The sequence below is a fragment of the Treponema porcinum genome, assembly GCF_900167145.1.
GTDB lineage: Bacteria > Spirochaetota > Spirochaetia > Treponematales > Treponemataceae > Treponema_D > Treponema_D porcinum.
Window position 1 is genome coordinate 122,026 of the sequence record NZ_FUWG01000003.1, and the last position, 57,671, is coordinate 179,696.

The following is a 57,671-nucleotide window of genomic DNA, read 5'->3' on the forward strand; positions in this document are numbered from 1 at the left end:
TCGAGGATTGCAATTTCGTCCGCGCAAGCGGACAGCCCGATACGCAGTTTGCAGGCAAACTGAAAGTTAGGAATGGCACGATATTTTAGTGCCGTTCCTAACTATTTTTCAACCCCCGTTTGAACTGCGGAATACGCGCAGAGGCGGTTGTATCCCATCCGGAACGGTCGCCGCGTTCAAGGAAATGATACGCTACGCCTGCAATCATCGCACCGTTATCGCCACACAGTTTTAGCGGCGGAAAAATGCACTGTATGTCGGTGCGCTCGGCAAGAATTGCGCGAAGACGCGAATTGGCAGCTACTCCGCCGCCTGCAACGACAGTTTTTAGCCCGGTGTCTTCTACGGCACGGAAAAGACGTGTAGTAAGGGTGCGGCAGGCTGTTTCCTGGAATGCGGCGCACATATTCTCTGTAGAATGTTCAAATCCATCATTCCAGAACATATCGCACTGATGAATTACGGCAGTCTTAAGTCCGCTGAAACTCATATCGTAGCGGTGTTCTGACCCGTCAAGATGAGGAACAGGAAAAGATGCAGCAGCAGGATTTCCCTCTTTTGCAAGGCGGTCAATGACAACGCCTCCCGGATAGCCCAGTCCGTAGAATTTAGAAACCTTGTCAAATGCCTCTCCCACAGAATCATCAACGGTTGTTCCTAAAACTTCAATATCGTCAAAACCATTCACCTTGCAGATAATGCTGTGTCCGCCAGAAACAAGAAGCCCCAGATACGGATAGGAAATGTCATTTTCAAGATGAGCGGCATACAAATGACCAAGCATATGGTTTATTGCAATAAACGGTTTTCCGGCTGACCAGGCAAGCGTTTTTCCGAACGTCATTCCAACAAGAAGAGAACCCATAAGTCCCGGACGGTTTGTTGCGGCAACTGCATCAATATCTTCCATTGTCAAAGACGCTTCTTTCAATGCCTGACGAACTACAGGAAGAATCCACTCCGCGTGTTTACGGCTTGCAATCTCCGGAACAACGCCCTTATAAATCTTATGAAACGGAATCTGCGTAGCAACGACATTACTCAAAATTTTATGTCCGTCTTCAACAACAGCCGCAGCCGTTTCATCACAGCTTGACTCAATACCCAAAACCTTCATATTTATACCTTTTCATACCTTCAAACAAAATCAGGGCGTTATCAGCGCGCCGGATGCAGAAACGGTCGTAAACACATACCCTTTTCCGCTCAGCAGAGGATACAGTTCCGAAAGAATTTCCGGAAGAACGTCCGCAGACCATACATGCCCTATCATTATAGCGGCGCCGTTTTTATTTGCAATAGATACGCCTTTCATAATCTCCGAAATTATATCTGCACGATTTTTTGTATTGTCGATAAAAACGTTACGCTCGTAATAGCTGAGTCCCAGACTCATTGCAGCCTGAGGAACGCGCGTCTGGCTTGTCGTACGAGAATCAACAAAATACAGCCCCATATTGGAAGAAACCTGAAGCACCGTACCGATTTTTACTTCGTCCTCGCAAATCAAAGAACCTTCGTGATTATTCAACCCTCTTACAGGCCCTATTTCAGCGATATTTTCGCGAAGACACGTTTCTATTTCATACAGTGTCATATCAGGCGTTATTGCGCCAGGTCCCGGATTTACAGACAGATTGATTGCCTGCATCGGCTGATGAAGCATAAGTTCTTTTCCGCTTTTACGTACACGTTCCGCGGCCTGTTTTGAATGAGCAAGTTTTGGAAGAACAGCAACAGTAACAGGAAACGGAAGCGCAAGGAACGACTCCAGCTGAGAAAGATTTTGTCCGCCGTCGTCAAAAATCAAGACAAGTTTTGCACCGTTTACTGCCGGAGGAATTTCAGGAATGCCGGAGGACGGCTTTTTTATCGGAGGAACAGACTTTTCAGAGGATGCAGATGAAACAGGCGCTTCCGGCTGTTTAACTGGAGACGATGAGTCCTTTTTAGAAATATTTTTTTCAGCTTCAGATTTTTTATTTTCAGGCAGTTCCTGTTTTTTTACCTCCGGCTTTTTTTCTGCCTGACTTTTTACGTTACCAGAAGGTTTCTGCTGTCCGCCAGATTTTTTTTCTGTCTGAACAGGCCGCTGAATTTCAGCCGATGCAGTTTTTTCCGAATGATATACGTTTATTTCGGAAAGAGTATTTACAAGAAGCAATGCCGTACAAAGAATGACTACTATAGTACATAAAGCAATTATTTTATTTACAGGAATATACACTTTAGGCTTGCGAGCCTTCCGTTTGTGCGGAACAGACTTTTTTTTCTGAGATTTTGTTTTTCCGGCAGTATTTTTTTTCTTCTGAATCATAATGACAGCGGGTTTTAGGGAAATAAAAAGCGGCTGCAATGCAACCGCTTTTTATTCTACAGTTTTACAAAAAGTATGTCCACCAAAAATCATTCCGATGGTATTAACGTTCAAAAAAGATAAACTCTCAGAGGTAATTTCCCGAAACCCTCAAAAACAGGAAATTACCTCATACCCTCTTCGGATAAACACCCTCTGCCTGAACGACAGAACACTCTCCAATGTCCTCAGAAAAGATAAGATAAAGAATGATACTGAAACAGAACCATTCCGTCAGAGTTCAAAAGAACTCACTCCGATTATACCCTCTCCAAAAAACTCTCACTTATTATAATGCAAATTCCGTGCCAACTTTTTAATTTTTTTATGGTATAAAAAAATTCGTGTTTTTTTTATTTTTAATGCAATAAATTTATATTACCTTAAAAAATTTTGGCGTAAAACAGATTTCAGGGAAAACAGACTGTATTATTTTATATATTTATATACAGTAATAGTATTATTTTTCATACATAACTTTTAAAAAGACAGATTATTTTCACAAAATACCATTTTTCACCTGATAAAATACCATAAAAATATGGTATTTTTACTGACACAAAAGAAACATTTTTTTACAAAAAAAATAATTCATTCGTCATTAAAATGCAAAACAAAGCACTTAATTTTTTCATACACGGATTTTAATCCCGCAATGGCAGGATATAAGTGCCACTCCGATACCGTACGAAGAACCTGACGGTTATACAGCCATACTAAAACTTCCCTAAAACACCCCTGCCCTGCAATCGTCAAAAAACAATTACTAAATTCATTGTATATTGGCAGTTACCGCTATAATTCGCTATACTATGGAAAGGCTGGCAAAAATCAAAAGACAGCCCGAATATTTAAATATTATTGAGGAAAATTATGTACATTACATGCTTGGATTTGGAAGGAGTGCTTGTTCCTGAAATCTGGATTGCCTTTGCAGAAGAAACAGGAATTCCTGAACTGAAAAAAACGACAAGGGATGAACCTGACTACGACAAACTTATGAAATACCGCATTGAGATTCTAAAGCAGCACAATCTGGGACTTGCAGAAATCCAAAACACTATTGCAAAAATAGATCCTCTGCCGGGCGCAAAAGAATTTCTTGACGAACTCCGCTCTTTCACCCAGGCAATTATTCTAAGCGACACGTTCGAACAGTTCGCTTCTCCGCTTATGAAAAAACTAGGAATGCCTACGATTTTCTGCAATACGCTTGAAGTTTCTAAAACAGGAGAAATCACCGGATATAAAATGCGCTGCGAAAAAAGCAAGCTCACAACGGTAAAAGCATTGCAGTCCTGCGGTTTTGAAACAATCGCATCGGGAGACTCTTTCAACGATTTGGGAATGATTCAGGCGTCAAAGGCAGGATTCCTGTTCCGCACGACAGAGCAGATTAAAAAAGATTATCCGTCATATCCGGCATTCACCGAATATGCAGACCTTTTAAATGCAATAAAAACTGTTGTTTCTGAATAATAATAAGTGATATACTTTTGCTGCCCGTGCGTAAAACCGCCTGCGGCAGTTTATATATTATAGTAGGAAGTATGCTATATGAAGTCTGATTTTTCGTTTATTAAAGGCGGCGTAACGGCTCCGGCCGGATTCACTGCAAATGGAATTCTGTGCCACATCAAGGCAAGCAGAAAGACAAATGATACTGCCCTGATTTTTTCTGAAAAACCGTGCAATGCGGCAGGCGTTTTTACACAGAACCGCGTAAAGGCGGAAAGCGTAAAACTGACTAAAAAGAATATTGCAAACGGACGTATTCAGGCAGTCATTGCAAACAGCGGAAACGCAAACTGCTGTACCGGCGCACAGGGAGCAGAAAACGCACTTCGTATGGCAAAAGCTGCAGCGACAGAACTCGGAATAAGTGCAGACGACGTAATCGTCTGTTCAACCGGCGTTATCGGACAGCAGCTTCCGGTAGAAAAAATCGAGCAGAATATAGGCGCACTGAAAAACGGTCTTTCAAAGGAAGGACACAAAGAAGCGCGCATTGCAATTATGACTACGGACACACAGTTTAAAGAATGTGCCGTAGAAACGACTATCGGAGGGAAGACTGTAAAAATCGGAACGATGTGCAAAGGCAGCGGAATGATTCATATAAATCTTGGAACGATGCTGAGCTTTATCACAACCGACTGCGCAATCTCCGCAGAAATGCTGCAGAAAGCACTCTACGAAACAGTTGCAGGAACGTATAACTGCGTTTCGATTGACGGCGATACAAGTACGAATGATACGCTTACAATTCTTGCAAACGGTATGGCAGGAAACGAAGAAATCACCGCGGACGGAGAAGATTACAGAAAATTCCTTGATGCACTGAACATAATGAATACTATTATGGCAATGAAAATTGCGGCTGACGGAGAAGGCGCATCAAGACTTATAGAATGTTCCGTTACAGGCGCAAAAGACGTACAGACAGCTCGCGGACTTGCAAAAGAAGTCATCCGCTCAAACCTTGTAAAAGCCGCAATGTTCGGAAAAGATGCAAACTGGGGAAGAATACTCTGCGCAATGGGATATTCCGGCTACGAATTCACCCCGGAAAAAACGAGCGTCTTTTTCTCAAGCAGAAAGAATGCAAAGCGCTTTTTTGAAGTGGAAGGCGCAGAGTCAGTTCAGATTGCAGGAACTTCTGCTTCAGACGAAGAAATTGAAGTATTCCGCAATGGAGTTCCGCTTGATTTTGACGAAGAAAAAGCAGCGCGAATTCTAAAAGAAGAAGCAGTAGAAATCGCAGTAAAACTTCAGGACGGAAACGCAGAAGGAAAAGCCTGGGGCTGCGACTTAACATACGACTACGTAAAAATCAACGGCGATTACAGAACCTGACAGGGAGAATATATGACTGATATAGAAATTCAAAATGACGAAAAAAGAGGACGCTCGCTTGATAACGAGCACTGGGCAGACGTTCTTGTACAGGCAATGCCGTACTTCAAGCAGTGGTGCGGAAAAATCGTCGTAGTAAAATACGGCGGAAACGCAATGCTTAACGATGACCTTAAAGCTGCCGTTATGAAAGACCTTGTCCTTCTTCATACAATCGGCGTTCATGTAGTGCTTGTTCACGGTGGCGGACCGGAAATCAACAAGATGCTTGAACGCGTAGGAAAAGAAAGTAAATTTGTAAACGGACTCCGCTACACTGACGACGAAACGATGGAAATCGTACAGATGGTTCTTACAGGTAAACTGAACAAGGACATCGTAGGACTTCTTTTGCAGGAAGGCGGAAAGGCCGTAGGCTTGAGCGGCGTTGACTCAGGTCTGCTTCGCGCAAAAAAAATCAACAAGGACGGAACTGATTTAGGCTTTGTAGGAGAAGTTACGGAAGTTCACCCGGAAATCGTATCTTCAATGCTTGAACAGGGCTTTATTCCTGTAATATCGACTGTTGCGCTCGGAGAAAACGGTGACAACAACCGCTACAACATAAATGCAGATACAGCTGCCGCAAAAATTGCAGTTGCGCTAAGGGCAGAAAAATTCATCCAGCTTACAAACGTTTCAGGTGTTTTAAAAGACATAAATGACCCTAAATCACTCATAACGCGCATTCCTGCGGCAAACGTTCCGCACCTTATTGAATCAGGAGTCATCGCAGGCGGAATGATTCCTAAAGTCGAATGCTGTATGATAGCCTCAAAAGGCGGAGTTCCGCGCACGCATATTATCGACGGACGCGTTCCGCATTCCCTGCTGATAGAAATGTTCAGCGACCGCGGTATCGGAACAATGATTTATTAGAACAATTCAAATGCAGAAAAAGAGAAGCAAAATGCACCTGAGGAAAAACAGTTTTTTTATACACTCACCGCGCGTCCTGCTTCTCTTTTTTTTAATCTGCACCGCTCCTTTATACGCCGCAATTTATTCCCGGCCGCGCCGCGTTTTTGTAATTCAGACAGAGTATTTTGAATACATTTTTCCGCGAGGCGCAGAACAGACAGCCTGTTATCTTGCGAAAAACGGCGACGCACTGTTTGAAAAGGCGACGGAGCAGTTCTCCCTGCAAAAAACGTTTCGCATACCGGTAGCAATCTCCCTTGATTCAGACGTACTTTCTGTTTCGTATACAGCAACGCCCTACAACAGAATAACTATATTTCAGGCGCCGGGTGAAGCACAGAACTGCACTACGGACAATGCGCTCCTTTCTGCATTCGCAAAATCAATCACCGAAGCCGTAGCTTCATCCGTAAGAAGTCCGTTCTGGCAGTTTGCAAGCGACCTTTTGGGAATGGATGCGCTTCAGCCGGCGGCGCTTCTTAACATTCCGGCAGCTTTTATGGACGGAATTATAAATGCGGCGGTTTACAGCGACGGCGGCGGAATAATGAAAGACAGTTTTTCTCTTGAACTTCTGAGCCGCGCAAAAAAAGAAGGCTGCTTTCCTACCTGGAACGATGCATCCGGCGCAAAAGATACCTATCCTGTGCAGATTTCGCAGACAGCCTGTTCCGCATTTGCCGCATACATCCAGCAGCGCTGGGGAATGGAACTCTTTGCCGAATTCTGGAAGCAGTGCGGCTCAGTTCAGTTTTTCAAACTTACGCCTGGAATTTTCAAGAAAGTTTATAAAATTCCGCTTAAAGAAGCGTGGAAAGATTTTGAAAATTCAATCCCGGTACCGCAGACAGTCAGTTTTGGAACGAAAATTTTTAAAGGTTCGACAGAAAATTTATATTCCCTTCTTACAGAAAATCACGGAATGCTCATTTATTTTGATTATTCAAAAAATGCAGTTTTTTCAGTAGACAAAAAGCAGAAAAGAAAACGCATCCTCATTGCAGAAAACATTACATCGCTCTCCTCTTCTCCGGACGGAAATTACCTTGCCGTTTCGTACAAAGCAGAAAAAACGAACCGGAAACTGACTTCCTGCACGACACAGGTTTTTGACCTGCAAAAAAAACTTTTTCAGCCGGAATTTACGAATGTACGGAACGGCACTTTTTTTGAAGAAAGGGAAGGAAAAACGGCGATTGCAGGTTTTTACGCAAAAGACAGTCAGGTTCAGCTGAAGGTGTTTCCATTTTACGAAACAGTAGAAAAAACAGATATGTTTACGTTTGCACTGCCGGAAAACATACAGACGGAAGGAATAGTTCCGCTCGGAACAGGAAAATTACTCTGCATATATTATTATAAAAAAGACTGCATTCTTCAGACGGTAAACACAATTACGCGTGAAACAGCCTTCTATAAACTTCCTGTACAGGCAAAAAACTTTACCAGATGCGAAACTCCCGACGGAAGCGACGTTTTCTTCACTTATACGGACGGAACGCCGTACAGCGTAAGCAAAGCCGGATACATTCCCATACTGGAAAAAGGCGGCGCGCTTGGAGATGCGTATCTTGCACAGGACTCTGTTGACGGCGGAATGAACGGAACGTGCGTTGCAGACGGAACAGTATATTTTTCAAGCAGCACAGCAAAATATCAGGTTCTAAAACAGGCGAACTTTAAGGATTTGGAAAAACTCAGCTTTATCGCCGTACAGAAAATTGAAATCGAACAGACAGAAATGCAGACGGCAGACATCATTCCTGTAAAAATCGAAAAAATAAACGGTGAACACGGTACGGAAAAATACCTTTCAGAATTTAAGATAACAAAATACAAACCAATTCACTATATATTTAAGGGAACCTTGTTTCCGTTCTTCCCGATTTCGTCGTTCGACTTTACAAAAACTTCTTTAGCCCCGGGACTGGGCGCAACATACTACACAAGCACCGATCCACTGGAAACTATGACGGCAGCACTGTCATTCTGCGCCGGATTTATCGACCTTTCCCAAAAGACGTTCACGCTTGATGACAATTTCACCCTTGCTTCTACCATAAACACCACAATTCTGCCATTCGACCTTTCGCTAAGCGGAATCTGGAGTTTTGATTCGCAGGGACATTATGATTTACAAGCAATGCTCGGCGTATCGTGGAATCATTTTCTGGGAATGTCATTCCACCATCTTTCTTTCGGACTTAAAATGCTCTGGAAATGCACGACAACGTATATTGACTATGAAACAAACACGTCGACGGAACTTGACGACTGGCCGAACATCGCCGACGCATACAATACGCTCAGTTCATATTTTAATATAACTTACTCAAACTATCACCAGAGCGGAATGACCAGTTTTGAACAGTACGGAATAGAAACAGGCGCAACACTCATAAATATCTACGACCCGCAAAAATCAAACAAAGAAGAAGAAAATTCAACAAATCAGTTTACGGCATCACTTTCATTCGGACTGAAATTACCGTTCACACTGCCTGTTTTTAACACAGGAAACTGGGTTCTCTGTATGCCCCTTGCCTTCTACACAAGCCTGTACGGAAGGAACGGCAAGTCCTCCGAATCTTACGCAGAAGCCCTTGTTGCAGGTTACGAAATTCAAAAGGGAATTCCCGGCATAAATCTGTATCTTCAGCGTTTCGGCATAAAATTCGGCTACGACATTCAGCTTTATTACAACGAACTTGAAAATTCAAACACCGACTTAAGGGATTTCAAAAATTTTATGAATGTCCTTGTAAATTCGGAAACAGATGATTATTTTTACATAAATCTTGAAGCGGCGCTGTCACCGTCAATCGGAAAATTTGCAGATTCTGTAAAAATCACTGCCGGCGTACAGTTCCAGATGAACATCAGAAAATCAAAAGGAAAAATCGCCGCCCTGTTCAATATGAATTTATAGTGTTCCAGTTCCTTATTATTTCAGTACTGTTTTTAACAATGATTTTTATCTTCCACAAAAAATGCATATTCGCTAGAATACTTGCACAGGATGGTAATTTTATGGAAAAAAAGATTGTAAACAACTACGGAAGCTTTGACCTGACATTCGTTAAAGGAAAGAATGCAACTATGTACAGTGCAGACGGACGTAAATACATTGACTTTATAGCAGGAATCGGAGTCAACTGCCTGGGGCATAACAACAGACATCTTGTAAAGGCAATCCGTAAACAGGCATCTCGCCAGCTCCATATTTCAAATTATTATTTTTCAGATACAGGACTTGAATTTGCAGACAGGCTGCTTTCTGCAACAGGCTTTACCGGCGGATATTTTGGAAATTCCGGCGCAGAAGCAAACGAGGCAGCAATAAAACTTGCGCGAAAGTACGGACAGCTTAACGGCGGAAGCAAACGGAAAGTAATCGTAACGCTGGAATCATCGTTCCACGGAAGAACGCTTGCAACGCTTACGGCAACAGGACAGGAGCGCTTTCACCCGGAATGTTTTGCGCCGTACCCGGAAGGATTTAAAACAATAAAGCCAAACGATTTTGACAGCCTGAAAAATGCCTTTGACGATACTACAGCCGCGCTTCTTATGGAGTGCGTTCAGGGGGAAGGCGGAGTAAACTTAATAAATCCAGAATGGGCAAAAGCCGCGGCACAAGCAGCCCGGAATGCAGGTGCGCTTGTAATTGCGGACGAAGTGCAGACCGGAATGGGAAGAACAGGCACGCTTCTTGCAAGCGACTGGCTTGGAATAAATCCAGATGCCGTAACCCTTGCAAAAGGAATTGCAGGCGGAATTCCGATGGGCGCGTGCCTTTTCCGCAACAAAGCGCAGGGAGTTTTTGAAGCCGGCGACCACCAGTCTACGTTTGCGGGAAATCCGCTTGCCTGTGCCGCAGGTCTTGCCGTACTGGAAACACTTACAGCGCCGAATTTTCTTGAACGCGTAGAAGAAGCCGGCGAATACATAAGGAATACAATAAGAAACTGGAATCTTCCTATAGTAAAAGAAGTCCGCGGAAAAGGTTTTTTAATAGGCACGCAGATTACGGACGGAATAAAACCGTTTGACATTGAAGTAAAATGCCTTGAAAACGGACTTTGTACAACGACAGCAGGAAGTGACGTAATAAGGTTCCTTCCGCCGCTTACAATTACAGACAAGGAAATTGATGAAGGGCTTGCAATCTACAAATCAACACTTGAGGAGTTCTGTAAATAAAATGAAACACATAACGAAACTGACCGTCCGCCCTTACGAGTGCGACTCTTACAATCACGTAAACAATGCAGTTTACCTGAACTATCTTGAACACGCGCGAATGGATTTTCTTCACGCAGCAGGCTTTGACTATAAGGGAATTGTAGCGGCAGGGTATTACCTGTACGTTACGCACGTTGACATTCACTACAAGGCGTCCGCATTTTTAGACGACGAACTTAAAATTGAGTCATACCCGACAAAACTCAAGCACGTTATGGGAGAATTTCATCAGACAATAAGAAAGAAAGACGGAACTGTCTGCGCAGAAGCAGACGTTTCCTGGGCAAGCGTTTCCACACAGGGACGCCCGTCAAAACTACCGGAGCAGTTTATTGTTCCGGGTCTTGTACCGGATGAGAACTAATATAACGGCAGCATATTTCGGCGGCAAGAGCCGCAAGTTTTGCACACGGACGCTTCTGATAATATGCTGCCGTCCGTTCTTCGCTTACAGTCTGCAAAGTATCAGCGCTGCGTGAAAGCCCGAGAAGTTCACGGCATATAATAGAACCGTTCTGCTTCTTGAATTCGCCGGCAAGTTCCTGCGAAACGGCATAGCACCTGTCCTTGCAGTTTTTATCTCCGGCAACACCGTTTGCGTACTTCAAGCCGCACACCATAAGCATACCGCTCACACAGCCGCAGACTTCACGCATACGCCCCATTCCGCCGCCAAACGGAAGCGAAATTTTGAGCGCAGTCGCTTCATCAAGTCCAAGTTCATCTGCAAAAGTACACAAAACAGCCTGCGAACAGGCATAGCCGCTTTTAAATAGAGATTCGGCTTTTTTTCCAGCTTCTTCAGGCGTCATCTAAAGCAATCCTTCTACCAATTCAGCCGCCGTATTAAGGTACGGCAGGTCAAGACTTTCAATATCACCGGAATCAACATAAGCTGCCGTTGATTCTTCCATAGGAATTCTTGCAAGAACAGGAATTCCGAACGTATCGGCAATTTTTTCAATATTACTTTTTCCAAATACAGAAATTTCACATCCGCAGTCAGGACACTTAACGTAGCTCATATTTTCTACAAGTCCCAGAACAGGAACATTCATCATATTCGCCATTTTTACAGCTTTTTCAACAATTACGCGGACAAGCTGCTGAGGTGATGACACTACAATAATTCCGTCTATAGGAAGCGACTGAAATACCGTAAGCGGAACGTCACCCGTTCCCGGAGGCATATCAACAAACATAAAGTCAACGTCCTTCCACACAACGTCAGTCCAAAACTGCTGAACAGCCCCGGAAATTACAGGACCTCGCCATACGACAGGATCGTTTTCATTTTCAAGCAGGAAATTCATCGACATAAGCTGAATTCCAGAATCAGTTACTACAGGATTCAATGAATTTCCGTCGCCGGAAGCGCGGGTTTCACTAAGCCCGAAACTTTCAGGAATAGACGGACCTGTTATGTCCGCATCAAGAATAGCAGTCCTGAAACCGTCCCTGTGCACCTTGCAGGCAAGCAGACTGGTTACAAGAGATTTTCCGACTCCGCCCTTTCCGCTTACAATACCGATTACTTTTTTTACAGAACTGCCTTCGCGCAGTTTTATATGCAAATCACGGCTTTCACACGATTTTCCGCAAGAGGAACAATCGTGGTCACATTTTTCTTCTGCCATACAATACTCCAATAAAATTATTTTTTATAAATCTCAGACCGCATCAAAACCCGAAAAAACGGGCCGTTATATCCTTGCATTCTTTTTTGCGCAGATATGATTTTCCGTAAAATCAAAATATCCTGTTTCCTTTTTCTTCGGCGGAACAAGAAGCTTGTCTATAAGGCTCTTGATTTCTGCCATAGTCAGGATATTTTCCTTTATAAAATAAGACTGTACAAGATGTGCAAGATCCTTGCTGTCCGCAGGATTTCTTCCAAGCATTTTTGTAAGGCTGTACTGCAAAAGCCGCCTGTTACGGTACTCGGCAATGCCCATATTTGACGTGCGCTCGTAATCGTACGCAATTTCTTTCCAGGAAGCGCCGCACAGCGCCGCAAGAACAGCGCAAGTTACGCCGGTTCTGTCGCTTCCAAGCCGGCAATGAATATAGAACGGACCGGGATGCGAAATAATGAAAAGGGCAATATTGCGCATTGCACAGGAAAAATCAACTGCATCAGGGTGAAAATACACAAGATTATAGTCAATGTTTACGCACAGGCGGTTATCTTCCTTTTCAATGTTTTTTATTACGTCCGGTATCGTTTCTCCTGCCACAGAACTTGCCCCCTCGTAGCCGTTCAGCGTAATGTCGGAACGAATTCCGTAAATTTCGTATGCTTTCTGCACAAGGGAAAGGCGCTCGTCTTCCGTGTCAAATTCAGACTTGGAACGCTTGAACGGATTGTATCCGCGGAAAAGGCATTTTGTTCCCGGAACAAGCCGGACATTGGAAATATCCGCCCTGCACGCAGGACAGTTCAAGTCAAAGTCAGAAAGCGACTTTTTAAATACAAGCTGAGTGTTCAGCCGGTTGATTTCTTCCATACCTTCAGCCGTTTTGAAAATAAGGCGGTTTTCGTTGAACGAATATTTTTTAAAAGAAGGCTTGTCAATAAGAAGCGTATTTGATTTTGAAGAAAGCCCGAAAAAACGGAATTCCGGAAAACCAGTATTTCCCGGAACAAAAATCATAGAAACCGGCTTTACAAGCGAAAAATATGTCTTTCCCTTTGAAACCTTGCGCGTCATTTTCCACGAAGAATCACCCGTGTTCAGCCAGCCGTTGAACGTTCCGGTAACATAAATGTCTTCGTTCTCATCAAAATTAGTAAAATCCGACGGTTCGCAATAAAATTCTATAGTATCATCGTCAGAAAACATATATCCGTATTTCTTGAAATCAAGTTCCATATCCACCCCCTTAAAACCAGTCCTCTCTATAATACCCTAGATTTGCGCTTATTGCTATATCTTTTATCCCCTGATTTACATTTCTTTGTGTTGAAAAAAAACGAATAATTATTTATATTAAAAGCATATTTATTCAATTTTAGGAAAACAGCGAATCTACTAAAGAGGACTGCCGTGAAAGAACGCCTTACCCGGTTAAAAACAATACGAAAACTCATAAAAAACTACAGAATCGAAAGTCAGGATTCGTTACTGGCATATCTTGAAAAAGAAGGCTACGAAGTAACGCAGGCTACGCTTTCAAGAGATTTAAAGCTTCTTAAGGTAGGAAAAGTCTCAGACGGAAACTCAGGCTACGTCTATTCACTTCCCGGAGAAGAAGAACGGCAGGAATCAGAGCAGATTTATGTACAGGATTTTCTGCGCGGATATGTAAGCATTGACTGGAGCGGAAACATCGTAGTCATAAAAACATTTCCCGGTCACGCAAACACTGTATCAAGTGCGCTTGACAATATGAATATGGACGAAATTCTTGGAACTGTAGCAGGCGATAACTGCCTTTTTGCCTGCCTGCGACAGGGCGTTTCCGGCGAGCAGTTTATGACAGAACTGAAGCGAAGAATACCGGAAATAGAAGACTGATATATGAAAAAAAATACCGCCCTTATCTTCAGGATTGCAGGAATTATTTTTTTTATCGTTAATATGCTTTCCGTGCTGGAAATGTTCAACGTAAACATTTCTACATTTATGTACATCATTACGGAAGACAGCCGCGGATGGAGCATTTTTTTTATCGTTACGGCACTGCTTTATACAACGTATTTTCTGTTTGCACTGTTTTCAACCGGAACGGCGGCACTGTTCGGCGGAAAAAACGGCTTTACACAGTCGGTATGGAACTGTTCGGTGTATTCGCTTGTAGCACTGTCTGCATACACGTCAATGGAAATCATAACCGGCATAGAACCGGAAGAACAGTTTTTTCTTGTGCAGTCAATCATAATGCAGCTGTTCTTTTCTATAATAATGCATGTATGCTTAAAAGAAGAAAAAACTTTTTTCTGGAAAAATATCCTGCCGGTCGATGAAAATTCCAGACTGAGCCTTAAAGTATACGCAATCATGCTTGCGCTTATTGAAATATCAAGCTTTTTCATAGCCCATCACATTTTAGGGGAATAGCGCTTTTGCCGCAGAAAGAACGATTACCCTCGCAAAGCACACAGCCGTTACTGCGAGGGTAATTAAAAACTCAGCATTTTATTCTGATAATCTTCGGGAAGCTCCGTTCTTAGTTCCTCTGCAATTTTGGAAAATGCCTTCTTTTGAGCCTGTACAAGTGAAAAATTCGACGTTTTTTTATAGGCTTTATTATATGAATAGAAAATTTCAGCTTCATTCAAATCAGCAAGATGAACCGACACTTCCGGCATAATCGAACACAACTCGTCCGACTGCTTTTCATTGTTTATCACCTGAATTCTAAGAAGCGCAGAAACATTTTTATTCCGCTCATACTGCGGAATATAGCCGAAAGACTGAAAAACAGACGTAACGGCATTTGTTATTATTTCCTCGCAATCTCCGTCCGAAACCACATAGACTGATATTTTAACGGAAGCCGCTTTTTCAATTTCAGAATTCCTGGTTATTTCATAAACGGCTTCTTTATAAGATTTTTTTCTGGAAGAATCAAACAGAACTTCAGTATACAGTGCAGAAAGCAGTTCTTCCCCTGCGGCTTTTACTTTTAAAAGATACTGGAATTTAGTTACAGGCTGTTCTGCCGATGACGCAAGATCCAGAAAAGATTCGTATTTTGTCTTAAGACGTACCGCTTCTGCCTCAATATTCTGTATTCCAATTTCCCTGTTAATATATGCAGTAATATAGTAAGTTTCTTTTTTTTATCATAAAAAGGCTGTGTGTATTCTACAGCCGTAAGAAAGTCAACTACAACAGGATTTTTATTTGTAATGATAGAATCCTTAAGTTTTGTAGTAAGAACTTCCTTAAGGAATTTTGTCTGGTCATCATTATCCGGAACATCATCCATTGCCGCACTTACCTGACGTTCAAAATTCGTTTTGCTGATGCTGAACACAACATAATAGGTGTATTCAATATCATAGTCAGAAAATTTTTCCGGAGTCTTTACGTCAGTTTTAGAAGTACGCGTTTTTATCCAGTAATCAGCCTCTTTCATAAGACCGTTAAGCGTAAGGTTTGTCATGCTTGCAGAATAAATCTTTGCAGTCCTCTCCTTTTTCTGTGTATCTGCCTGAACAGCCTTTAATTCAGATTCAACAGTCTGCGCAACAGTCTGTTCGATTGCAGAAGCAACTTATGCGCGGGCATCAACCTGATCTGTCCATGTCTTTAGAAAATCAAGATCGTTTCCTGTATTATAAAGAACAAAAATTTTATCCTCATTCATATCAAGTTCAAGCGATTTATAAACCTTTCGTACAGCTCCGTCACTAACAGCCTTTACCCATGCAGGAATTTCAGAACCAAGAGCCTTTCCCTTGTAGTCAATAACTTCAGGCGTGCCGGTATTCATTACCTGATCTTTCCCCTTAAGCGACTGGCAGAAAGCACCGGAACAAAGAGCTGCAGCAAGAATCAAAACAGATTTTTTTAAAGTTTTCATATAGACCTCCAACAAAATAATACTTTTAAGTAATGAATTTTACTATTCAACTACAAATATTGCATAATAGTTTTCACCAGTGTTTTTTGACTCTATAGAACCTAATTGAATATAATATTCACGATTATTTACAGAAAATACTGATTATTTCACAGAAAATGAACCATCAATATTCATCAGAGCACCACCAATATCAATAAGAGCACCAATTAAATATTTCTAAAATATAACACCTTAAGTAAGATTTTTATGAACTTGATAAAAGTTCAAATCTTATTTTAAGGAGGCTTATGGCCAAAATCAATCCGAAGCTCATTCTTGAGCTAATTGAAAGTGGCATGTCACGAAGGCAAATCTGTTCCAGTCGACATGTCAGCCCCCACACTGTCAGCGAAGTAAAACAAATCGCTGAGAAAAATGTTTCTAAAATTTATCTTTTCTAATGTTTCTACAGGTGGCTTTAATTTTTTTCCTGTATAAATTAAAAGATATGAAATTGTTTGCATTGTATTGATATCTACAATCTTAGCTTCAAAACGATATTCTCCGCCATTCATATCCAAATAATTAAACTTATCTAAAAATAAAAGAACATTAGCAGAAAACATCGATGCCATTGCCGCAGCCCTGGATGTTCATGCTGTTGACATTATCGCTGAATGTACGGGACTTTCTATTGAACAGGTAAACGCGCTGTAGGAATTTTTCCAAACGGCTGTTTCCCGGAACAGAAAAACACATTTTCTGCATAAAAAAAGACGTATCTCCAAAAAGATACGTCTTTTTCTTTTTAATCGTCGGGCAAACAGGATTTGAACCTGCGACCTCAACGTCCCGAACGTCGCGCGCTACCAACTGCGCTATTGCCCGATTAAAAACAAAGCCTTCCACTTGCAGGAAGGCTTAGCGCGAGTGACGGGGCTCGAACCCGTGATCTCCGGCGTGACAGGCCAGCGCGATAACCAGCTTCGCTACACCCGCGTGATGTTTAGTAATATATACTAACGAAAAAAAAAGGTCAATATCATTTTTTGAAAAATTCATAAAAAAATCATCTTTTTAAAAAATTTTCTATTATAAGGCGATGCATTATGTCCTTTCATACGGCTTAAAATCAGTCCTTTCCTGAATAATGTCAAGTCTTTTTGAAAATATTACCCTCTCTTTTTGTAAATTCTTTATGTTTGTATTTTTTACTTTAAATTGCTTTTTTGTATGGTGCTCGATACTTTGCCTTTGCATCTTCAAAGAAATATTTGTTGATTAAATCCTTCCAAACCTGCGGCATGTGCGGATTACATTCATCGTCATCAAATAGTTCTATTTCAATTCGCTTTCCTGTTTTAGTAATTCCCCAGATTCCATCCTGTATTGATAAATGTATTTCTATTTTCTGTTTGGGTGTGCCGTGTGCGATGAAGATGTAATTGTTTAGGCTGAATGAACAGCCAGAATCTGTAGTACGCTCTACCTTTACGCTTAATAATTTTGCTAAGTCCATTTTTTGGTTTTCATTCAACGGGACAAAAGCTGTATCAGATTGTTTAGGCTCACGGCCAAATTTTCTGGCATAAATCTGACAATACAGAGGCAGAAAGTTATTGGCTTCCTCTACTGTGTTTATGTTATAAAGTTTTAAATAAACAGGTAAATCACTTTGAATGGTTTGATTAAATCTTTCCACCCTTCCCTTAGCCTGTGGAGAATATGCTCTTATCATTTCAATTCCGAATGAAAACTCCATTGTCTGAGCAAATTGAGTCAGGCTATCCTTTTCTGATTCTTCAATGTCGGTCTTTTTATCACTGAAAAATAATCTTAGTCCATCCAAGTAAAATGCTTCTGGTATTCCGTATTTCAAAAGCATTTGCCTGACAATCTCGTAATACCCAAAAGCACATTCATTTTTGACCATATACATTGCAATTGGAATATCTGTTGCATCATCAATTAAAACATGAATACAATTCATTTTACCGTTTTCAAACCAATCAAAAGAAGTTCCGTCCCCTTGCAAGAGTTCTCCAAAACGAGGTCTTGCAGGTCTAATTTCATGAACCGTTTCTTCCTTTTTGCTCTTTCGTTTTTTAGGAGAAACATAACCTGCTTTTTTTAGTTTGTTAGAGATTGTGTTTCTGCTGTAATTAAATCCATAAAAATCATGCAACATCGTTGTAAACTGAGTGAAATTTACTTTATCAAAAATTTTTTTACCGCTCTGATTTACGGATTCTTTTATTTCGATAATCCGCTTTAAATCAGAATCAGGCATAGTATGCTTTGGCTGTCTACCTGTGTTTCCGTGAATGAATACCGCATCCCCTTCCTGTTTATATCTTCGTTTCAGAACTTTTATATGTCCGATACAAAGATTTAATTCCATTGCACATTGACGGTTTGTGCAAAGTCCTTTTACCGCTTTATCAATCCAGAGTTTTTTGTGTTTTTGTAATTCTGTAAGTTCCATATTTTTTATATCGGTCAAATTATATTTATTTACAACTTTAAAATTCAATTACTGCTTTAATTACTTATCAGAATTTATCTCATATACTTAAATCATAAAATATTTGAGGAGGTGTCCTATGAAAAAGGAACTTGGAGATTTTATTTTTGGTTTGTCGGAATTCAATGATTGCACATTTTGCAAGAAGTTTGGGTTAAACAAAGACTGTCCTACAAAATATTTATACAAAGAAGGAGAAGAAAATCCTCCTGCTGGAAAAATCGAAAGAGGTTTTGAAATGTGTAAAAATTATGTGTTAATGAATGTGAATTATTTAGCAGCTTTTAATGAATAATGTTCTAACAATGCCGTGGTTTAAGGCGTTGCAGGTTCAATATACATATTTTCAAAAGGGAATTCTTGGATGCAGAATGCCAGAAAGTCTTTCCAGTGTTCTGCATCTTTCTTTGTAGCAAAAAATTCAATGATGAATTCTATTTCAGAAGATTTGTAATAAAGTTTATAACTGCTCATATTATTTATTTCTCCGTGCCTGTATCTGTTTTCTAAAATCTTCCTTTGATATTCCGCCTGTGTCGGAAGACAGTTTGCTTATTTGAGGCAATATTTCTTTAGGTTCTGGAATAGAACTAGGTATAATATCATTTTTCTTTTCAACAGGAACTTGATTCTTATTAAGTTCTACTGTCTGTTGAGGCAATACGACTGGAGCTTCTGTTTTGGGAAGAATCTTTTGTAGTGTTGGTAATGCTTTTGGCTTTTCTTTTATTCTTCCCTTTTCTCGGATAGTTCTCTTACTTTCAATAAGGCAGCTACACAACTTAAAATAAGTTCCTTTTTCAAATCCAATTTTTCCGTTCTTGTATTCACAGCCTGAAAAAAGATGGATATTGCTAGTTGAAATACCATCTAAAATCATTAACACTTTTGACATTGCCTGATATTGAGCAACTGTATATGCCTTTTTGAATTTTGCTTCAAATAAACAGTTCAACTCATTTAGATCATAGACAACTATTTTTTCTTCTTTTTTAATAAGCAGTTCAAGGAGATAAACAGATTCTTCCATCTCAAAAGAAAGTTTTATTGTTCCTTCCCATTTTCCAGAGTTTTTACTGTTTCTAAAAATATTTCTAAGTTTTGTCATAATTAAAATATATCTCCAAAGGTTATTATTAACGCCGTAATGTTATGGCAATAATCAGTTGCTTTTATATTCTCTCAAAAGTTTTACCAGTTCCTGCTGGAGCTGATTATAAGAATTATCACTTATAGATTCTTTTAGAAACGGTAAAAATAAAGTCATTATTTGTGCAACGGCATTTTCAGGCGTTTCATTCTTTTTCTGAATCTGAGGTATTCTTTTTGAATATCCGGCATAATTCATTGTTGATATTGAACCGGAAGTTTTTATTGCAGAAAGAAAATTATTATCCATTTATTTCTCCATTGCCGTAATGTTACGGCGTTCTGTTTATTTTTTTAAGTTTAACTGTTCTTTTATTTCATAAAGTTCTTCATATCTGAATTTTGGATAGATATACAAAACTTCATAAATGCTGTTTAATACATTCACATAATACATTCACAGTTTCTTTTATAACTTTCTTTAACAAACTCATCTTTTTGTTCTCCTTTGCTTTTCAAGATATTTCTGATAACGAGTAATATCGCCTTTTTTACAGACGTGTTCATTTAATGTTGTATAATCAATCTTCTTTTTTTTCATAATGAATACAGGTTTTCCGCAGCTTGCACAGACTTTTAAGCCTGATTCATGCGATTGCTTTTGTTTATCTTCCTGACAGAAATGCGGTTCTCCAGTAACATCATACGGAAGCCATTTCCCGTTAGCAGTACGTGTATAATTTATTTCTGTTCCGCAGTATCGGCAGTAGCTCATAGACATCTCCTAAATTCTTTGTTGTGCTTTTTTCCCTTATTGCCGTAACATTACGGCGATGGTGGTTTTATTTATTTTTAGAATTTATAAACTCAAATTTGATTTCCTTCTTTTCATTTAGTACAAACTTGCAGTCAAACTTCTTTCCGGCTTTATTGGTGCAGTGCTTTATTCCTGTCTGTTTTCCGCTGCAAAGTGCAGTTACGTCTTTTTCAGAAAGTTTTGCCCCTGCTACATTTTCCCAGAGAACGAATTTGCAGCCCTCTTTATAACCGGTGCAGTACCAGTTTGACTTTCCTTTCTGAATGTCCTTTCCGCAGTCAGGGCATTTGCAGATGCCTTCTTTGACATAGACTTCTTTTATTTCCGGTTTCATGCTTACGGCAACATATTCTTTTATGTGCTGCTCGAACAAAGAAGGATTTACTGCAAGCTCGTTTTCCCAGTATGTTGTCTGATTTACATTTGCAATTTTTGCCAGTTCCTTATCCTTTGATAAAAAAGTCAGAAGCCAAAGTCCTTTTTTTGTAGCGTAGAGTTTTTTCTTGTCCTCAATGATGTAGCCAGTCTTAAAGAGTTTTTGAACAATATCCGCTCTTGTTGCAGGTGTACCAAGCCCGACAAGTTTTTCTTCCGTGTCGCCTTTTGGTTTTTCCATGAATGTCAAAAGAGTATCTATTGAGTATTCTTTAGGCGGAGTCGTCTTTTTATCTAACTTTTTAAGCGAAGTAATAAGACAGTTATTCTCATTGAAATTACGGACTTCCTGTATTTCGTTTTCTTTTTTTGTATCATTCATCGCCGTAACGTTACGGCGTTCATAAGCCTTCCAGCCTTCCTGTACCGTGTCTTTGATGACAGATTTGAAAGTAAAGCCGTTGCATGAAAAATGTATTGTCTTTTCATTGTATTTATAATCGTCCATGCAGACACGGAAAAAACTTTCTATAACAATACCAAATACATTTTTCTGTTTCTGATTTGCATTTTCTGGCAGTTTTGCAAGCGGAATAAGTGCATGGTGACTTTCAAGTTTTGAAGAATCAAAGATATGCTTGTTTTCCTGATTTATCAGTTTTGGATTGCAGAAACCTGAAATTTCAGGATAGAAATTTTTGAGGAGTTCAAATTTTTCCCTGAATATTTCGACATTTGCATCTCCCATTACCCTGCTTGGAGTTCTTGGATAAGACAGGCATTTATGTTCATTGTAAAGTTCTTCTGCAATGTTGAGCGTTTCTTCCGGCGAATATCCAAACCGTTTGTAAGCTTCTTTTTCAAGTGCGTTGATGTTCAGAAGTTTTTCTGGTTTTGAAGTTTTCAGAACAGAATCACTTTTTGCAAAATCAATTTTGCGGCTGGAACATTTGTTCATTGCAGAAAGCAAATACTGGCTGTTTAATTCAAATGCACATTTATTGTCTTTTGGATTTACAAGAAGTGCCTTGATTATGTTTCCGTTTGAATCCCTTATTTCTGCTTCAAGTTCATTATAAGGTTTAGGAATAAAGTTTTTAACTTCGTAATTTCTTTTTGCAATTTCAAATAAAACGGCAGTCTGTACACGGCCTACAGAAAATATTTCGTGGTTTCCTGTTGAAACAAATCTTGTAAAATTTATTCCAATCAGCCAGTCGGCATGCTGTCGGGCATAAGCCTGCAAAGAAAGTGAATTGTACTCTGAAAGTGGCTTTGCATTTTCGAGACCTTTTTTTACTACATCTGGAGTAAGAGCTTCTGAAACCCAAAAACGGTAGCATTTTGAAAGGTCTGTAAGATGAGCCTGTTCAAGTACTATGCGTGCAATCAGTTCACCTTCCCGGTCAGCATCTGTTGCGATGATGATTTTGTCGGAGATATGTTCTTTGATTTTTTCCATTACAATTTTTGTTTGGGAAGAAGCTGCTGCTGTTTTGGAGTAACAAAATTTTTGTGGAATTATTGGAAGATCAGTGATGTTCCAGTTTTTGTATTTTGGGTCATAAAAGTCTGGTGGACAAAGTTCAAAAAGATGACCCTGGCAATATGTGATTATAGTATTGCCTGTGGCAAAATAGCCTGCAAACTTTTGGGCGTTTAATGCTATTGCAAAGTCGTTTGCAACCGAGGATTTTTCTGTAAGAATAAGCATTAGATATAACACCTACTCTATGTATTCACAATAAAAATATATAACTACTGGAAATGATTTGTCAAGAAACGCATTTTTTGACATCGCCGTAATGTTACGGCGATAAATTGAGTAAAAAAATAGAGCAAATGAATAGTTAAGTGCTATATCTATTCAGCAAGATAAAGAACTGGGATTTTTTGAATAGATATAGCACTTTCTTCTTATTATAGCGGATTTTTAAGGTGGGATTTTCATTGTTTTTGCAATCCCATATTTATCCCATAGAAATCCCATTTAATCCCACCTGAATAACGCCGTAATGTTACGGCAATGTTAGTGTAATTAGATTAAAATGGAAGTGTTTACTGATTATTGATAAAAAATCTTTTTTGTTTTATTTTGAAATTAAGTTATGGCAGAGTTGGTGTCTTTTTAGCATAACGCCGTAACATTACGGCGATGAATCAGGGGAAATGTAGATGAGAAGACGAACTATAAAGCAAAGTCCATTTTTTGCTAACACAACTGCAAGGGACGGTAACGGCTGGGATAACAGACCTAAATATTTTAAACTGAACAAAAAAGATGATATGAGGGAAGCAAGAAAACTTTATAAAACTCTGGAGTATCTTCTTACATCATCTGATAAAAATTATGAAAAAGAAAAATTCCGAACTGGTGGTGGAAGTGGTTTTTATACAAGGCAGCAGAATTGTGTTCTAAAAATGAGGTACGGGCCAGAACTTGCCAAACACATGAGGTTTCTTGAAGAGTATCTTACACAGGAAAAAAAGAATGAGGTCATCGTAAAACCAAAGCTGTTTTCTGAAAATGAAGTTGATGATGAGTTCATAGAAAATTATAAAAACAATATGGACTCAAAGCATTTTAAGTTCATTATTTCCCCTGAAAATCCTGAAGTTGATTGCAAGGTTCTGACTAAGACTCTTGTAAAACGGCTTGAAAAAATAACCGGATATAAGTTCTTCTGGCTTGCAGCGGTTCATACAAACACAAATCATCCTCATGCGCATCTTCTTATAAATGGCATTGATAAGAATGGTAAGGAAGTTGACTGTTTCCGTGGAACTATGCTCAAACATACAATCAGGGAAATGGCAAGGCAGATTTGCACGGAATTAAAAGGTGAGCGTACGGAACAAGAAATTGAGGCAGCAAAAAGAAAACTTCCAGAAGCCAACAGGTATTGTGTACTTGATAAAGAAATTGAGCAGTACTGTTTTATAAGTTCTTCCAATAACGATACTGATTATCCTGTGACTGTCCGTTCGCAGAATGATGTGATGTACAAGAGGTTGTGTCATCTTGAAAAAATAGGACTTGCAAAAAGAGAAGAGAGTGAGGCAAACATTTTCAATCTTGAGAAAAACTGGAGCGAGAAACTCCATTCAGCAGGAAGGTATTCTTCGTATCTAAAAGCAAGAAATGAACTTCTTTTTACGCACGGAGTAGACTTAAAGATTTTCGGTAACGATAACGAAGTTGCGACCGGTGTAATTACAAAACTTTATAAAATGAATTATGAAGAATCTTGGGATAATGCTGTAGTAATCGAAAATAAGGAAACAAAAAAAGCATGGTTTGTTCCTGTATATAATGAACCTAACGAAAAACTGCTTGGTGCTGAGGTAAGCTGTTCCAAAAGCGAGAGGGGCGGAAAGATGCGTCCAGTCGTTCATGTTTCAAAATGGAACGCTATTGAAAAATAAAACAAATGGTGTAAATGAATTGTATATCCGCTATTTACAAAAAAAGTTAAACATTATATAATGTCGTAATCTTGAGTTTCCATAATCCCGCATAATTGGAAAACAGAGAACCATTGCCGTAATGTTACGGCAATGAAATGTTTTAGTTAGAGGGATTTGTGAAACAGAATAATGAATTTTTAAGAAAGCGTCCTGCGGAAAGAAACCGTAGGGTCTTATTTGATTTATCCAATCTCATTCTTCCTGTCCTTATTGTCGTAATAGGTCTTATAATCTCAACTCAGACTTATGCAAAACTTGTTGGGTATAATCCGAAGTATACTGACGCACCGTTCTTTGTAACAACAAGGAAGTTTCTTTTTATAGACAAAGGTTATCCGTTTTATAATCCGGGCTTGATATTTCTTAATATAATGTCGAAAGGACTTACTGATAATCTGATTCAATCTGTAATATTGCAGTCACTTTTTCCTTTTCTTGTGAGTGCAGGAATTTCAATAGTTGTATTCTTTGCTGTAAGTGCGATAAGAGGTTACGGATTAAACAAGAATGACAACCTTTACGGTACTTCAAGATGGGGAACTGAAAAAGACATCAAGAAGTTCGGGCTTTCTGAAAAGCGTGGTGTTGTCCTTGCTGAGTTCCAGAAGGCAGATGTAAGAGCTAAGGTAAATCCTAAGAATACTTCTATCCAGCTGTCGCTGAAGAAACTTGCACCGCTTATCTGTATTGCAGGAAATACGAATGTTTTAATGATTGCACCGACCCGAAGCGGAAAAGGCGTGGGAAGCGTTATACCGACCGCATTAAATTTTCCGTGGTCAATTATCTTCTTTGATCCGAAGGGTGAGCTGTTCAACATTACGTCTGGTTTCCGCTCAAAGTTTTCTGTTGTTTTAAAGTTTGCTCCAAAGAATCCTGACGGCAATACTGTATGCTTTAATCCGCTGGAAGAAATTCATCTTGATAACAGAATTGTAAGTGATGTTGACCTTGTAATTCAGAACCTGTTTGAGGAAGCAAAAGGCGGAGAAAATGCAAACAGCCAGTTCTTCAATGAAAACGCCAAGGATATGATTAAGACGACAATCCTTCATATTCTTACAGCTGATAATCCTGAGTATGCAGACAAGAAAAATCTGCCGGGCGTATTTGAAATTATGTCTCTTGCTGCAAAGCCAGACGAAGAAGAAGGACAGGAAGGAGAGGAACAGAAGAAGTCAAATCCGGGTGACAAGCTGTTTGGAGAGATGTTTGAAACACGGCACTTATTGCAGGGACAGGAAGCTCCTTGGTTACAGACTCTGATTGAAGCTGGTGCTGGCCGTATGCTTCAGATGAATCCGAAGGTAAGAAGTGATGTGTTCTCTACAGTATTCTCTAAGTTGCAGCTTTTTAGTGATCCGCTTATTGCTCATGCTACAGGTCATTCTGATTTTAAACTTGATGACTTTGTAACAAGTGATGCACCTATTTCTCTTTACTTGGTTGTTCCTTTTGCTCATGTAGATGTTATTGCCCCTGTTTTCAAACTGCTTATAAACTTTATGCTCAGACGTTTTTCTGACGGTGAGACATCTTACGGAGAAGTAAAATTGAAGAACAGGCTTTTGTTCATGCTCGATGAGTTTCCTGTTCTTGGTAACTTTCCGTTCCTTGTTAAAACTATGGGTATCTTGGCAGGTTATGGAATCAACTTCTTCCTTATCTGTCAGGGCTTGAACCAGCTTGTAGACATTTACGGTCAAAATCATCCTTTTTTGGATCACTGTAAAACAATCTGTATTTACGCACCGGGAAAGATTGAGGACGCAAAAGCATTTACAGAAGCAATCGGTAAGGAAAGCGTTACTAAAGAAAGCATTTCAACAAGCGGAAGCCGTTATGCTGTTGCATTAAATAATCTGAATGCTTCAAGTCAGGAAGTTGCACGAGATTTGATGAATCCTGATGAGCTTATGCACCTTCCTCCAAGCGAGGCTCTGATTATGAATCAGGGAATGCCCGCATACATCGCAAAGAAAGTCGTTTACTATGATGACCCAAGGTTTAAGAACAAGGCTTATTCTGTGCGTGATGAAAAAGACTGGCTCAGGTTCAAGTGGTACTTCAATCCGCTTTTTACGCTGCCTATTGGAAAAAACGGAATTACGATAGGTTATCCTTCTCTGAAATTCACGATTTATAGGACTGACAATAAGGAAAAGAAAACCTACAGATACCGTGACAGCGGAAACTGCAAGAAAGGCTGGATAGTTCTTTTTACCAGAAGAAAACGTTCTATGGAAACTGGTTTTGAACCTCTAAACACAATGGAACGGCTTGAAGGTGAACTCAAAGCACTTCCTTCTAACAAAGGAAAACTTGTAGGCAGGGAAAAAGAAGAAAGTGATAAAAATCAAAAACAGAATAATATGACTGTAAATGACAACGAAGATGAAAACTTCAACATAGTTGATTATCTTGAGTCATTTGCAGACATAGAAGAGATTTCGCCGTTCCAAGGTGAAATGATAGACGGAGAGCCGCCGCCAACGACAGTTCCCCTTACGCCGGATGTATTCTCATCTGAGGCAAACTAAGACAACAGGAGTTTTTATGAATTTGAAGAAAGATGTTTACATTGCAGAGAAGCATAAAGAAATGATTGTAGATTTTCTTTCAAAGAAAACCGGCATGGAATGGTATATGTTTCGTCATGCAGGAGAAATTACGAATTCTGTAAAGCCGTATTTTATGGAAATGGTAAAAGGCTTTGATGAAGCAAAAATCTCATTTGACAGCCATGAGGAATACATAGACACCTGCGAATACTGTATTCAACGGTTTGGGAAAAAAGTAAGACTTACATTTTCTTTTACAGAAGAAGAGTTTGAGCTTATGAAAGAAACTGCACAGAACAACTCGTTTATAAACATGGTGGATTTTATAATCACTGTTTTATATGCACTTGCCATGCAGGGTAAGTCTTATGAGATTTCTTTAAAAGAGTTTTCATACTTCTTTTTTAACAAGGACAAGCAGGTACAGATTACTATTCCGTTTGAGATTATGGAAAAACTTAACAGAACGAGCTTTAAGAAAAATCAGCAGGCATATTTCAGAAAGGCTCTGTTCTGGCAGATTTATTTTGGAAAAACTCTTCCTATTAGATATGAGGAAGAAGATTATTTCCGTGTAACACCTCAAAAAACAGGCTGGTTCAAGACTTTGTTCCAGTGTTCTGACATAATCAAGAACTATGCAAGAAACAAAAACCTTGGCAGCACGGAAAATGTCGCAATCTTGAATACACTGAATACATACCTTGACCAGACTGTAGGCGAAGAAGTTGAAGAAGCAGAGAAAGAAACAGTTGTAAAAGAGGCAGTTTATGGCTAAAGAAAAAGATTCATCTCTTTTAACTTATGAAACTCATGTAAGGCTCACCGATGAGATGCGAAAACTTCTTGCACAAAAAGCAAAAGATGAAGGAATCTCTTCAAATGCCGTAATCCAGAAAGCTGTTTCTTTATATCTTACAAAAGACACTATGGATGAAAGTCTTTTGATTGCAAAGATGACTGATGTTCAGAGGCAGATTGCAAGGCTAAAGCATGAGTTTGACGTAAAGCAAAAACTCGACCTTGAATGGTATCAGTATTTCTTCCTGTTTGCACCGCCGATTCCGCAGGAAGAAGTAGGGCTTCGTATGCAGAAAGCAAACAAGGACGTTCAGGCGTTCTTGCAAAATTTCAAGCACAGAGCGGCAAGCATTAAGCCTCTTATTGAGACGATTTTCGGAGATATGCTTGAGGAAGAAGCAGGGAATGGCAAGTAGTGGAAAGTGTACCATTTTCAACTTTTGCGGCAGACAAGGAAAAGAAACTAAGGCTTAACAACAACTTTCTTTCTGATATTGCCTGTCTTAAAGAATATCTTGATGATCCAAAAGTTACTGACATATTTGTAATCGGTAGCGGAGAGATTATCATAAAGGTTTTTGCAAAAGGTAAGGTTTTTACAGGAAAGAAAATTCCACCAACAAAGGTACGTGGAATAATTTTAAGTGCTGCGGCTCTTTTGGATAAACAGATTGACCCTATCGGTGGTATTCCGAAACTGGAAGCTGTTATTCCGCCGCCATACAATGCACGTATTACAGGACTTTTACCGCCATGGGTAGAAAATCCGGAGGTAACTTTCCGTAAACCGCCTAAAGAAGTGTTTTCGCTTGAAAGCTATGTAGAAGCCGGGCGAATGACACAGGAAGAATATGAACTTATCTGTTCTTACATCAAGGACAGAAAAAATATACTGATAGGAGGAGGTACAGGAAGCGGTAAATCAACGCTCACTAATGCAATTATCCAGAAGATGACGGAGTATACACCGAATGACAGATTCTACATTGTTGAGGATGTTCCAGAACTTCAGTGCAACGCACATGACAAGACAATGATTTCTGTAAATCCGGTTCATGCTGCGGAAGCTGTAAGAACTGCATTAAGATGGACACCAGACAGAATCATCTTTGGTGAAGTCCGCTATGGAGAAGTTGCAAATGAACTTATAAAGGCATGGAATACAGGTCATACTGGCAATGTTACAACAATCCATGCAGACAGTTGTGCTTCCATGCTTATGCGTATGGAAGATTTGCTTCGGGAAGTCATACCGGGTGCAATTCCTAAGTTGAGTAATACAATTCACCTGTGTGTTCACATGGCAGGTGGTAAACAAGGGCCTCATGTAGATGAGGTTTTGCCAACTAACGGAAGCGGAACGGATGACTTTATATCAATGCTCAAAGCCAACAAATTGGCATAAGTTTTAAGTTGTAAATAGGTATAGAAAATACTTTTTTACATAAGGAGAAAAAGAAAAATGGAACGAATCAGGAACTTAATGCACAACAAGAAATTTACTATGTTTTTGTTTTTTGCTGTTGTATGTATTTCTTCAACATTTGCAGAAGATACTTTTGGTCTTAATTCAAAAGTATCGATTCTTGTAAATCTTATTTCAAGTCCTTGGGTTAAGGGAATTGCCTGTATTGCCCTTATCATAGAATGTATCGGTCTTATTACGGCAGGTAGACAGGAGCCGGGAATGTTCAAGAAATTTGTTCCTTGGATTGCTGGAACAATTATTTTTATGGCCGCTGGAACAATCACAAATAAATTCTTGGCAGTAGATAACACAACTTTTAATGAAGTTATGAAAGAGTAAGGAGCATTTTCTATGGCAACATTACAGGATTATTCAATACCGGTTCATAAAAGTTTGCAGCAGCCTGATTTACTCTTAGGAGTTCCTAAAGTAATTGTTGCTCTTATATTTTGTGTAACAATTCTCTTGGTCTATCTTTTCGGCCTGGGCTTTGCGGCGGTGGCGGTAGTCCTGTATGTGCCTTGCCGTATCATCAGTAAGAACGACCCGCAGCTTCTTACTATTGCACTGAACAGTCTTTTTGAAATGGATGAGCTGGAGGGATAGATGCTTGGAATAAACTTTTTGAACAAATTCAACATGACAGGATATAAGGAAAGTAAGAATAAATTGTCTTCTTTTTGTCCTTGGTCTTATCCTGTCGGAAAAGAAGATGAGGGAATCATACTTTTAAAGCCGGGAGCTTTGATGAGGGCTTATTCCTTTATCTGTCCTGACTTAGGCTCGTCATCCGCACAGACAATCAACAGCGTGTCATTCTTCTTTAACGAGGCAATCAGGCAGCTTGGAAGCGAGTGGGGCTGCCAGTTTGAAAGTGAGCGTGTTTTGTGTACTGATTATCCGGGAACGGACTGGACTGATGAAGCCGGGTATTTAATCGACTGCCACAGACAGAAACTTTTTAAAGAAAAAGACGCTCATTTTTTAAATCATTATTTTCTTATCATTACAATGGAACTTCCAAACGAGATTTATGCAAAAACGAAAAACCTTTTGTATAAAGTTGATAAAAGTGAAGGGGAAGGCTACTTCAACCTTGAGCAGTGCGAAAAAGAAATTCAGGCGTTCAGGGAAACTACTGCCGGTGTAATGAGTCACTTGAACGGACGCATTACTTACAGGCAGCTTAATAATAATGAAGTAGTAACGCTCTGTCATAACTCGGTAAGTTCAAAACATCACAGGGTAATCTGTCCTAAGATTCCGACTCTTATGGACTATTACATAACGGATGATACTCTAAAAATTGCTAATACGCTTATGCTCGGAGATACCTACATTCCGATTGTTGCAATCCGTGATTTTCCAATGCAGACATATCCTGCAATGCTCGGAATTTTAAATTCAAGTCAGATTGAATACCGATGGGTAAGCCGCTGGATAGGACGAAGCAAGGCGGACAGTTCAAAAGATATTGAAAAATATCAGAAACGTTTCTATGGTTCTCGTAAGTCTTGGGGAACAGCTCTTGCAGAAACTGTCGGAAACTATGAATCAGGGCGAGAAGACCCTGCTGCTGTTGCTTTTGAAGAAGATACAAATACTGCAAAAATTGAGCTTGCAACAGACATTTACTCTTTCGGCTACTACACTTCCTGCATTATGGTGTGGGATAAGAATTATGAAATTGCCATTGAAAAAGCAAGGTATATCATAAGCCTTATAAACTCTACAGGCTTTACCGCAAAGATTGAGACTGTAAACTCTTTTCAGGCGTTTCTTTCTATGCAGCCGGGAAATATGTACGCAAATGTAAGGAGGCCTTTAATTTCTTCGGGCAACATGAGCCAGATTATTCCGCTTTCTTCTATCTGGTCAGGAACTAAATACAACCAGTGGACTAAAGAAGAATTCGGCTGCTATGCACCTTTATTGACCTGTACTACATCAAGCGGCGTTCCGTTCTTCTTAAATCTTAATGTAGGAGACGTAGGACACTGCTTTATTTTCGGTCCGTCTGGAGCTGGTAAATCTACATTGCTTGCTTTGCTTGCAAATCAGTTTACTAAATACAGAAGTGCAAACGTAATCTTTTTGGATAAAGATAAGACTTCACGCTCTGTAACTATGGCAGCAGGTGGAATGTATGTTGAACCAGGTGCAAATGACGTTGCATTCCAGCCATTACGTGAGCTTGAAAGCGAGGTTGATATTTCGTGGGCAGCAGAGTTTATAAAGCTCTTGCTTGAAATGCAGGGAATAAAAACAGATGCAACAATGAGTGAGGCTATTACCGTTGCATTAAAACAAATCAGGGATGAAAAAGAGCCAAATGACAGAACGCTTACAACATTCCAGCAGTATGTAAACTATACGAATCCTTTGACTGGACTTAATGACATCAGAACTGGAGTTCAGCCTTACACAATCAACGGTGAGTATGGACGAATCTTTGATGCCGCTAATACAAACTTCTCGCTTTCAAAATGGATAATGATTGAAATGGGAACACTCATGAAAATGGGACAACAGGCTGTAACACCGGCACTTTTCTTTATTTTCAGGTTCATTGAAAAAGTCTACTCAAAACCGAACGGAGACCCTACAGGAGACCCTACCTTGCTTATTCTTGATGAGGCGTGGGTATTCCTTGATAATCCTTTCTTTGCAAAAAAAATTGAGGAATGGCTTGTTACTCTTCGTAAGAAGCATGTTTTCTGTGTATTTGCTACACAGGAAGTTGCAAAAGCCGTTAAATCAAGCCTTTCAACTACAATTATCTCTCAATGTCTTACAAAAATTTATCTTGCAGATACAAACGCTTCTAGTGAAATTGTCGCAGGATATTACCGCTACTTCGGTCTTGAAGATAACGAGATTGAAGCTCTTTCTAGGGCAAGAATGAAGCGTGATTATTTTTACAAGTCGCCTAACGGAGCGAGAATGTTTGAACTTGGACTTGATGAATACCAGCTTTCTTTGCTTACACCTGACCACAACCTGCTTGACAGCCTTGAGCGTGAGTATGGAAAAAATACAGGCGTTCCTTTGGTTGAAGAAATTTTCAGGCGGAAAGGAATTACGGAATATAAAAAATATTTAGGAAATAAATAACGCCGTAACATTACGGCAATAAACTTTACGGAGGATTATATGAGAAATGTTTTTAGAAAGTCAAAGGCTTTTAAGGTTGTGGCAGTTCTTACTGTCATGAGTTTTGCAGGAAGCAGCAGTGTGTTTGCAAATTATCCTGTAATTGATATTTCAAATCTTATGAATGCCATTCAGCAGTTGTATTCTACCTATGACATGATAAATACAACGATTGAGCAGGTACAAAATACCTATCAGCAGCTTCAGACACAGATAAACTCAGTGAAATCAATGGACTGGGATAACCTGAAAGATTCTTTTTCAGAAGATAAATGGTCCAGCGAAGGTGGCCTGAAAGGAGCTTGGGATAATATTGGTAATTTCAGAACAAACCTGACTGATGCAACAAGCGTTATAAATGAGAATATGAATCTCATAAATGACGTTAAGCATACTCTTGAAAATAAAACTGTAACTTGCATGGGAAAAAAATACACTGTGGCAGGTCTTTTTGGTATAGGGAAATATGGTCAGAATAACTTGCTTGGTATGCCACTTGATGCCCTTGATTATGTAAAACAACAGGGAGAAGAAATTGCCAAAGGTTATGAAGGGAAACTTACTTATAGAGAAAAACAGGCAATTATGAGAAAATGGGGATTAGATCCTGAAAACTATGCGTATGTAAAATTAGTTGAAGAACAAGCAAACAGTGTAATTAACGATTTAATCATCAATGGCAGCAGTGAACATATTGATGCACAGCTTGCAAGAGCCGCAAAAAATAATGAAGCTTTGCTTGCTTTGTCGAAAAATGCAGATGACTCTATTGTTGCAGGTATTCAGGCTTCTGTAGGTGCAACTATAGATTTGAAAAATATGTGCAGCAATATGTGGGGAAGTTTGCAAAAATATGGTGCAGCTTACGCTGAAAAATCAGTGGAAGAAAAACTTAGAAAAGAAGCAGAACAGGAAGCAAAAAGAAAAGAAATTGAACGCAGACAGCAGGTATGGGAAGATGAAGCCGGATTTGTTCCAAGCTGGTTGTAAATATAGAAGAGGGAAAAAATGAAACATAAAAAATTATTTATAATCGCCTCAGCTCTTTTTGTAATAAGTTCTCAGGCTTTTGCAGGACCACTTTCTGGAGTGACTAACGGTCTTGCAAATACTAATTTCACTGTATTTGATACGCCATTGTTAAATGGTATCGAATATTTTATCAGGACTTTTTCTACATTTGCTTATGTTGCCGGTAATTTAGCTGTTGTTTTTGGTTTGACTGGAGTTTTGTGGAATGTATTTCGATTGTGGTTCGGAACTCAACAGGTCAGAAAGGCTTGTATAGACATTGGAATGAAATTCCTGCTTTATACATGTGTTTTATTGGCTTATGGTTCTATAACAAGTTTTGTAATGAACTTTTCTACAAAACTTGGTATGTATGCAGGAAACGGTTATTTTACAACAAAAGTAACCTTACACCAAATGTATCAAAACTTAACAGAAGAAACAAAAGCAGCAAATGAAGCTCTCCAGAGTTTTTATAAGTCCGTTGGAGAAGATGGTAAAAAATTAAGTGAAGAAACTGTAAAACTGCTTGCTAAAAATACAGGTTATTCAACTAAAGAATTGGAAGATAAACTCAAATCTTCTGGAATTGCAGTTGATGATACTATGATAAATAATAAAACATTGGTTTCTAGTGCGTATGCAGTAGAGGGAATTGCTTTAGGTGCAACTATTGGAAGTGTCATTCCCGGTGTCGGTACTGTTGTAGGTGCTTTAGTAGGTGGACTGGTTGGTGGAATAGGCGGATATTTTGCAGGAAGGGCTGTTGGAAGTTCAATCGACGAATCCAATGTTACAAACGAAATTTATAAAAATGCAGAAACGGCTCAGCAAAAAGAAATGCTTGAAAAAATAAAAAACGGAGATTTTCGAGAAGCCTTTGTTTTAATGAAATCGCTGGACGAAGTTATAACTCCTGTTAGAAATAAAGATGGCACAATAAGTTATATTTATGACCCTCTTATAAGTCTTAAAGGTGTAACAGGAGAAAAAATAATACTTGTTTCTCCCGGTTCAATTATTAAAACAGGTGTTCTTTGGGCAAATATCATTAAAGGAATGGAAGCAACGGAATATGATTCTGACGCAGGTACTTTTCTTGAGAAAAAACTGGATGGTGGTTTCAATGCCCTTACTAACTGGATTATGCAGTTAATTTTAGTAATTGGAATAATTGCAGCAATGATTTTTGCAACAATTCAATATACTATGACAATTTTTGAGTATTTTATCGTTACGAGCATGGGAGTTATTTTCATTCCTTGTATTTTGTTTGATGGCACAAAAACTTATGCCTCAAAACTGATAACGCTTTTCCTGTCGTACTTTGTAAAAATTACTGTTTCCATAATGTGTTTGTTCTTTGTTGTAAATATGTTTGCTAAAAATGCAAGCGTAATTATTTCTTCAGGACATCCTTGTTCTCTTGCAAATTTTGCATACCTTTTGTTTACAATTTTAATTGGATTTATACTTACCCAAAATGCTCCACAGGTTGCAATGACAATGCTCAATGGTACTCCTCAACTTTCTATGGGTGAATTTGTACACGCTGCCGGAACGGTTGCTGCCGGTGCTGCCCTTGCTAAAAGAGGTGCTTCAATGGCTGCAAATAAAGCTGCTCCAGTTATTCGTGGGGCAAATGCCGGTATTGCAGAAGGTGCAGCGGCGGCTTCTGGTGCATGGAAAGGTGCAGGAGAAGCAGGTGCAGGATTCGGTACTAAGTTCAAGATGGCGGCTGGTGCTGGCATTAGGCAGACTGTAAGTGCCTGGAACAGCGGCATAAAAGATCATGCTTCAAGGCTTATTACTGGCAAAGAAAGCTCAAGCCACAACGCAAGTAGCTTGCATAATGGTGTTGGAAACATTAAGCAAATTCAAGGTGGCGAAACATTAACACAAGAACAACAGAATAAAGCTGGATTAAACGGGCAGGTTAATAATAATGTAATTTCTGCAATAAACCAAAATCAAGTAAAACAAGCTGTTGAAGCTGAAAAAGCCAAAAATAAAGGTAACAACACGACATCAGAAAATTCTGAAGAACAGGCAAGTAAAGTTTCTATAGATGGAAGCGAACAGAAAAGTGATTTAGGATAAAAATAAAGGCGGCCTAACCGGTCGCCTTTTCTGCCAGTAGAAGTAAAAGAATTAGAAAGGAATTCCAAAATCATCATCGACAGATGTTTTTTGTGTTTTTTGCACAGGTCTCTGTACGGTTTGTGTAGGAGAAGAAGGAAGTTTTCGTTTCATTACAGCAATTCGAGAACCATTTGATGAATCACTCATCCCTGCCATTTCCCAGCCTTGCTGACCTAACTTATTGAGTTCAGAATCCTGTAAAAGATTTGCTGAAATTGTTTTATATTCCCATTTATCCATAGTAGTCTCCTTTATTTATTGGTATTTACAATTAAAATAAAACATACTGAATTTATTGTCAATGGCTAATGTAAATACTGTTTACATTATTGTGTAAGGTTGGCTAATCTGATGGAGAAGTTACAAAAGTTTTATGAAAAGGGCAGAGGAGCTGGGACTTTACAGAAGCCAGAAACTCAGTCTGTTTGACAAAGTTACAGGAATCAAAGAACCTTATATTCCTGTGGAAATTAAAAAGGATAACAGAAAGGAATACTGGGACGGGATTATAGAAGTAAAATCAAAACAGAATGAACGCTACAGAAATGAACATATAGAACAGAACGATGAAAAAAAGGTAGCCAAGATGCCTATTCACAAATCCGTTTCCGATGATGATGGAATGTCAATCAGTGATTAAAAAAAACAGCCGCCCAGAAATGGACGGCTTAATTATTTGCGTTGATTTTTTGTTACTGTTTTACAAGCGTTACCACGCCTTTTTCAAGGGCTGTCTGATTTGTAATCTTGAATGCCGAAGAAATGATTGTCGTATAATCGCCTGATTTACCTGTCAGAGTATATTTGTCACCAGAGATGCTTGCAGTAAATACTGCCGTGCTTGAATATCCGCCGAGTGAGTAGGTGATTGTAAGCTCACCGTCAGAAACAGACCAAGTACCATTTGTGGTGCTTGAGTTGTATTTGTAAGTCCATTTTCCGTCAGAAGAGAAAGTGAATGTAGAGCCGTTTGCCTCGCTGATTGTGTATGTGCCGATAAAATCAGAAGATGTTACTGAAGAAGTATTATTTCCTGTATTTGAGTCATTTTTTATGTATGTGCAATCTTTATGAGCTTCATCCGAAAAATTTACCAAGTATCTTACATTTAGTATCTCATTATTTAACCAAAGATATTCATACTCCTGATTACCAAAAAATAAACTAGGCTCTTTCTGAAAAAAGGCTAAATTTGAAAATTCAATATCGAATTTTTCAAACCATGAAACATATTCTTTTGGATTTTTTGTATAATCCATTCTTACTACATCACCTTCTTCCGAAATTCCAAGTTCATCAATCCATTCTTTTCTACGAGCTTTTATCTCATTAAGAAACTGTTCGTTTACTATGTGTGAGATGGATATATTCCTTGTAAAAGATTCATTATTATTAGTAACACGATGCATAAACTTATAAGTTGCAGTAGCGGAATAGATAACTTCTGTTTCAGAAATTGTAATTGTATCAGTGCTGTCATCAGGGTTGACCCAAGTACCAATCATTGCAGAATGTGTAACAGTTTTTGTTTCTTCTGTTGTTTTGGTATCTTCACTGTCTGGATTTTCATCACTTGGATTGTCGCAAGAAAACATAAGCAAGCAGGAAAGAATTGAAATTAAAAGAATTGAAATTTTGGTGGCAGACTTTTTGTTCATACCAACCTCCTTAAAATATTTGATAGAGATTAAAGTATTCAAAAAGACCTACCTACTTGCATTTTCAGAGCGGTACATGATTGAACATGACATAAGACCGTATCCGACTTACAATTCATACCAAACCGCAGACCTCATCTTCCTATATCACTTTTAACTTTAATTTGATATTAGCATACTTTACATTTTTTGTCTATTGATATATAATCGTTGTAAATAAGTATAAATGCCGATTTATCCCGCTAAACGATTGGCAGTTATCGTTGTATTTAAATTAGGGGATAATTATGGCTAAAACTTTTTTTCCTACAGACGGCACTAATCTGACAGGTTTTTCTAAGGACAGAAAGAAATCTGGAATGGCAGCACTGGACAGTGTTGAAGGACTTTCCCAGAAAAACGCAAGAATGTGGCAGATTATCGCTTTAGTCTCTCTCTCTTCTTTTTTCATTGCTCTCGGTATTCTAATCTATGCTGTGAATCTTCCTAAGACTGTTCCTGTAATTGTTACGGTAGACAGCGAAGGTCACGCTAACTATGCAGGTAAGGTAGACAAGTCTCTTTACGGCAAACAGGCTGTGCCGGAGAACGCAAAATACTACCAGATGAAACGTCTTATTAAAGATATGTTCACGATTGTTGTGGATAAGAACGCTCAGCAGGAATATATCGCCGAGGCAAACTCTATTGTCCAGAAAGGAGCGGTGCAGCAGCTTGATTTGTTCTTCAGAGAAAATAATCCGTTTAAGAATTTTGGCGAGTATGTACAGAGTGTGGAAATTCAGCAGCCTTTAAGACAGACTGACAAAACTTATTTCATAAACTTTGCGGTTACAAGAAAAAGTCCGAATGGCTATGCCATTTTCATAGAAAATTATACCGCACTGGTAAATATTGAATTTTATGAGAGTGTCCCGGAGTCTAATCCTCTTGGAATCTACATCACAAACTTTGACATTAAACTGAAAAAATAAATCTAGGAGAAATAAAAAATGAAGAAAGTACTGTATATTGTCGGAACTGCAATGCTGTTTTTTACAAGTTGTCAATCAGTAGATTTTGATAAGACTACACCTATTGAAGAAGATGTTGCAGATGAATCTGTAAAAAATCTAAAAGACGAGCAGAAGAAAAATGAAGAAGAAATCAGAGAATTTCAGATTCAGGAAGAATTAAAAGAAATCGACATTGAAAAATCCATAGTTTATGTAGAAAAGCCTGTTTACTATCCTGTTGAAGAGTATGAAAAAAGACCTGTTGGAAAAGATGCGACAAAGCAGTCTTTAAATAAAGCGATTCAACTTCCACAAAAATATTCAGGCGGAACAATGTTCTATGATTTTGACGAAAGTTTTGTATATGAAATTTACTGCCAGCCATACCGCATTACTGACCTTTCTTTAGAGCCGGGCGAAATGGTTCTTGAAAATCCGTTTATCTCTGAAAGTCAGGTGTGGGAAATGGGAGCAGGTGTTTCAAGAAAAAACGGTCAGGATGTGCAGCATTTTTACTTGAAGCCTGATATTTCCGGGCTTACCACTTCTATGATTATCATTACAGACAGGCGTGTTTATCACCTGCTTTTGAAGTCTTTCAAAGACTGCTATATGGCAATGGTTGAATTTGAATATCCTAATACAATGCCTTATAACATAAAAACCGATGCAATGGTTGAGCGTATGAACGCTAAAACTACGGCACTTTCCGGCATTGATCCTAAATACCTTTCCTTTGATTATAAGATGTCTTATTCAATTTTCAGAAAACCAGTTTGGCTTCCAACAAGAGTCTATGATGACGGTCGCCGCACATACATTCAGATGAATGAAACGGTACTGCATACTCAAAGTCCTGTCTTATTCAATAATAAAAATGAGCGTATAAATTATCGTGTAGACAAAAATCTTATCATCATTGATGAGCTGATTGAAAAAGTTACGCTTAGACGTGGTAAGGAAAAAGTTACTATCAAGAAAAAGAATTATGTTGAAGAAAAACCAGTAGTTGAAACGGAAGAAGAAAAAAAAGAAGCTGTTGAAGAAACTCAGAAGATGGAACGGAAAGGCTATAACCTTCATGCTCAGTTTCCTGTTAAAAGGGAGGATTAAATGTTTGGAAAGAAAAAAAATAAAGAGGGTTTTAAACTAAATATAAATAAGGAACAGGCAGAAAAAGAATATGAAGAATATTTAAACCAGCCGCCGGAAGTTCTTGAAAACTTAAAGATATGCAAGATTTTTATGGCAATCTTTATTCCAGTTGGTATTTTGGTTAATATTGTTTTTTGGGAACTTCCATTTAATAGTATTGTTATAAATCTCATGTCAGTAGGAAGTTGTCTGCTTGTTGGAACAATTTTATTTTTTACTAATAAAAACTTTCTTACGAACTGGAAACTTCGTTTAGTTCCTTTAATTTGTCTTTGTGTTGGCTGGGTAATCGGAATGTTTTGCATTCAAAGTATTATCCTGATAATTTTGAATGTCGCAGAGTAGGTGATATATGAATGAAGAAGAGAATACAGGCTCAATCTTTGATGCAATAGATGCGGCTCAGGCAAACAGCGATGATGAACTTTCAGAGCTTGCCTCACAAAATACAGGTTTTTCAAATGTCGGGGAAATTGAAGTTGAAGACACTTCAGACGAAAATGCACAAAATGCTCAGCCTGTTTTTACTGATGACTTGAACTCTGAACCTGCACCTGCGGCAGAAGATGTAAAGCCTTTTGAAAGCTCACAGTCAGAATCATCAGAAGGAACAGATGGGCTGTCTGAAAGTTTTTCAACGAAAAAAACAAATGAAGATGAAATAAAACCTTTTGATTCTCAGAAGATGTCTGCAACTGATGCAATGGACACAAATGGTAACAAAAAGCCGCCTGTCTTAAACAAACAGTTCATTCTTTACTGTATTACCGGAGTGTTTGCTTTCCTTATAATCTTTGCACTTTTTATTTTCCCGGAAATAACCAAGAAGAGGGAAAAAAATAAAGCAACTAAGCCTGTCGCCACTGAAAACGCTGTTACAGATTATTCAATGCTTGTTGAACCAAAAGATTCTTTTATTCCTTCTGAAGAAGTAGAAGAAGAACCAAAAACTGAAAAAGAAGTAATAGATAATCTTCCGCCGGTTAATGAAAGATATACCTATAAAGAACCGCCCCAGCCGAATACTTATTACAGTGGCGGAACAGCCTCAACTTATGAAGTTCCTGACACAAGAACAGATGCACTTCAATCAAAATCTATAAACGGTATAAAGGGAATCTCTTCTACGCAAAAAAATTATCTTACCCCGGATAGTGTAAGCACTTCATACAATAATAATATTGCTTCAACACAAACATCGACTGGAAATGCTGCATCTTCTTCTAATCCTTATGCAAAATTCGGAGTGCCGGACCAGACAACTTATACTAATCAGCTTTTAAGTCAGTATGCAAGCAACAATAATTCCTATGCACAGCAGAATGACCAGAGCGGAAAGAACAGTTTTTATAATCAAAACAGAGGTAATGTTTCTGGTCAATGGCTTCCTTTAAATTCTATCTGGCAGGGAACTATTTTTGATGCAACGCTCACAAGCGACATCTGTACTGACCTTCCGGGAGAATGTACTGCGGTTATCACGAAGAATATTTATTCAAGTCAGGACGGCCGCTATCTTCTTATTCCACAGAACTCAAAGCTGCTTGGCTCTTACAATTCTTCCATTTCATATTCTCAAAGCAGGGTACAGGTTGGCTGGCATACTCTTATCAGACCAGACGGCTATATGGTGAATCTTGGTAACTTTAACGCAACGGATAAAAAAGGTGCTTCTGGTCTTAAAGGTAGGATAAATGACCATCCTTGGGCATATCTAAAAGCCATTGCTTTGATGAGTGCGTTAAATATCGTTAATTCAGAATTACAGACAACGGCAGCCGCAAGCACAAATGAATATGTCCAGAATGTCATGGCAAATTCTCAGGAAGTTGCCACAACACTTGGTCAGAAACTTATAGACAGGGCAATGGACGTTCAGCCAACAATAAATATCAAGGCAGGAACAATTATCAATATTGTAGCAAATACAAATCTTGAGCTTCCTGTACTTGAACCTTGGGAAGTAACACAGCCTTATCATAAAGTTAAAAGATAAAAGTTGTAAATCAGTATAAATATAGATGAGAGGTGTATATGAAAAGGTCTACAAAATGTTTTATGGCGATGATTCCTACAGTTTTTCTGTTGATTGTCTCACTTTTAGCTTCATCTTTCCTTCTTGAAAGCTGTTCATGGTTAATAAGTGATAATGAGTCAAAGGAAAAGACTGAGGAAGTAACTGCAATTTCTTTTGCCAGCAGCTCTGTTTCTGTCGCAAAAGGCGAAAACACTTATCTCAAATATTCTATAACTCCTTCTGACGTTCAGAATAAAGTGAGTGTAAACTGGAGCTATGATTCTTCTGTAATCAGCATTGATGCAGACCATAACGGAGTAATCATCACAGGGGTAAAAACAGGTACAACTTACCTCAAAGCAACGGCGAACAACATAACTGCAACTTGCCTTGTGACAGTGGAAGGTTCTAATGATGTTTATGAGGGCGACCCTTACATCTATTCTAATTTTACTGTTGTAGAACTTACTCCCGGAAGCAATACTACAGTTTCTGCTTCTTTATACGGCGGAACTTCTACAGACCTTGAAGATTTTGTCTGGTATATTAAAGACCCGACTATTGCAAGCATAGATTATGCAAGAGGAAGCTGCGTTGTTACTGCAAAGAAAACCGGCAGTACACAGATTACTGTTTCACACCCGAACGCCACTTATGACTATACAATGATTCTTTATGTTTACAGTGATACTCTTACTGCAAGCTACATTACAACCTCTCAGAACATTGTTGTCATAAACAAAGCTGAAATTTCTTCTAAGACTGTAGCTTTCAGCGTGGCAAACCCTGTTACTTCAAATTATGAGAGAGGATTCTCTTATGAAATAATCACTGAAAACGGTGACGACTGCTGTTCTGTAATCGGAAACGGAAGCACGGCAATTCTTACACCTCTTAAAAACGGTCTTTCTATTCTAAGAGTAACACATGAAAACTGCGAGTATACACTTGATGTGCTTGTAAAAGTTGCTACAGCTGTTGAGAACGTTTATATTGTTCCTTCCACTACAACCTTGATTGTAAACGGTTCAGACGATTCATACAGCATTTATGCTGACATAGAGGGGACGGATAAATATGTGAATCCAGATGCCTTTGAATGGATTTTGTTTGATGAAAACGGAAATGAAATTTCTGAAAACGACTGCTCTGATTACATGGAATGCAAGGCGAGCGGAAATCAGTTCAGTGTAACAGGTAAAAAGAACGGTGCGTTCAAAGTAAAAATCAGGCATGAGCTTAGTGAGTATTCCCGAACTGTTCTTATTATTCTTCGCAATCAGGCTGGAAGTGCTATAGATGATTCCATGTACATCACAACAAGTGAGAACTATGTAAAAACACAGGTTGGAGCAGAGACAACAAAAATCACAGTTTCTTTAATGGGCGGTGAGGCAGGTGATGAAAACGACCTTGTCTGGAAAATTGACAACGGTGAAAACAATGACATCTGTAAAATCGTAACTCCTACAGGAAAAGTTTCTGCAAGAGCTGCCGGAAGCATTACAGACGGCTATCTTTATATCACTCCATTAAAAACAGGGACAGCAACTATCTCTGTTTCTCACCCAAAGATTCTTTATTCAACTGATATTGTAGTAAAGGTTTTATCTGAATACGCTCTGCTTGAAGAACCTGTTTACATAAACTCTGACACTTCTTTAATTAAAATGCTCAACGGAGCTACAAAAGAAGTTTCTGTAAACCTTACAGGAAACACTGCAAGCGGAGATGAAAACGGAATTATGTGGGAAAGTGATAATTCTTCTGTAATTTCCGTGTCTCCTTCAACCGGCAGCACTGTTCAGCTTTCTGCAAACGGAAGCGGCCAGAATCAGACTTATGTAAAAGCAAGCCATACAAAGGCATTAAGCGAAAAGAAAATACTTGTTCTTTCAGCAGATACCACAGAAGAACTGGAAGCAATGAAAGGTTTTTATGCCGATACAACTTATTACAGAATAAATGTTGACGGTATTTGTGAAATTGAAATGAACCAGTTCGGACTTGAATCAAGCGATATTCAAAAGATTTCATGGACTTCAAGCGATTCTTCAATCTGTATGGTAAACGCTTCTTCTGTTTCTCACTTAAAGGCAACCGTTACAGGAACAGGAAGTGGAACTGCTACTGTTACTGCAAGTCTTTCGGGTTGTGAGGACTGCGTTTTCAATATCACAGTCTTGCCAGAAGGTGAAGAAGTTGGAGTAGTTACTTCAAAGTATCTTACTACTACCAAAAATGCCGTTGTCATTTCTACAGTAGGAGACACTACAAATCTTTCTGTAACAGGCGTAAATATCAGTGATTCTGATATGGCTTCTTATACTAATTGGCAGGTAGAAGATACTTCTATTGCAACTGTTGTAGGAAACGGAAGCAGTGCTGTCGTTACAGCTGTAAGCGAAGGTAAAACTCGTGTAAATATTTCAAACTCTGTTTCTGAAAATTCAATAAGCATAGAAATTAAGGTAGGAGCTTTGTATGAATGGGCAGATGATTACTATGTCTATATCACGACAGAAGAAGACACTGTAACTATGGTGAAAGGTGATACCAAAACTATAGGTGCTGCCCTTGAAAACTCTACTGCCAAGAACGGATTTAACTGGTCCGTTACAGGAAAGAGCGGAATTATTGAAGCTACAGGAAATCTGGCTGGAACTTGTTACATTGAAGCAATAGAAGCCGGAATGACTGAACTTACAATCAGAAATACTAATGCTGATTTTGAAAAAACTATACTTGTAGTTGTCGCAAATACTGCCGAAGAACTTGCAGATATTATGTATCTTACTACAAGTCAGAATGTCGTTACTATCGGCGAAACTTATAATGAGACTGTAACTGTTTCTATTGCAAATGCAAAATCAAACATCATTGACGGCTATCACTGGAATAGTTCAGATTCTTCTATTATTAAGGTTGTAGAAAGCGGAAGCACGGCCGTATTCTACGGTATTTCTCAGGGAACTGCAAAGATTACAGTTACAAACGACTACTGCGATTATCCGCTTGAAATTATCGCAAACTGCGTTGATCCGATTCTTGCGTCTGCTAATCCATACATAACCTGTCAGAACATTGTAACGCTTACCGTAGGAGATTCTGCTACAACTCTTACAGCCGATTTGGTAGGCGGTACAGAAAGCGACTATGCAAACTTTACATGGCATTGTCAGGAATCAAGCATTGCAACTCTTTATTCAAGCAATGAAACTGCTCAGATTAAAGCAGTCTCTGCCGGTACTACTCAGGTTGTAATCTCTCATCCAAAGGCAGGTGGAGTTGACAGGACTGTTCTTGTTATCTGCGAACCTAAGTCTGAAGAGGACTGCTACATTACAGTTACTGAAAGCATTATAAAGATGTCGCCGTCTGATTCAAGCAAGACAATAACTGCAACTTTAGTGAATGGAACTGCAAGTGACGTCTATAATTTCAAATGGTGGGCAGACAGCTATGATATAATAGACATGAACTACACAAGCGAAAGCTGTGTAATTACTCCTATTGCAACTGGAAATGTTACGATTCACTGTTCACATCCAAAAGCCTCAAATCAAAAAGATATTGTTCTATATATTTCACAGTATTCTGAGTTTGCTTTTGAAACAACTTCCGTAAGCCTTACAAAAGGAACAAAGAGCTTTGTAAATATGGAAGTTCCTGCAACAAGCGTTTCTACCAAAGTTGTTTACAGTGCAAAGCGGACTGACGGAACTTCTGCATCTGATTTAATGAGTGTAAGCGGCACTAACTCTGTCTGTATTTTAGACCCTGTATCAGCAGGTACGTGTATTGTCTATGCTGATTTAGTTGCAACGTCATCAGGAATCAAACAGGCAACTGCACAGCTTTTGGTAAATATTGAAGAATCTGCTGCTGACGTGACTTATATAAATTACTCTGGTGCTACTGTCATTACGCTTGAAAAAGGCGAGACTCAGACTTTGAGTGCAACGCTTGCAGGAACAAAAGCCACTACTGGCGATGAAAAATACTTGAAGTGGAAGTCTTCTGACCCAAGCATTGTTGAAATAACTCCTTCTCCTTCTTCATCTGGATATACTATGAATGACCAGATTAAGATTACTGGAAAGAAAGCAGGGCAGGAAGCTACCGTTACAATCTCATGCGATAAATATGATGGAATAAGCAATGTCATTCTTTATGTAATTGTTCCAGGTGAGAATGTTGCAAACATTCTTTTGGACAGAAGTTCGATGAACCTTATTATGGGAGACAATGCACAGAGCATTACAGCCTCTATTACAAATGCAGCAGACGGTGACTATGAAAACCTTGAATGGAGTGTTCAGCAGGATTCCAATAATCCAGTAGTAAAGTTAAGCGGTTCAGGTAAAAAGATAAGTATTTATCCACAGAATGTGGGAAGTGCCGTTATTACTGCAACCGTTCCTTCTTCTTTAAGAAAAGCAACCTGTACCGTGACGGTTGAACCGCCTAAACAGATTATTCTTAGTATGAACAGCATAAACTGCTATCCGGGTGAAGAATTCAAGATTACCTATACCGTTTCTCCTGAAAGTGAAATGAACAGCATTACTTGGACTACTACAGATTCAAGTTATGTCGGCTGGTCTGACGACAAGAATGGTACTCTTACCTGTTTTGGAAAATACAATGAAGGAACTTGTACAATTACAGGTACAACACAATCTAAAGCTAAGGCAACAATAACAGTTACAAATGAATGGGGTAACACACTCAACCTCTCAAAGTCACTTATTAAGACAATTCCTATTGATAAAGGAGACGGTACTTTTGACGTTGACTTTGAGTTGAAGCCTACCTGTGCTGAGATTCATGTTCAGGGAAAACAATTTTTAACAGGTTCAAAAACACTGAAGCTGAAAGACGGAACATATTCCAGCTATAACAGCGACAATGGTATTTATAAAATCACAAGCGATTACTTTACAAGAATTGATGAGCAGACTGGAACTGCATACGGTACAATCCATTTTATTCCTCTTGCAGAATCAAAAGGAGTAATACAGGTAATTGCATACAATCCTGTAAGCATTGATGGAAATGCACCTCTTGGAAAAATTGCAGAGAAAGATATTGAAGCCGACATTTATTATAATTCTCAAGACTTTACATTAAGCAATTTTTCAACAACAGGAAAATATTCTTCTTTTGATAATGATTCAAAGATACTCACTGTAGGAGATGGTGAAAAAATTGGATTTATTGTCAGATGCACTAATAAGAATGCTTCTTCTGCAATAAGTGGAATTGATTTTGAACAAAGTGCTAACTATTCAAACGAAAAAATCAAAAAATACGGAACTGTTGGTGGCTCTATTACAATAGAAGACCTTTCGATGATTCCAGATCCAGAAAATCTACGTCCACAAATTTCTGGTTCAAATGAAACAGGAAATTTTTTCCAGTTTTCAAAAGACTTCAACAAAACTAACGGATATTACAAGGCGAACAACACTAACGAAGCTGACAATTTGAACAATCAGAATAATACCGTTCGTCTGGAGCATCTTTATATCGGAACGCTTAATATTAAATATACGCCTGTCTATACAAGTTCTGAATTGATATACAAGATTCCAGTTTACCTTGATATAAGAAACTGCTCTTGTACATATTAAAAAAATGGGAGTTATAGAATATGAAAAATATTAAAAGAACATTCAATCTTGTTTCGCTGTTTGTTTTAAGTATACTCTTCTTTTCATGCCACTTTTTTGCAAGCATTACAGAAACAGAAGATGATAAAGTAAACTCGGTTGAGTTTGACAAGAATTCTCTTGAACTTTCTGTTGGTGCAATGGACATTATCAATGTGACCATTTCTTCCACAAAGGGACAAAACAATGAACATGTTACTTGGTCTTATGACGAAAACATCATTTCTGCTGCAACAGATAATTACTCTATTGTAATTACAGGATTAAGTGCAGGAACTACAATCATAAAGGCTTCCTGCGGAGATAAGTCTGCCCAATGTGCGTTGACCATAGTTGCAGAAGGCGAAGTAACTAAGGTTCAGAATCCTTATGTTTATGTTTCATCTGATTATGTAAATATTGCTCCGGGCGACACAGAAAAGGTATATGCCTCGATTTACGGCGGAACTGTAAGCGATAAAAACGGCTTCACATTTACGAGTGATAAGCCGGGAATTGCCTCTGTCTATGTTGAGGGAAACTACTGCTGGATAACTGGAAAAAGCGAGGGGCTGGCAAAAATTACCTGCAAGCATTCCAAATGTTCCTACGGATATTCTTTCCTTGTTGCAGTAACGGCTTCAAGTCTTGATGTTCCTTACATTACTACTTCAAGCAATATCCTTACGATAAATAAGTCAACTGAAAGCTCAAAATCTTTAACAGTAGATTTAAAAAATGCCGCATATACAACTTATAAAGACGACTTTACTTTTTCTGTAGTAGATGACGGCGGAAACATTATGACTGAGCCAAATGTTTCTATTTCAGCAACGGCTAACAATGTAACTGTAACACCTCTTGAAAGCGGCTCTTGCTATGTAAAGGTTAGTCATCCGTCAGCTTCTTATGATTTTAATGTGCTGGTCCGAGTCGTAGAAAACTTGGATGCGGCATATATTGAGCCTTCTTCTACTTATGTAGTGGTAAACGGTTCTGCAAGCGAAACTGTAGAACTTTCCATTGCAGACTTGCCTGACGGAACTGTTGTTGATAATGACAAGTTTGAATGGACTTTTTCTGATAATACGGAAGACTATCTTGATTACTCCATTTATAACGGCAGCGAGAGCGGAAAGGGAAACACGGTCTGGCTTACTGGTAAGAAAAACGGAGCTGTAAAAATTACTGTCTCACATCCACTTTGCTCCAGCACAAGAAGTATCCTTGTTCTGGTAAGAAACATTGTTTCTGAAGCATCTTCATCTAAAGTCTACATTACAACAAGCCAGAACTATGTTGAAACAAAAGTTGGAGATGAAGATACAAAAATAAACATCAGTATAAACAACATCTCTTCGGGCGAAAATGACCTTGAATGGGAAATCTCAAACGATGCCGCAGATGGCTCTTCTGACCCTGTAATCATGTATACAGGCGGAACAGGAACATCTACTTCAAAATCTGTTTCTCGTGCAGCAATCTCAATGACTAGCGGTTATGCAATTATTACGCCGCTAAAAGAAGGTAGGGCAACTATAACAATCTCCCACCCAAAAGCTGCATACTCTACAAAAATCCTTGTGAATGTACTTGCCTCTGGTTCTGTTTCAGTAGAACCTCTTGTACTTTCTGCAACAAATCCTTTCATAGAAATTAAAAATGGTGAAACCGAAAGTATTTCTGTAACTCTTACTGGGACTGCAAAAGAAGCTGGTGATGAGAGTAATATTGTATGGACCTGCTCTGATCCTAACTTTACTATTTTATCTGACGGAGCAACTGCAAACATTACTGCAAATGGAACTGGACTTCATAAAACAACTCTTACGGTAAGCCATGAAAAAGCAAAATATCCGCTTAACATTGTACTTGTAAGCTATGATGAAGTTACAGACCTTGAAAACCTCAGTACCCTTTATGCTTCACAGACTTCGTATACGATGTATACGGAAAATGAACTTAATATTTTTGTAACGCCTGTTTCTTATTCTGATTCCCAGACTTATACAGAAATTGACGAAAACGGAAACGAAATTACATACAGTCAAATGAACACTGTAGATGCTTCTGTTTCTTGGTCTGTTACTAAAGGACTTAACAATGTAATCGGTTTTACCCAGTATGGAAACTCTGCAAATATAACAGGAATCAGTGCAGGAACTGCTGAAATTACAGCCTGTCTTACGGACAATCCTTCTGAAAAAGTTACTTTTTACATAAATGTAAAACAGATTGGAAAAATTGATGATGAAAAGCCTTGTTACCTTACAACCTCTTACAATGTCGTTACAACGACTGTCGGCAATACTGAAAACATCAATGTAACTCCTGTAAACATTGACGGATTAAAATATAAACAGACTGTCTGGAAAAACAATAATCCTGAGCTTTTCTCAGTAACATCAAACGGAGCTGATGCTACAATTACTGCATTGCAGGAAGGTAGCGGAACTATAGAGATTTCTCATCCGCTTTCTAACAATACTCTGACCCTTACGGTTCATGTAGGAAGTGAGTATGTTTATTCTAATACTGATGTATGTTACATCTCATCTGATGACACTGTAACGCTTACTACAAAATCAGAAGATTTTATGTTCTATGCTGTTTTGTGCCATACGGAAAGCTCTCTTACAGAAACAAAAGGCTTTACTTTTTCAAGTTCTGATACAGGCATTTTTAGCGTAAGCTACAGCTCTGATAAAAATTACTGCTACATTAACCCTAAAAAAGCAGGACAGGGAACTCTTACAATTCACCATGCAGATGCTGAATATGACAAGGAAGTTCTTGTAATCATTCAGAAAACTGCGGCGGAACTTGCGGATATTCCATATATCTCAACTTCTCAAAATGTAGCAACCGTTATTCAGGGCGAATACGCAACTTTAACCGTAGCATTGAAGAATGCCGAAAATTATGAAGCTTCAAACTGGACTTGGTCTTCTTCAAACGGAAATATCAGTGATGTTGTCGTAAACTCCGGCACTACCGCAATGATTTCTGGCGTTAATCCGGGTACGACTAAAATCACTGTTTCTCACACAGACTGTCTTTATCCGCTTGAAATAATCGTAATCTGCCTTGATTCTAATTCTGTATCTAGCAATCCATTTATTCATACAAGCTCGAACATCGTAACTCTTACAAAAGGCGGAGCAACAACTGTAACAGCTGATATGACAGGCGGCTCTTCAAGTGATGATACTTCTTTTATCTGGACTATTGCAGATTCTAGCGTTGCATTGATCTCAAACGGTTCTGGCTCTTGCTATATTAAAGGTCTTAAAGCCGGACAGACTTACATTACAGTGCGTAATACAAATTATCCTGATGCTTATTCAAAGACTGTATTTGTAAGGGTAGAAGATACGACTGTTGCAGACTGCTACATTACTGTAACTTCAAAAGTCCTTAAAATAAATCCTTCTGATACAAGCGGTGAAACAATTACGGCAACCCTTGAAAACGGAGCTGTCTTGGACGCACAGGATTTTGTATGGTGGGCTGATGACTATAATATTGTTTCTCTTTCTGCAATAACCGATACTGCAAGGATAGTGCCAACAGGAGTTTCTGGAACTACCTATGTCCATGTAAAGCATCCAAAAGTTGTTACGACTGTAGATATTCTTGTAATGTGTTCAGAATATACGGAATTTGCATTTAAATATCTTTCTAAGGATATTCTTGAAAAAACAATTCTGTTTGTTCCTATGGAAATTCCTGTTACAAGTGAAGAATCTTGGATTGAATATGAATCTTCAAACAATAATGTTGTAGTTGCTACAGGAAGTAATCAGGTCTGTATGATTGCAGGAGTAATGCAGGGTGTGGCAAATGTAACTGCAACGCTTAAAACTGCAAACGGAACTGTAGGAACTTCCCAGATGGCCGTAATCGTAAACAAGGCTGATACAACCATAAACACAATTTCTATGAACTCAACTGTAATAAACATGGAGATTGGTGAAAGCCAGACTCTTGAAGCACTTCTTTCCGGCAACAGTATAAGTACAAACGATTATTACAACCTTGAATGGTCTTTAACAAGCAATGAAAACTCATGTATAAGCCTCTTGCAGAACGAAGCTGGTAAGACAACAGGCAAGAACTCTTACATTACTGCAAAAGCCGGTGGAACAGCAGTCCTCACTCTTTCTCATCCTTTATGCACTTATGACCTGACTGTGTGGGTAATTGTACCTGAAAAAGAAGAGACAGATATAAGCCTTACTCAGACTTACATAGAAATGTATAAGTCTGATGGCTCTACGACAATTACTGCAAAGCTGATAAACGGCTCGACTTCTGACGCAAGCACTGTCACTTGGACTGCTCCAAAGGTAGGCGGCGTAAACATTGTTTCTATCTCAAAGAGCAACGGTCTAACCTGTAACATTATTCCACGTAATGTCGGAAGTACAACTTTGCGTGCGCAGCTTCCGAATGGAAATTATGCAGACTGCATTGTGACGGTTTTGACTGATGCAGAAATTGTACTTGAAACAAAGACTGTACATGTAAATCCGGGATTTACGGAAACTGTAAATTACACAGTAACTCCTGAAAACGCAACAATCAACTGGATACAGATGATGAACGGTTCTTCAAGTTTTGGCAATGTAACTGAATCGTTTGAATTTTCGGTAAATGAATCTTCTAAAACCATTACTATAAAAGGGAAGGAACTTGGAAGCGGCGTAATCTATGGTTATTCAGCAAATGATTCTGGAACTGCAAAAGCACAGCTTAATGTAGTCTGCGAATATAACTATGAACTTGAGTTTGACGGAGAAAGCGGAATCATTAAGATGTATCCAGATGACACGGGGCTTCTTACTACAAGTAATTCGCCTCATAACCTTGCAGAAATTCCTTTCCATGTTTATCCGAAGTCTGGAATGGATTTAAGTATCACGAGTTCTGATTCTGCTATTGAAATAACTTCTTATTCCTTTGATTCTTCAACAGGAACTGGTATTATTTATGTAAAGGCTCTTACTGAAGAGACCAACGGATATATTACGCTTACAGCAACAAATCCTGATGACAAAGTAAACACACCTATTTCAAGAGTAAAATATATAAACTCAAAATATGACTCATATACGATAAATCCTGTGTTTGATTTTAAAGCCGGTTCTTTTTCCAGTTATGTTTCTAATAATGGCAACGGAAATGCAGGAACTTTGTATCTTGGAGATGGCGAAAATTACAGTTTCTATCTTGATGTAAAAGAACCTAACGCTAAACTCCAAAATATCACTGTCAAATTTAATCAAAATACTACTAGTCCTGATACAACAATAGGGGATGAAGAATGTTCTGACAATGATGATAATCCTTATAATGATGGAGCTGGTGTAAGTTTACCACATATTTATATTGTAGGTGATAAAACTACAGGAGAGCTTTCTCCAGAAACTACAGATTCTAATGGCGTTCAGTACTACAGAATCGGACATAATTATGATTACACAGAGATGGGGTATTGGGTAAAAGGAAACGCTTATTTTGGTCATTCGATAGGCAAAGTCCATTGGAAATATCACGACTACTCTTACTGGGAGCCTCATGACGATTATACTGATAATTACTGCGAGATAGACGGTAAAGACACTAAAATCGATCCCTACGGTTCGTATAGTGCGGGCTGCAATGATGATGAGTTCTCGACCTTTATGAAAAGACTATGCACCGTCAGGGACAGCGATTATTATTACTACGATGCAACCGTTTTCCGTCCTATATATGTGAATTCCGCCGATGAAATCAATGATAAACAGGTTTATAGAAATCTCCCATACTGGTGGATTCAGAGAGCGGATTTACCGAGCCACTGTCCTGACATAAGGATAAACACGAGTTGTCATCCAGGGTACTTAGGTCAAACTGTTAGCAAAAATACTTCTATTAGAAATACATCCACAGCCTCTTTAACAATTTCTTATCAGGATGTTAATGGAGTCGTCTCTCAGGACAGCAATAAGGTGACAGTTAATGTTGTCGTTCAAAAAAGAAACTGCCCGAATAACATAAATGGTGTTTGGACTGCAACTACCGATGCAAATGGGAAAACTTGCTGGAAGTATAATAATTCTTCTAATTTACTGTAACTTATAATCAGTAACGAAGTATAGAACTTGCCCATTCATTTGCCTTGTTCCGTACTTCCTGTAGGTATTCCTTAGTAACTTCGTCCGGGTAGATGAACCACCAGTCAGGGGGGACATCTGCCCGGAACTTTTTTATAAAAGGAAGAGTAGGGCGAGCAAGATAGCGAAGCTCGCCGTTTTTATGATGCTTCATGTACACAAAGTTTGCAGCCTCTAGTTTTTCGCAGTTGTGCATTGCACAAAACTTTGACATTGCCCTTCGCTCTTTGAGTGTGTCAAAGAATATGTTTCCGAGAGTGCTTTCCTTTGCAAGTTCGTTTCGTGAGTCAAAGTCGTAATGAGGGTATTTTTTTTCTACAAGCGGATTGAACTTTACAGGCTCTGGAAGCTCCTCGTCTTCCCTGTAAATCCACTGTGAAGGTGAAATGATGTTTCTTAATGCAAAGATTATGCCGTAGGTTGCCCTGAAGTCGCCTCTTGTTACGTTATACAGAAGTTTCTGCTGAGGGGCTGTAAGACCGTATTCCTGTGCTTTCGTTGCAAAACTTCTTTCTTTTACAAGTGTCTTAAAAAAACGGAGTGCGTGTGTTGTAATTTCTGTAGAATCAATCTTGTCTTTTACCTGCTGTAAGATGATTCTTTTTATCTGCGAGAACTGGAGTTCTGAAATTCCGTATTTTTTAAGGATTTCAGCTTCTCCCATGCCTTTCATTATGTCGGTTAAAACCTGTGTGCCGATTCTTTCGGCAATCTCTTCTGTATCCACAAATTTAGAATACCTAGAGTTTAATTTGTTGTCAATAGGTTAGTATAATACTATTTACGACTTTTATTTTATCTTAATCATGTTTGCAAGCTGTGAAAATTTAAGCGTGATGAAATTTATAAATGATTTTAGAGAATTCAGCACTTCCGGCAGGTAAGGCATAATCAGGGCAATCAAAATAAGAATTATTACAATTCTCCAGAAATATCTTGATGAATATAACATGACTTATTTCTCCTGTGTTTTTATGTAATCTGCAAGCCGTCTTTTCCAAGCTAGTGGCGGCTCGTATAATTCTATTGAAAGGATTGCGAACTTAAAATGCGTGTCGTTTTCCGGGCTTTTTAATGCAACAGAACAGATTTTTCCCTGCATGAAGATGTTTTCTAGCGGATTTGAAAGGCAGAGCTTAAAAGCAATTTCATCTCCTATGACAAACTTAAATAACTCTGTCTGCATCGTGGTAATGTTGCAGCCGCCATAAGAGATGTTGTTGAAAAAGCAGGGAAGTGTTTTTCCTTCAAAGATGATGTTCTGCTTTTCGTGGTCTGCAATACCAAACTGTTCAGCCCCTATGATTCCGATTTCATAGCGTTTTTCCTTACGCTTTTCCAGAAATGAAATATTCTTTTCCAGTTCTTTAATTTTACTTTTGATTTTCTTAAAATCCCTGCTGCTGCTTTCTGTAAATTCTATTCGGTAAATGTTTCCTTCCAAGAGTTCAGTTTCACAAGGTATCTTGATGTATTCATCTTTAATTTTTATGTTGCAGGTAACATTGTTTATGAAGCAGCTTTTGTTTAAGCTGCAAATCCAGCAGGTTGAGCCAACTTCCATTGGCTGTAAAAGCCATTTTTCACTTTCTTCAGTGCCGGAAAGAAACACATTCTCAATCCCAATATTTTCAAGGATTTCTTTAGTTGCCTTTAACATAAACTTTTGTCCTTATTAAAAAATGATTTATATCTTGTACACAGAACTTGAAGATTACTTTTTGTAGCAAGGCTTCTCTTGTTCTCAAAGCCGTCCAGTAAACATGATATTTTCTGCCAGAAACCAATCGGATAGAGGTAAATGTCTTTACCGCACATCTTTTCAAGATTGAACATTGCCTGTCGGGCTTCATCAATTTTCCGACCATAAAAAATGCCCAGAACTGCGACAGGTTCTTTGACATTCGGAAGGTAAATGCTGCTGGAATTGGAAGTTAGTATGCTTTCACAAACGAGATAGCTTCTTCTGTGATCTGCCTGTCTTCCCTGCAATGTCCAGCCGTATTGTAAAAGAACCGTTCCCTCAAATTTAAAAAGGCTTCCAAGTTCCTCATCAAAAGCAGAGAAAACAGGCTTTCCGTTTGCGTAGAGGTTAAAATATTCCTTTCCCTTGATTGGCACTCGTACCGTCAGCATTAAGTTATTATATCTTAGGTGTTTGAAAAAGTAAATACGAAGTATTAAATCTATTGACAACTAAAAGTAAACGGTATTATACTCAAAGCATAGAACGTTGTTCTTATAAAAAGGAAAAGGAAGTTTACCCGCCATTCTTCACCGCTCCGAAAAAACAAGTAGGTAGGTATAAAAATGGAAACACCTAACACAAATCCAAATGCTGAAACTCTCAGCAACCAGTCAGATGCAGTAGAAGTTGCTGCAAAATCAGTTCAGAATGACCCTTCTGTTACAAACGCAAAAGTAAATCGCAAGAACTTCATGAATGCCCTTGAAAACGGAAGCCTTGCTTGTCTTCCACAGGCAGACGGCAAAGCCGATGTTTCCGATGTCAAAAATGTTGTAAATGGCACTAAATACCGTGGAATGACAACACTTCTTCTCAAGAACTTCTCAAAGCTAAACGGCTATCCTACAAACGAATACATGACCGTCCAGCAGCTTGATAAAGTAAACATGGAAAAGCAGCTCGGCTGGAATGACAGACTCAGAATCAAAAAAGGCGAACACGGAATCAACATTGATTTTTCTGTTCCAAAACATGACGAAAACGGTAATGAAGTTAAAGACCCAGAAACCGGTAAAACCGTAAACGAAAAAATCACTGCAAAGCTCTTCAATATCGCTCAGGTTGAAAATCCTGAAAAACTCGTTGAATGGGCAAAGGAACAGGCTCAGGCTCGCTATGAGTATGCAAAAGAAAAGGCTGGAGACAAATGGCATGAACCTAACCCGGACAAAGTTCGTGAGGTTGTAAATGCTACAACCTCTGATCCTGCTCAGTATCTTGCAGAATATTTTGATGCTATGGAAAAGGGCAAGGACTTTGCCGCATCTAAAGAAATCGTAGATGGATTCAAGTCTAAGGTCAATGAGTTTGTCTGGGAACACAAGGAAGGTGAAGAACGAAAGCCTCATGTAAATCCTTACCGCCTTAACATGCTTGGCTATGAAGCAGCAAAAAAGCTCAATGAAATGCGTACTACAGTTAAAAACACCAAGATTCGTGAAAATTACGCAAAGAAATCTTATGAAGAAAAACTGAAGAATCATCAGGCAAAAAAGAACAATTACCGTTCAATGTCTGACGATGACGGAATGTCAATGAGCGACTAAAAAACAGAGCCGTCATGAATATTTGTTTGTGGCGGCTCTTTATTTATAAGGACAGTATATGAGATATGAGAATATAACCACATACGCAGTAAACAGGGATTTTGATTCAAACTACAAGGAAATAAACTCTCTTATCCGGGAAAATCTTAAAAATAATACTATGCCTGTTATATCTGATAAAACGTTTCCGCCTGACATGAATGTAATTACAGGTAAAACTCGTATGGATATAAACAAAGAAAAAATCGCACTTAAAGCAGCAAGCATCGGGGCTACAAGTACAATGTGGATTTACGGAGCAGATGCAGCCCAGCTTGGACTTGAGCTTAAAACAAAGAATCCTGTTGAATATCAAAAAGCTGTAAAACAGAATCCTAACTACAACTGCCGTCCTGTCGTAATCCAGAACGCAAGAGAACGCTTTTCTGATAAAGACATGAGCTTTAAGAGCAACACTCTTTCAGAAAGCCTCTGCATTGACTGTCAGTGCGCATATCTTTTAGACCAGTTTACTGAAAAATCAGTAGAAAGGCTTTTTACTGAAAAACTTCTGGAAAATAAAATTCCTTACGCTTCATATATGGCAAAAGAAATTCTTGCAAACAGAAATGAATACAATACAGGCGAAATGCAGGCTGAAAGAACTAAGCATATCAAGCAGAATCTTTTCTTGAATCTGCAAAAATCTTCCCCAGTTTTTCAGGAAATCGTGAACAAACGAAACAGCATTTACAAAAATTATCTTCCCGAGCAGAAAATTATTTTTGACTGCTATTACAAGCACTTTAACGAGCAGGCAAGCGGTGAAAAACTTTATAATTTTTCTTCAGAAGAAAAAAAGAATGTTCTTAATGCCTTTAAAAGTCTTTTGAAGAAAATTGATGAAAACAAAGAAGTTAAAAACATAAACGGAATAATTTCCCGGACGATTTTTGACGCATATTCATTCAGTGAGCGTCTTACGCATTACAACTTCTCTCTTGAACCGATTTACACAAGAGATGAACAGATTCAAAAAGATGCAAACAGAAGAATTCCAGCCGCAATGCAGCAGGAATCTAAAAATAAAGCTAAAACTGTTCAGAACGAGCAGACAAAGCAGAAATTTAAAAGGCCTTCTTTTTCAATGCATGTTGGAGAGGACAGAGGACTTTAACGCCGAATGTTACGGCAATAACAATACGAAGGAGCAAGATCATGATTAACGAACCTACAGAACCAGAAACAAAAAGAAACAGTGCCATTGACAGAATGTTTGATGACTTTTTTAAAGAACATCAGGATGACAGCTACCCGACACCAAAATCCCTGGTAAGCTATATCGAAGCTGCTGGTGGAAGTGTAGGAGTAGACCGAAAAACTTTTCCAAAAATATGGTGGAAAAGAGCCTGTGAACA

Annotated in this window: 51 protein-coding genes and 2 tRNA genes (1 of these 53 running past the window's edge); 30 read left to right on the top strand and 23 right to left on the bottom strand. The window is 38.8% G+C overall.

All coding sequences use genetic code 11. The annotated features are described in order from the left end of the window. Positions 1-97 precede the first annotated feature (97 nt). Positions 98-1,117 (bottom strand): tRNA (adenosine(37)-N6)-threonylcarbamoyltransferase complex transferase subunit TsaD, encoded by a 1,020-nt coding sequence (gene tsaD, locus B5D55_RS02260; protein WP_078932371.1) that lies wholly within the window; start codon positions 1,115-1,117, stop codon positions 98-100. Between the two features lie 30 nt (positions 1,118-1,147). Continuing rightward, positions 1,148-2,317, bottom strand: coding sequence for a divergent polysaccharide deacetylase family protein (locus B5D55_RS02265; protein WP_078932372.1), 1,170 nt, complete (start codon positions 2,315-2,317; stop codon positions 1,148-1,150). A gap of 1 nt (position 2,318) precedes the next feature. Here B5D55_RS02265 and B5D55_RS02270 point away from each other — a divergent pair, with 1 nt between their 5' ends. The 7 genes from B5D55_RS02270 to B5D55_RS02300 all read left to right on the top strand — a co-directional run bounded on the left by B5D55_RS02270 (position 2,319) and on the right by B5D55_RS02300 (position 10,781). After that, positions 2,319-2,651, top strand: coding sequence for a hypothetical protein (locus B5D55_RS02270; RefSeq protein WP_078932373.1), 333 nt, complete (start codon positions 2,319-2,321; stop codon positions 2,649-2,651). A 578-nt stretch (positions 2,652-3,229) separates the two neighbouring features. Continuing rightward, on the top strand, positions 3,230-3,835 hold the full coding sequence (thrH, locus tag B5D55_RS02275; RefSeq protein WP_078932374.1) for a bifunctional phosphoserine phosphatase/homoserine phosphotransferase ThrH: 606 nt from the start codon (positions 3,230-3,232) through the stop codon (positions 3,833-3,835). A gap of 78 nt (positions 3,836-3,913) precedes the next feature. Next, positions 3,914-5,212, top strand: a complete 1,299-nt coding sequence (argJ, locus tag B5D55_RS02280; RefSeq protein ID WP_078932375.1) for a bifunctional glutamate N-acetyltransferase/amino-acid acetyltransferase ArgJ — start codon at positions 3,914-3,916, stop codon at positions 5,210-5,212. A gap of 12 nt (positions 5,213-5,224) precedes the next feature. Then, positions 5,225-6,130: an acetylglutamate kinase gene (gene argB / locus B5D55_RS02285; RefSeq protein WP_078932376.1), complete on the top strand. Its 906-nt coding sequence runs from the start codon at positions 5,225-5,227 to the stop codon at positions 6,128-6,130. A 10-nt stretch (positions 6,131-6,140) separates the two neighbouring features. After that, complete coding sequence (locus B5D55_RS02290) at positions 6,141-9,101, top strand: hypothetical protein (RefSeq protein WP_143593144.1); 2,961 nt, start codon at positions 6,141-6,143, stop codon at positions 9,099-9,101. A 101-nt stretch (positions 9,102-9,202) separates the two neighbouring features. Next, the gene (locus tag B5D55_RS02295) at positions 9,203-10,375 is read left to right on the top strand and encodes an aspartate aminotransferase family protein (RefSeq protein WP_078932378.1); all 1,173 of its coding nucleotides are present in this window, start codon (positions 9,203-9,205) and stop codon (positions 10,373-10,375) included. Position 10,376: 1 nt separating this feature from the next. Further along, entirely contained in the window at positions 10,377-10,781 is a 405-nt protein-coding gene (locus B5D55_RS02300) for an acyl-CoA thioesterase (RefSeq protein WP_078932379.1), read from the top strand. Here B5D55_RS02300 and B5D55_RS02305 read toward each other — a convergent pair. The 3 genes from B5D55_RS02305 to B5D55_RS02315 all read right to left on the bottom strand — a co-directional run bounded on the left by B5D55_RS02305 (position 10,747) and on the right by B5D55_RS02315 (position 13,290). Then, on the bottom strand, positions 10,747-11,229 hold the full coding sequence (locus tag B5D55_RS02305) for a C-GCAxxG-C-C family protein (protein WP_078932380.1): 483 nt from the start codon (positions 11,227-11,229) through the stop codon (positions 10,747-10,749). The genes B5D55_RS02300 and B5D55_RS02305 overlap by 35 nt on opposite strands. Continuing rightward, complete coding sequence (locus B5D55_RS02310; protein ID WP_078932381.1) at positions 11,230-12,054, bottom strand: Mrp/NBP35 family ATP-binding protein; 825 nt, start codon at positions 12,052-12,054, stop codon at positions 11,230-11,232. Between the two features lie 66 nt (positions 12,055-12,120). Continuing rightward, positions 12,121-13,290, bottom strand: a complete 1,170-nt coding sequence (locus tag B5D55_RS02315) for a tyrosine-protein phosphatase (RefSeq protein ID WP_078932382.1) — start codon at positions 13,288-13,290, stop codon at positions 12,121-12,123. A gap of 174 nt (positions 13,291-13,464) precedes the next feature. On the opposite strand from B5D55_RS02315, the gene B5D55_RS02320 reads away from it, so the two are divergent. Beyond that, positions 13,465-13,935, top strand: coding sequence for an arginine repressor (locus B5D55_RS02320; protein WP_078932383.1), 471 nt, complete (start codon positions 13,465-13,467; stop codon positions 13,933-13,935). Between the two features lie 3 nt (positions 13,936-13,938). Further along, positions 13,939-14,478, top strand: a complete 540-nt coding sequence (locus B5D55_RS02325; protein ID WP_078932384.1) for a hypothetical protein — start codon at positions 13,939-13,941, stop codon at positions 14,476-14,478. Positions 14,479-14,540: 62 nt separating this feature from the next. Here B5D55_RS02325 and B5D55_RS02330 read toward each other — a convergent pair whose 3' ends face one another. From B5D55_RS02330 to B5D55_RS02360, 7 genes are all read right to left on the bottom strand, one after another. Beyond that, positions 14,541-14,894: a hypothetical protein gene (locus tag B5D55_RS02330; protein ID WP_078932385.1), complete on the bottom strand. Its 354-nt coding sequence runs from the start codon at positions 14,892-14,894 to the stop codon at positions 14,541-14,543. Between the two features lie 173 nt (positions 14,895-15,067). Continuing rightward, on the bottom strand, positions 15,068-15,529 hold the full coding sequence (locus B5D55_RS02335; RefSeq protein WP_078932386.1) for a hypothetical protein: 462 nt from the start codon (positions 15,527-15,529) through the stop codon (positions 15,068-15,070). A gap of 111 nt (positions 15,530-15,640) precedes the next feature. Further along, on the bottom strand, positions 15,641-15,949 hold the full coding sequence (locus tag B5D55_RS02340) for a hypothetical protein (protein WP_078932387.1): 309 nt from the start codon (positions 15,947-15,949) through the stop codon (positions 15,641-15,643). A 341-nt stretch (positions 15,950-16,290) separates the two neighbouring features. Continuing rightward, complete coding sequence (locus tag B5D55_RS02345) at positions 16,291-16,566, bottom strand: hypothetical protein (RefSeq protein WP_143593146.1); 276 nt, start codon at positions 16,564-16,566, stop codon at positions 16,291-16,293. 180 nt (positions 16,567-16,746) lie between these two features. Beyond that, positions 16,747-16,819: transfer RNA gene (locus B5D55_RS02350), tRNA-Pro, on the bottom strand. Positions 16,820-16,856: 37 nt separating this feature from the next. Then, positions 16,857-16,930, bottom strand: a tRNA-Asp gene (locus B5D55_RS02355). Between the two features lie 217 nt (positions 16,931-17,147). Beyond that, positions 17,148-18,416, bottom strand: a complete 1,269-nt coding sequence (locus B5D55_RS02360; protein ID WP_143593148.1) for an ISNCY family transposase — start codon at positions 18,414-18,416, stop codon at positions 17,148-17,150. Positions 18,417-18,534: 118 nt separating this feature from the next. Here B5D55_RS02360 and B5D55_RS02365 point away from each other — a divergent pair, with 118 nt between their 5' ends. Beyond that, entirely contained in the window at positions 18,535-18,750 is a 216-nt protein-coding gene (locus B5D55_RS02365) for a hypothetical protein (RefSeq protein WP_078932390.1), read from the top strand. 20 nt (positions 18,751-18,770) lie between these two features. On the opposite strand, the gene B5D55_RS11545 is transcribed toward B5D55_RS02365, so the two are convergent. From B5D55_RS11545 to B5D55_RS02385, 5 genes are all read right to left on the bottom strand, one after another. Further along, positions 18,771-18,929, bottom strand: a complete 159-nt coding sequence (locus B5D55_RS11545; RefSeq protein WP_159446133.1) for a hypothetical protein — start codon at positions 18,927-18,929, stop codon at positions 18,771-18,773. A gap of 1 nt (position 18,930) precedes the next feature. Further along, complete coding sequence (locus tag B5D55_RS02370; RefSeq protein ID WP_078932391.1) at positions 18,931-19,563, bottom strand: hypothetical protein; 633 nt, start codon at positions 19,561-19,563, stop codon at positions 18,931-18,933. Positions 19,564-19,617: 54 nt separating this feature from the next. Beyond that, entirely contained in the window at positions 19,618-19,854 is a 237-nt protein-coding gene (locus tag B5D55_RS02375) for a hypothetical protein (protein ID WP_078932392.1), read from the bottom strand. A 180-nt stretch (positions 19,855-20,034) separates the two neighbouring features. Next, positions 20,035-20,319 carry a hypothetical protein gene (locus tag B5D55_RS02380; RefSeq protein WP_078932393.1) on the bottom strand — a complete coding sequence of 95 codons (285 nt, stop codon included), beginning with the start codon at positions 20,317-20,319 and terminating at the stop codon, positions 20,035-20,037. A gap of 67 nt (positions 20,320-20,386) precedes the next feature. Next, positions 20,387-22,450, bottom strand: a complete 2,064-nt coding sequence (locus B5D55_RS02385; protein ID WP_078932394.1) for a type IA DNA topoisomerase — start codon at positions 22,448-22,450, stop codon at positions 20,387-20,389. A gap of 461 nt (positions 22,451-22,911) precedes the next feature. Between B5D55_RS02385 and B5D55_RS02390 the strand changes: the two genes are divergently transcribed. The 10 genes from B5D55_RS02390 (at position 22,912) to B5D55_RS02435 (ending at position 35,298) form a co-directional block, all read left to right on the top strand. Then, positions 22,912-24,162, top strand: coding sequence for a relaxase/mobilization nuclease domain-containing protein (locus B5D55_RS02390; RefSeq protein ID WP_078932395.1), 1,251 nt, complete (start codon positions 22,912-22,914; stop codon positions 24,160-24,162). Between the two features lie 158 nt (positions 24,163-24,320). Beyond that, positions 24,321-26,744, top strand: coding sequence for a type IV secretory system conjugative DNA transfer family protein (locus B5D55_RS02395; protein ID WP_078932396.1), 2,424 nt, complete (start codon positions 24,321-24,323; stop codon positions 26,742-26,744). Between the two features lie 16 nt (positions 26,745-26,760). After that, a complete protein-coding gene (locus B5D55_RS02400; RefSeq protein ID WP_078932397.1) occupies positions 26,761-27,543 on the top strand; it encodes a hypothetical protein in 783 nt (260 codons plus the stop codon). Further along, positions 27,536-27,982, top strand: coding sequence for a ribbon-helix-helix domain-containing protein (locus B5D55_RS02405; RefSeq protein ID WP_078932398.1), 447 nt, complete (start codon positions 27,536-27,538; stop codon positions 27,980-27,982). The genes B5D55_RS02400 and B5D55_RS02405 overlap by 8 nt, the downstream gene beginning before the upstream one ends. Continuing rightward, positions 27,982-28,971 (top strand): ATPase, T2SS/T4P/T4SS family, encoded by a 990-nt coding sequence (locus B5D55_RS02410; RefSeq protein ID WP_078932399.1) that lies wholly within the window; start codon positions 27,982-27,984, stop codon positions 28,969-28,971. Before B5D55_RS02405 ends, B5D55_RS02410 begins: the two co-directional genes overlap by 1 nt. Positions 28,972-29,028: 57 nt before the next feature. After that, on the top strand, positions 29,029-29,373 hold the full coding sequence (locus B5D55_RS02415; protein ID WP_078932400.1) for a TrbC/VirB2 family protein: 345 nt from the start codon (positions 29,029-29,031) through the stop codon (positions 29,371-29,373). Positions 29,374-29,385: 12 nt separating this feature from the next. Next, positions 29,386-29,640, top strand: coding sequence for a VirB3 family type IV secretion system protein (locus B5D55_RS02420; RefSeq protein ID WP_078932401.1), 255 nt, complete (start codon positions 29,386-29,388; stop codon positions 29,638-29,640). Continuing rightward, the gene (locus tag B5D55_RS02425; RefSeq protein WP_078932402.1) at positions 29,641-32,148 is read left to right on the top strand and encodes a VirB4 family type IV secretion/conjugal transfer ATPase; all 2,508 of its coding nucleotides are present in this window, start codon (positions 29,641-29,643) and stop codon (positions 32,146-32,148) included. A gap of 39 nt (positions 32,149-32,187) precedes the next feature. After that, the gene (locus B5D55_RS02430; protein WP_078932403.1) at positions 32,188-33,177 is read left to right on the top strand and encodes a TrbJ/VirB5 family protein; all 990 of its coding nucleotides are present in this window, start codon (positions 32,188-32,190) and stop codon (positions 33,175-33,177) included. Positions 33,178-33,195: 18 nt separating this feature from the next. Continuing rightward, positions 33,196-35,298, top strand: coding sequence for a type IV secretion system protein (locus B5D55_RS02435; protein ID WP_078932404.1), 2,103 nt, complete (start codon positions 33,196-33,198; stop codon positions 35,296-35,298). A gap of 51 nt (positions 35,299-35,349) precedes the next feature. On the opposite strand, the gene B5D55_RS02440 is transcribed toward B5D55_RS02435, so the two are convergent. Beyond that, on the bottom strand, positions 35,350-35,580 hold the full coding sequence (locus tag B5D55_RS02440; protein WP_078932405.1) for a DUF4177 domain-containing protein: 231 nt from the start codon (positions 35,578-35,580) through the stop codon (positions 35,350-35,352). A gap of 133 nt (positions 35,581-35,713) precedes the next feature. On the opposite strand from B5D55_RS02440, the gene B5D55_RS02445 reads away from it, so the two are divergent. Further along, a complete protein-coding gene (locus B5D55_RS02445; RefSeq protein ID WP_078932406.1) occupies positions 35,714-35,980 on the top strand; it encodes a hypothetical protein in 267 nt (88 codons plus the stop codon). A gap of 52 nt (positions 35,981-36,032) precedes the next feature. Here B5D55_RS02445 and B5D55_RS02450 read toward each other — a convergent pair whose 3' ends face one another. Continuing rightward, a complete protein-coding gene (locus B5D55_RS02450; protein WP_078932407.1) occupies positions 36,033-36,998 on the bottom strand; it encodes a hypothetical protein in 966 nt (321 codons plus the stop codon). Between the two features lie 287 nt (positions 36,999-37,285). On the opposite strand from B5D55_RS02450, the gene B5D55_RS02455 reads away from it, so the two are divergent. From B5D55_RS02455 to B5D55_RS02480, 6 genes are read left to right on the top strand one after another with little or no spacing between them, the layout of a single operon-like run. Next, positions 37,286-37,972 carry a VirB8 family type IV secretion system protein gene (locus B5D55_RS02455; protein ID WP_078932408.1) on the top strand — a complete coding sequence of 229 codons (687 nt, stop codon included), beginning with the start codon at positions 37,286-37,288 and terminating at the stop codon, positions 37,970-37,972. An 18-nt stretch (positions 37,973-37,990) separates the two neighbouring features. Next, positions 37,991-39,106 carry a TrbG/VirB9 family P-type conjugative transfer protein gene (locus B5D55_RS02460; RefSeq protein WP_078932409.1) on the top strand — a complete coding sequence of 372 codons (1,116 nt, stop codon included), beginning with the start codon at positions 37,991-37,993 and terminating at the stop codon, positions 39,104-39,106. Next, positions 39,107-39,493 carry a hypothetical protein gene (locus B5D55_RS02465; protein ID WP_078932410.1) on the top strand — a complete coding sequence of 129 codons (387 nt, stop codon included), beginning with the start codon at positions 39,107-39,109 and terminating at the stop codon, positions 39,491-39,493. 7 nt (positions 39,494-39,500) lie between these two features. After that, on the top strand, positions 39,501-41,144 hold the full coding sequence (locus B5D55_RS02470; RefSeq protein WP_078932411.1) for a TraB/TrbI/VirB10 family type IV secretion system protein: 1,644 nt from the start codon (positions 39,501-39,503) through the stop codon (positions 41,142-41,144). 38 nt (positions 41,145-41,182) lie between these two features. Continuing rightward, positions 41,183-46,801: an Ig-like domain-containing protein gene (locus B5D55_RS02475; protein ID WP_078932412.1), complete on the top strand. Its 5,619-nt coding sequence runs from the start codon at positions 41,183-41,185 to the stop codon at positions 46,799-46,801. 20 nt (positions 46,802-46,821) lie between these two features. Beyond that, a complete protein-coding gene (locus tag B5D55_RS02480) occupies positions 46,822-52,941 on the top strand; it encodes a hypothetical protein (RefSeq protein WP_078932413.1) in 6,120 nt (2,039 codons plus the stop codon). A gap of 7 nt (positions 52,942-52,948) precedes the next feature. Here the strand turns inward: B5D55_RS02480 and B5D55_RS02485 are convergent, their stop codons facing one another. The 4 genes from B5D55_RS02485 to B5D55_RS02495 form a co-directional block, all read right to left on the bottom strand. Further along, positions 52,949-53,707 (bottom strand): hypothetical protein, encoded by a 759-nt coding sequence (locus B5D55_RS02485; protein WP_143593150.1) that lies wholly within the window; start codon positions 53,705-53,707, stop codon positions 52,949-52,951. A gap of 63 nt (positions 53,708-53,770) precedes the next feature. After that, positions 53,771-53,932 (bottom strand): hypothetical protein, encoded by a 162-nt coding sequence (locus B5D55_RS11550; protein WP_159446134.1) that lies wholly within the window; start codon positions 53,930-53,932, stop codon positions 53,771-53,773. A 3-nt stretch (positions 53,933-53,935) separates the two neighbouring features. Further along, positions 53,936-54,640 carry a PilZ domain-containing protein gene (locus tag B5D55_RS02490; protein WP_078932415.1) on the bottom strand — a complete coding sequence of 235 codons (705 nt, stop codon included), beginning with the start codon at positions 54,638-54,640 and terminating at the stop codon, positions 53,936-53,938. Continuing rightward, positions 54,634-55,116 (bottom strand): hypothetical protein, encoded by a 483-nt coding sequence (locus B5D55_RS02495; RefSeq protein WP_143593152.1) that lies wholly within the window; start codon positions 55,114-55,116, stop codon positions 54,634-54,636. The genes B5D55_RS02490 and B5D55_RS02495 overlap by 7 nt, the downstream gene beginning before the upstream one ends. 174 nt (positions 55,117-55,290) lie before the next feature. Here B5D55_RS02495 and B5D55_RS02500 point away from each other — a divergent pair, with 174 nt between their 5' ends. The 3 genes in view from B5D55_RS02500 to B5D55_RS02510 are tightly spaced (at most 58 nt apart) and all read left to right on the top strand, a layout consistent with a single transcriptional unit that may run on beyond the window. Then, positions 55,291-56,274 (top strand): ArdC-like ssDNA-binding domain-containing protein, encoded by a 984-nt coding sequence (locus B5D55_RS02500; RefSeq protein ID WP_078932417.1) that lies wholly within the window; start codon positions 55,291-55,293, stop codon positions 56,272-56,274. Positions 56,275-56,332: 58 nt separating this feature from the next. Further along, the gene (locus tag B5D55_RS02505) at positions 56,333-57,430 is read left to right on the top strand and encodes a hypothetical protein (protein ID WP_078932418.1); all 1,098 of its coding nucleotides are present in this window, start codon (positions 56,333-56,335) and stop codon (positions 57,428-57,430) included. A gap of 41 nt (positions 57,431-57,471) precedes the next feature. Beyond that, positions 57,472-57,671: the 5' end (the start) of a hypothetical protein gene (locus tag B5D55_RS02510; RefSeq protein ID WP_078932419.1), read on the top strand. Its footprint extends 496 nt past the window's final position; 200 of the gene's 696 nt are visible here — the first part of the coding sequence; the start codon lies at positions 57,472-57,474; its stop codon lies off the right edge, out of view.

Excerpts from the sequence above, each read along its gene's own strand:
- B5D55_RS02345 (WP_143593146.1), bottom strand. The coding sequence starts at position 16,566 with ATGGCATCGATGTTTTCTGCTAATGTTCTTTTATTTTTAGATAAGTTT.
- B5D55_RS02370 (WP_078932391.1), bottom strand. The coding sequence starts at position 19,563 with ATGACAAAACTTAGAAATATTTTTAGAAACAGTAAAAACTCTGGAAAA.
- B5D55_RS02300 (WP_078932379.1), top strand. The coding sequence starts at position 10,377 with ATGAAACACATAACGAAACTGACCGTCCGCCCTTACGAGTGCGACTCT.
- B5D55_RS02340 (WP_078932387.1), bottom strand. The coding sequence starts at position 15,949 with ATGAAAACTTTAAAAAAATCTGTTTTGATTCTTGCTGCAGCTCTTTGT.
- B5D55_RS02490 (WP_078932415.1), bottom strand. The coding sequence starts at position 54,640 with ATGTTAAAGGCAACTAAAGAAATCCTTGAAAATATTGGGATTGAGAAT.
- B5D55_RS02435 (WP_078932404.1), top strand. The coding sequence starts at position 33,196 with ATGAAACATAAAAAATTATTTATAATCGCCTCAGCTCTTTTTGTAATA.
- B5D55_RS02470 (WP_078932411.1), top strand. The coding sequence starts at position 39,501 with ATGAATGAAGAAGAGAATACAGGCTCAATCTTTGATGCAATAGATGCG.
- B5D55_RS02310 (WP_078932381.1), bottom strand. The coding sequence starts at position 12,054 with ATGGCAGAAGAAAAATGTGACCACGATTGTTCCTCTTGCGGAAAATCG.
- argJ (WP_078932375.1), top strand. The coding sequence starts at position 3,914 with ATGAAGTCTGATTTTTCGTTTATTAAAGGCGGCGTAACGGCTCCGGCC.
- B5D55_RS02380 (WP_078932393.1), bottom strand. The coding sequence starts at position 20,319 with ATGAGCTACTGCCGATACTGCGGAACAGAAATAAATTATACACGTACT.
- B5D55_RS02505 (WP_078932418.1), top strand. The coding sequence starts at position 56,333 with ATGAGATATGAGAATATAACCACATACGCAGTAAACAGGGATTTTGAT.
- B5D55_RS02385 (WP_078932394.1), bottom strand. The coding sequence starts at position 22,450 with ATGCTTATTCTTACAGAAAAATCCTCGGTTGCAAACGACTTTGCAATA.
- B5D55_RS02475 (WP_078932412.1), top strand. The coding sequence starts at position 41,183 with ATGAAAAGGTCTACAAAATGTTTTATGGCGATGATTCCTACAGTTTTT.
- B5D55_RS02430 (WP_078932403.1), top strand. The coding sequence starts at position 32,188 with ATGAGAAATGTTTTTAGAAAGTCAAAGGCTTTTAAGGTTGTGGCAGTT.
- B5D55_RS11545 (WP_159446133.1), bottom strand. The coding sequence starts at position 18,929 with ATGAGCAGTTATAAACTTTATTACAAATCTTCTGAAATAGAATTCATC.
- B5D55_RS02400 (WP_078932397.1), top strand. The coding sequence starts at position 26,761 with ATGAATTTGAAGAAAGATGTTTACATTGCAGAGAAGCATAAAGAAATG.
- B5D55_RS02390 (WP_078932395.1), top strand. The coding sequence starts at position 22,912 with ATGAGAAGACGAACTATAAAGCAAAGTCCATTTTTTGCTAACACAACT.
- B5D55_RS02295 (WP_078932378.1), top strand. The coding sequence starts at position 9,203 with ATGGAAAAAAAGATTGTAAACAACTACGGAAGCTTTGACCTGACATTC.
- B5D55_RS02420 (WP_078932401.1), top strand. The coding sequence starts at position 29,386 with ATGGCAACATTACAGGATTATTCAATACCGGTTCATAAAAGTTTGCAG.
- argB (WP_078932376.1), top strand. The coding sequence starts at position 5,225 with ATGACTGATATAGAAATTCAAAATGACGAAAAAAGAGGACGCTCGCTT.
- B5D55_RS02480 (WP_078932413.1), top strand. The coding sequence starts at position 46,822 with ATGAAAAATATTAAAAGAACATTCAATCTTGTTTCGCTGTTTGTTTTA.
- B5D55_RS02455 (WP_078932408.1), top strand. The coding sequence starts at position 37,286 with ATGGCTAAAACTTTTTTTCCTACAGACGGCACTAATCTGACAGGTTTT.
- B5D55_RS02415 (WP_078932400.1), top strand. The coding sequence starts at position 29,029 with ATGGAACGAATCAGGAACTTAATGCACAACAAGAAATTTACTATGTTT.
- B5D55_RS02265 (WP_078932372.1), bottom strand. The coding sequence starts at position 2,317 with ATGATTCAGAAGAAAAAAAATACTGCCGGAAAAACAAAATCTCAGAAA.
- B5D55_RS02425 (WP_078932402.1), top strand. The coding sequence starts at position 29,641 with ATGCTTGGAATAAACTTTTTGAACAAATTCAACATGACAGGATATAAG.
- B5D55_RS02270 (WP_078932373.1), top strand. The coding sequence starts at position 2,319 with ATGACAGCGGGTTTTAGGGAAATAAAAAGCGGCTGCAATGCAACCGCT.
- B5D55_RS02305 (WP_078932380.1), bottom strand. The coding sequence starts at position 11,229 with ATGACGCCTGAAGAAGCTGGAAAAAAAGCCGAATCTCTATTTAAAAGC.
- B5D55_RS02335 (WP_078932386.1), bottom strand. The coding sequence starts at position 15,529 with ATGACAAACCTTACGCTTAACGGTCTTATGAAAGAGGCTGATTACTGG.
- B5D55_RS02440 (WP_078932405.1), bottom strand. The coding sequence starts at position 35,580 with ATGGATAAATGGGAATATAAAACAATTTCAGCAAATCTTTTACAGGAT.
- B5D55_RS02460 (WP_078932409.1), top strand. The coding sequence starts at position 37,991 with ATGAAGAAAGTACTGTATATTGTCGGAACTGCAATGCTGTTTTTTACA.
- B5D55_RS02445 (WP_078932406.1), top strand. The coding sequence starts at position 35,714 with ATGAAAAGGGCAGAGGAGCTGGGACTTTACAGAAGCCAGAAACTCAGT.
- B5D55_RS02290 (WP_143593144.1), top strand. The coding sequence starts at position 6,141 with ATGCAGAAAAAGAGAAGCAAAATGCACCTGAGGAAAAACAGTTTTTTT.
- thrH (WP_078932374.1), top strand. The coding sequence starts at position 3,230 with ATGTACATTACATGCTTGGATTTGGAAGGAGTGCTTGTTCCTGAAATC.
- B5D55_RS02450 (WP_078932407.1), bottom strand. The coding sequence starts at position 36,998 with ATGAACAAAAAGTCTGCCACCAAAATTTCAATTCTTTTAATTTCAATT.
- B5D55_RS02315 (WP_078932382.1), bottom strand. The coding sequence starts at position 13,290 with ATGGAACTTGATTTCAAGAAATACGGATATATGTTTTCTGACGATGAT.
- B5D55_RS02360 (WP_143593148.1), bottom strand. The coding sequence starts at position 18,416 with ATGGAACTTACAGAATTACAAAAACACAAAAAACTCTGGATTGATAAA.
- B5D55_RS02375 (WP_078932392.1), bottom strand. The coding sequence starts at position 19,854 with ATGGATAATAATTTTCTTTCTGCAATAAAAACTTCCGGTTCAATATCA.
- B5D55_RS02465 (WP_078932410.1), top strand. The coding sequence starts at position 39,107 with ATGTTTGGAAAGAAAAAAAATAAAGAGGGTTTTAAACTAAATATAAAT.
- B5D55_RS02495 (WP_143593152.1), bottom strand. The coding sequence starts at position 55,116 with ATGCTGACGGTACGAGTGCCAATCAAGGGAAAGGAATATTTTAACCTC.
- B5D55_RS02325 (WP_078932384.1), top strand. The coding sequence starts at position 13,939 with ATGAAAAAAAATACCGCCCTTATCTTCAGGATTGCAGGAATTATTTTT.
- B5D55_RS02405 (WP_078932398.1), top strand. The coding sequence starts at position 27,536 with ATGGCTAAAGAAAAAGATTCATCTCTTTTAACTTATGAAACTCATGTA.
- B5D55_RS02365 (WP_078932390.1), top strand. The coding sequence starts at position 18,535 with ATGAAAAAGGAACTTGGAGATTTTATTTTTGGTTTGTCGGAATTCAAT.
- B5D55_RS02500 (WP_078932417.1), top strand. The coding sequence starts at position 55,291 with ATGGAAACACCTAACACAAATCCAAATGCTGAAACTCTCAGCAACCAG.
- B5D55_RS11550 (WP_159446134.1), bottom strand. The coding sequence starts at position 53,932 with ATGTTATATTCATCAAGATATTTCTGGAGAATTGTAATAATTCTTATT.
- tsaD (WP_078932371.1), bottom strand. The coding sequence starts at position 1,117 with ATGAAGGTTTTGGGTATTGAGTCAAGCTGTGATGAAACGGCTGCGGCT.